Raw genomic sequence first — 57275 nt, 5'->3', positions numbered from 1 at the left:
CGATCAAGCTCACCTCCATCATCGCGCTCGGCTTCGTCGGAATGGCGCTGGCCAGACGCTGGGGCGGCACGCTCACCGCCGTCGCCAAGGCCGCGGCCCTGCTGGGCGTCATCGCCGTGGCGACAACGCTTCTCATCGGTTTCGCCAGTGGGCTCGGCTTCGGCTGGGTCAATACCCTCAGCGTCGCCAACGCCGTCCGGAGCTGGATGTCGCTACCCACCATCATCGGGATCGTCACCGGTTTCGGCGGTGTGCTGCTCGGGCTGGGCGACCACACCACCGCGCTGCTGTCGATCACCCGGCCCATCGCGGCGGTGGTCGCGGGCTACGTGACGGTTCGCATGCTCGTCGCCACCGGCATGGGCCGACTCCACCCTGTCGGCGCGCTCGGCGTCGCGCTCGCGGCCATTGTGCTGCTGTTCCCGGTGGTCCAGCCCTGGTACCTGCTCTGGGCGATCGTGCCGCTGGCCGCCTGGGCCACCCAGCCGGTGTTCCGCGTGCCCGCCGTCGCCTTCTCGGCGGTGGTCTCCATGCTGGTGATGCCGCGCGGTGCGGAATTCCAGGTCTTCCAGATCATCGGCGCCGCGCTCGCGGCCGTCGTGTGCTTCGCGTTGTTCTTCGCGCTCACCCGGCACACGCTGCCCTGGCGGGCGCAGCCGGGGGTGTCGGCTCCGTCACAGGAGGGCACGGCTTACCGTGTGACAACGTGAGGGAGCGCAGCGAGCGAACCAAGGGCACAGCACCTTTTGGCGCGACGGAGCCGAGCGTCAGCGAGGCGCAGTTGTGACAACACGCCCTGGACCCGCCGTTAGCGTCGACGGTGTGGTCAAGCGCTATGGCGAGACCACAGCGGTAGACGGTCTCCGGTTCGACGTGGAGCCCGCCCAGGTGTTCGCTCTGCTCGGCCCCAACGGCGCGGGCAAGACCACCACCGTCGAGATGTGCGAGGGCTTCGTGCGCCCGGACGCGGGCACGGTCCGCGTCCTCGGTCTCGACCCGATCGCCGACTCCGAGCAGTTGCGTCCGCGCATCGGCGTGATGCTCCAGGGCGGCGGCGCCTACCCCGGCGCCCGCGCGGGCGAGATGCTCGATCTGGTCGCGTCCTACTCCGCCGATCCGATCGATCCCGACTGGCTGCTGTCGACGCTGGGTCTACAGGACAATCGCCGCACTCCCTATCGTCGCCTGTCGGGTGGTCAGCAGCAGCGCCTGGCGCTCGCGTGCGCGCTGGTCGGCAAGCCCGAGATCGTGTTCCTCGACGAACCCACCGCCGGTCTGGACGCGCAGGCCCGGCTGATCGTCTGGGAACTCATCGACGCCCTGCGCCGCGACGGCGTGAGCGTCGTGCTCACCACGCACATGATGGACGAGGCCGAGCAGCTCGCCGACCAGCTCGTCATCATCGATCACGGGCAGATCGTCGCCCAGGGCACGCCCGCCGAGGTCACCGCCCACGGCGCCGCGGGCCAGCTGAGATTCTGCGCCCCACCGAAACTCGATCTGAACCTGCTCACCTCGGCTCTCCCGGAAGGCTTTTCGCCGCGCGAGACGACACCGGGCACCTACCTCGTCGAGGGCGAGATCAACCCGCAGGTGCTGGCCACCGTCACCGCCTGGTGCGCCAGGATGGACGTGCTGGCCACCGACATCCGTATCGACCAGCGTCGCCTCGAAGACGTCTTCCTCGAACTGACCGGACGGGACCTGCGCGGATGAGCGAGACCACCAGCCGTTTCCTGCCCGGCACCTTCACCCCCGATCCGCGGCCCGCCTCGCGCGCGACGATGCTCACCGCCCAGACCGGGCTCGAGCTGAAACTGTTGTTGCGCAACGGCGAACAGCTGCTGCTCACCATGTTCATCCCGATCACCCTGCTCGTCGGTCTCACCCTGCTGCCGTTCGGTGATCTGGGCGAGCACCGGGTCGACCGGATCGTGCCGATGGTGATGATGACCGCGGTGATGTCGACCGCGTTCACCGGCCAGGCCATCGCGGTCGGCTTCGACCGCCGCTACGGCGCCCTCAAACGGCTCGGCGCGACACCGCTGCCCCGCTGGGGCGTGATCGCGGGCAAGTGCGCGGCCGTGCTCATCGTGGTGGTGCTCCAGGCGATCCTGCTCGGCGCGATCGGTGTCGCGCTGGGCTGGCGGCCCGGGATCGACGGGCTCGCCCTCGGCGCGCTGGTGATCGCCCTCGGCACGGCCACCTTCGCGGCGATGGGATTGCTGCTGGGCGGGACGCTCAAGGCCGAGGTCGTGCTGGCGCTGGCCAATATCCTGTGGTTCATCATGCTCGGCATCGCCAGCCTGGTACTCGTCGGCGACACCCTGCCCACCGCGCTGACCGTGATCGCGCGGCTCATCCCGTCCGGGGCGCTGGCCTTCGCGCTGGACACGGCACTGACGGGGTCGATCGACTGGTTCGGGGTGGCGGTGCTCGCGGCCTGGGGCGTGGTGTGCGGATGGCTGGCGACCCGGCTGTTCCGGTTCCACTGACGTGACCAACGACGCACTGTAGTAGCCCTGGTATCAGCGTCGAATTGTCGGCCGGTACCATTCCTGACGTGCTGTATCGCGCCTTCGTTGGCCTCGTCGACCGGCTGCCGCTCCCCTCGCTGCGGGTGCAGCGGCTCATCGCCATCGCGGTGATCCTGAGCCAGGCGGGAATCTCGGTGACCGGCGCGATCGTGCGCGTCACCGCCTCCGGCCTCGGCTGCCCGACCTGGCCGCAGTGCTTCCCCGGCAGCTTCACTCCCATCGGGGTGTCGGAAGTTCCGGTCCTGCACCAGACCGTGGAGTTCGGCAACCGGCTGCTCACCTTCGCGGTGACGCTGTGCGCCGGGCTGATCGTGCTCGCCGTCATCCGGGCACGGCGGCGCAGGGAAGTCCTCGTCTACGCCTGGCTGATGCCCGCGGGCACGGTCGTGCAGGCCGTCATCGGCGGTATCACCGTGCGCACCGGGCTGCTGTGGTGGACCGTGGCGGTGCACCTGCTCGCGTCGATGGCGATGGTCTGGCTCGCGGTGGTGCTGTACGCGAAGATCTGCGAGCCCGACGACGGCATCGAGACCGTCCAGGTGCCCGCTCCCCTGCGCTGGCTCACCGCGCTGTCCGGTGTGGCGCTCGCGGGTGTGCTCATCGCGGGCACCCTGGTCACCGCGGCCGGGCCCCATGCCGGCGACAAGAGCATCGAGCGGCAGGTCGAGCGGCTGGAAGTCGAGATCGTCACGCTGGTGCACCTGCACTCCCAGTTGCTGATCGGCTACCTGGCGCTGCTGATCGGACTCGCCTTCGGCCTGTACGCGGTCGGTATGTCGGCGGCCATCCGCAAGCGATTGTTCGTGCTGCTCGGACTGGTGCTGGCGCAGGCGCTCGTCGGCATCGTGCAGTACTTCACCGATGTGCCCGCCGCCCTCGTCGCCATCCACGTCGGCGGGGCCGCGGCCTGCACCGCGGCGACCGCCGCACTGTGGGCGTCTCTGCGCACGCGCGAGCAGATCGACGCGCCCGCCCTGTCGCAGACCTCCGTGCGCTGACGTCCGGCACCCCGAACAGCGAAAAAGCCCGCGTCGCAGTGCGATTCGCGGGCTTTTCTCGTCTCTGGGCGTCAGGCGCCTGCGAACAACTTCCAGTTGCGCGCCTTCGGGAACTTGGTCTGGTGGGCGACCCAGCCGGCCATCTTGGCCCAGTGCGTCGGGGCGGGGGTCACGATCGAGCCCAGCTCGCGACTCCATTCGTCGGTCTCGGCGAGGCCGTCGACGCGCTCCACGAGCGCCTTCGCGGTCGCCATGTCGCCGACCACCCGGTCGCCGAGGATGCCGTCGGCACCGACCAGGGTGATCCGCACGCCCTGCTTGCCGATGTACTGCAGCACGGCCGTTCCCGAACCACCGTGCTGGGCGAGGAACTTCACGATGGACTTCTCGACCTCGGCCGGCACCTTCACGGCCTCGGGGGCGGCGGTTGTACTCATGAACCGCAGTTTACCGGCAGGTAGTTTTCAGTCCAGCCTCGAGTGGCCTGGAACACGGGGTGTAGAAAGAGGACTCATGCGCGCGATTCAGGTTTCCGAGCACGGTGGTCCCGAGGTCCTGCAGTACGTCGAGGTGACAGACCCGCAGGCCGGGCCCGGTCAGCTGCTGGTCGAGACCCAGGGTGTGGGCGTCAACTACATCGACATCTACTTCCGCACCGGCCAGTATCCGCAGGCGACGCCCTACATTCCCGGCTCCGAGGGCACGGGCATCGTGGTGGCGATCGGTTCTGATGTCACCGAGTTCGCCGTCGGCGACCGCGTCGCCTGGGCGTCGGCGCCCGGCAGCTACGCGGACCTGGTCGCGGTCGACGAGGCCGTGGCGGTGAAGGTGCCCGACGACGTCGAACCGGCCGTCGCGGCCGCCGCCCTCCTGCAGGGCATGACCGCCCACTACCTGACCGAATCGGTGTTCTCCCCCGAACCCGGCGACCCGGTACTCATCCACGCGGGCGCCGGCGGCGTCGGGCTGCTGCTCACTCAGATGGCCGTCGCGAAGGGCGCCCGAGTCATCACCACGGTCTCCACCGACGCCAAGGAGAAGCTGTCCCGCGAAGCGGGCGCCACCGACGTCCTGCACTACGGCGACGACCTGGCCGCACGCGTCCGTGACCTCACCGACGGCATCGGCGTCGCCGCGGTCTACGACGGTGTCGGCGCCAGCACCTTCGAAGCGAGCCTCGCCTCCCTCCGAATCCGCGGCACCCTCGCGCTGTTCGGCGCGGCCAGCGGCGCGGTCCCGCCCTTCGACCCGCAACGCCTCAACCCGGCCGGTTCCCTCTGGCTCACCCGCCCGTCCCTGGGCGCCTACACCCGCGACCGCACCGAATTCCTGTGGCGTGCAACGGATGTCTTCGACTGGATCGCCGCAGGAACCCTGAACCTCCGCATCGGCGCCACCTACCCGCTGGCTGAGGCGGCCCAGGCCCAGCGCGATCTCGCGGCGCGGAAGACCACGGGCTCGATCGTGCTGCTGCCGTAGCCCCGACTGCCCACTCACCCAGGGAAGCGGACACCGGTCAGGTCCTCAGAGGCCTCCCAGAGCCGGCGCGCGCTCTCGCGGTCCATCGAGCGAGAGCTCGACCGCACCCGCTCCGGATAGCCGCCGATCTCGAAAAGTCCTGAGGGTCCGTAGTATTCGCTCCCCTGCGCGGCCGGATCGGTCGCGGCACGCAGCGTCGGGAGCGCCCCCATGGCGGGGGTGCGCCCGAACAGCCGGGCGATGGCCAGATTCGGCAGACGGAAGACCGCCGGGGAGTACCGGAACACCTCGGTGCTCGCCCCGCCGGGATGAGCGGCCAGCGCGCGGGCCGACGTTCCCGCGAGCCGGCGATCGAGCTCATAGGTGAACAGCAGATTCGCCAATTTCGATACGGCATAAGCATTTCCAGCGGATCTCGCAGGGTCGTCGAGATCGATTCGCCCGAAGCGGTGGCCGATGCTGCTGACGGTCACCACCCGCCCGGCCCCGGCTGCGACGAGGCGATCCAGCAACAGTCCGGTGAGCGCGAAATGGCCGAGGTGGTTGATCCCGAACTGGATCTCGAAGCCGTCCTCGGTCGCGCCGGACAGCCCGGTGACACCGGCATTGTTGATCAGCAGATCGACGCGGTCGTAGCGACTGCGCACCATCTCGGACGCGGCACGGACCGACGTGAGAGACGCCAGGTCGAGGGTCACCGTGTCGATCCCCGCTCCGGGTACCCGCAGCGCGATGCGCTCGGCAGCGTCGGCCGCTTTACCGGAATCGCGACAGGCGAGCACTACGGTGGCGCCTCGCGCGGCCAGGGCTCGTGCGGTTTCGAAACCGAGTCCGGTGTTGGCGCCGGTGACGACCGCGATTCGCCCGGCCAGGCCGGGGATGTCGGCTTCGGACCACTTCATGACAGCTCCTAACATGAACGGTGCATTCACATTAAAGTGAACCAGTCGTTCATGTTATTGGCAAGGCACTCGAGAAGGATGGCACCGAGATGACCGACCGACCCCTGCGCGCGGACGCGCGGCGCAATCGCGAGGCGATCGTCGCCGCCGCCCGCGAACTCGTCATCCGCGAAGGTCCGGGCATCGGCATGGACGAGATCGCCACGGCAGCGGGTGTCGCGACCGGCACGCTGTATCGACACTTCCCGACCAAGCAGGATCTGATCCAGAGCATCGTGGCCGACCTGGCCGAGGCGATCGACCGGTCGCTGAACTCGGCGCTCGCCGGAGTCGCGGACGGGACCAGCTCGGCCGTCGACGAGGTGATCGCGCTACTGCGCCACGTGATGATCGATATGCACCAGGAACGCCTGCTCCGGTTCGCCGTCGCCGGGGTCGCCGAGGACTCGCTCCGCGAGATCCAGGCGCGCGGGCGTGCCGCCGTCGAGCAGTTGGTCGCCGCCGCGCACCGCAACGATTCGCTCTACCCGGACATCACCGCGGACGACGTGGTCCTCTTGCTGTCCACCGCGCCGACCGACGCCATGTCCGAGGTGGAGCAGTCACGTTGGTTGACGCTGGCACGCCGAGCACTCACACCGAACCCGAGCACCGGAGTTCGGAACTCGGAGCGCGGCTAGTAGTCGCGGCCGGTCAGACCGCGGTAGACGAAACGGGTGATCGACTCGATCGCCTCCTCGTCACTGAGGGACACCGAGCCGTCTTCGACCATGCGCAACATCCCGTCGACCGCGGCGAACATCATCGCCAGGCTGGCGTCGACCGTTCCCGGCAGGCGCAGTCCGCGTTCCGGGAAGTCCGCCACATGGTCGGCGATATCGGTGCGTTGTTCGGCGCCGAAGCCCGCGATGATCCGGGCGAAATCCGGGCTGACCTGCGCCGCCTGGCCCATCGCGCGCAGAACCGAGGCGTGTTCGCGGGCGAAGGTCCAGTAGCCACGGACGTGGTAGCGGACCGCGGCCGGGTCGGTGAAGTCGCCGTTGTGCTCCGGGTCGGCCGCTCGCTCGTCGCTTGCCACCGCCATATCGCGCAGAAGTGCTTGCAGCAGTTCCTCTTTGCTCGCGAAGTGGTTGTAGAACGAGCCCGCCGCGCGGCCCGCGGCGGTGGTGATATCGGTGATCTTCGCGTTCAGGTAGCCGTGTTCGGCGAAGACCTGCCGGGCGGCGTCCTTGAGCGCCTGCTCGGTCTCCGCGGATTTCTCGCGCCTGCTGCCCACCACCGGACATCACCTCCTTGACAAGCACGGTACCAACACTGAAACTGAATTCATATTCACTGAATATCAGTTCAGTTCTTGTCGCAGGAGGCATTTCCCATGTCAGAACAGGTACTCATCGCCGGTGCGGGCCCGACCGGTCTCACCCTCGCCCTCGATCTCGCACGGCGCGGCGTGCACGTCCGGCTCGTCGACCGAGCCGATTCACCGTTTCAGGGATCGCGCGGCGACGGCATCCAACCGCGCACCCTGGAAGTGTTCGACGATCTCGGCGTCGTCGACGCGGTACTGGCCGCCGGGCGCGAGGTCCCGGTGATGCACGCCTACTTCGCGGGAACCTTCGTCGGCGAGCGCCGGATGGCCGAACCGGTCGAGCCGACCCCGGATGTGCCGTATCCGAATACCTGGGTGCTCGGTCAGTCCGACACCGAAGCGATCCTGCGAGCGCGGCTCGCCGAGCTCGGGGTGACGGTCGAATTCGCCACGGCGCTGGTCGATTTCACCCAGGACGAGGCCGGCGTCACCGCGACACTGCAACACGGCGACACATCGGAGACGGTGCGCGCGAGGTATCTGGCCGGTGCCGACGGTGGCGCGAGCACGGTCCGCAAGCGCCTCGGGATCGCGTTCGAGGGCAGCACCGACGACTCGATCAAGATGCTGCTCGGCGATGTCCGCGCCGACTCCCTCGACCACGAGTACGGCTATTGGTTCGCCGCCGCGGCCGACCAGCCGATGACCGGCTTCGCCCTGTCCCCACTGCCGGGCGCGCGGCGCTTCCAGTTCGCCGCCCCGCTGACCGACGACCGCTTCCCCGATCTGGCCACCCTGCAGGAACTCGCCGACCGCCACGGCCCCGGGACAGGCCTGGCGCTGAGCGACCTGTCCTGGATCACGGTGTGGCGTCCCAATATTCGACTCGCCGAACGCTTCCGTGACGGCCGGGTGTTCCTCGCGGGCGATGCCGCCCACGTCCACCCGCCCACCGGCGGTCAAGGCTTGAACACCGGCGTGCAGGACGCCTACAACCTGGGCTGGAAACTGGCCGCCGCCCTCGGCGGTGACTCCGCCCCGCTCGACACCTACGAACCCGAACGCCGCACGGTCGCGGCCCGGATCCTCGGCCTGAGCACCGAACTCCTCGACAAACTCGTCGACGGCGACGAGGACGCGATGCACCGCGGCCCCGAAACCCGCCAGCTCGCCATCACCTATCGCTCCCCCGCCGACGAGGGCCCCCTCGTCGCGGGCGACCGCGCACCGGACGCCACACTGCACGACGACACCGGCCGCCCGATCCGCCTGTTCGACCTCTTCCGAGGCCCTCACGCCACCCTGCTGCGTTTCGCCCCGAAGCCAGGGTCTCCGGCGACGGACGCAGCCATCGATCAGCCCGGCCTGCGCACAGTCGAGATCCACCGGGTGGGCGCACCGAGCGGCCGATCCGTCGAGACCGCGTTCACCACACTCGTCGACACCGACGGTCACGCCTTCACCGCCTACGCGGCCACCTCCGGCACCGACATCCTGATCCGACCCGACGGCCACCTCGCACATCGCTGGTGAGCTCGCACCGACCACTCCCTGATCCGGCGAGGCCGCGGCCCGGCACAGTCCGGACATGACAGTGGCCGGGCATCGCCGCCCGGCCACTGTTCGAGAACGTCTTACAGCCCGACGAGGCTGCCGATCGTGTCCCACCCGAGCACCGAGTCGACGGCCAGACCACAGAACACCACCGCGAGGTAGTTGTTCGACTGCAGGAACAGCTTCAGCGGCTTCACCGACTCGCCACGGCGGACCCCGGCGTAGAGCTGGTGCGCCATCAGCAGGAACCAGGCGCCGGCCACCAGGGCGACCGCCGCGTAGATGACACCCGTCGCGGGCACCAACGCCATCGTCGCCAGCACCGTCAACCAGGTGTAGATGACGATCTGCTTGGTCACCACCTGCTCGGTCGCGACCACCGGCAGCATCGGCACGCCCGCGGCGCGGTAGTCCTCCTTGTAGCGCATGGCCAGCGCCCAGGTGTGCGGCGGCGTCCAGAAGAAGATCACCGCGAACAGCACCACCGCGGGCCAGCCGATCGTGCCGGTCACCGCGGACCAGCCCACCAGCGCGGGCATGCAGCCGGCCGCGCCGCCCCACACCACGTTCTGCGAGGTCCGGCGCTTGAGGCCCTTGGTGTAGACGAAAACGTAGAACAAGATCGTCGCGACGACCAGCAACCCGCTGAGCAGGTTGGCCTGCCACCACAGCCAGGCGAAGGAGATCGCGCCGAGCACGACACCGAAGACGAACGCGTGTGAGGTGGGCACCGCCTCGCGGGCCAGCGGGCGGCGCGCGGTCCGCTTCATCACCTTGTCGATATCGGCGTCGGCCACACAGTTGAGAGTGTTGGCGCTGGCCGCGCCCATCCAGCCACCGAACAGGGTGACCAGGATCAGCCGGATGTCCACTGTGCCGCGGTCGGCCAGCAACATCGTCGGAATGGTGGCAACGAGCAGCAACTCGATGACGCGTGGTTTGGTGAGCGCGATGTAGGCAAGGGGCTTGCGCACTATCCGCGCGGCGAGGCTGTCGCCCTGGAGTCGGTCGGCCAGCGCCGTCGACGAAGTTCCGTGCGCACCGCTACTACCCGGCTCGTGACCGATCCGCACTGTTTCTCCTCGCACGCTGTGCTTCGCTTCGCTTCCGGTAATGGAACGAGCAGCGCGCGGCTGCGGCGCGGCCACTACTACAGAGGATGGTAGACCCACTCACCTGCCGCTCCGCGCCAGACCCCCGCCACCGTGGGCGCGGTCACTACGCCCCACGAGCCCCCATCCGGGGCCCACGCAGCGGTGAACCCGCATCGACGCGCAGGTGAACGGCATCGCGACGGGCTCCGCCCGCGCGGCGGCGATGGTCTACACCGCACACCGCCGACTCACGGCGATCCGAACTAGACTCAACGCCAGGGTTCGCGCCAACCGCTGTAGCAGCACCACTAGGGTATTCCTGTACATCGGTACGCATCCCGGCCGCGTGCGACCCGCTGTCGAACATCATCGCCGCTGCCAAGCTATCGCCGTCGACGAAACCTAGGTCAGGAGAACTACGGTCGTGCCAGTCACAGACGACATTCGCGCCCTCACTCAGCGGAACTATCCCAGCGACTGGACGGACCTCGACACCAAGGCCGTCGACACCGCCCGGGTACTCGCTGCCGACGCCGTGCAGAAGGCGGGCAACGGGCACCCCGGTACCGCGATGAGCCTCGCGCCGGTCGCCTACACCCTCTTCCAGCGCACGATGCGCCACAACCCCGCGGACCCGAGCTGGGTCGGTCGCGACCGGTTCGTGCTGTCCTGTGGGCATTCCAGCCTCACCCTCTACATCGAGCTCTACCTGGCCGGTTTCGGCCTGGAGCTGACCGACCTCGAGCAGCTGCGCCAGTGGGGCTCGCTCACCCCGGGCCACCCCGAGTTCCGCCACACCGACGGCGTCGAGATCACCACCGGACCGCTGGGTCAGGGCCTGGCCTCGGCGGTCGGTATGGCGATGGCCGCGCGACGTGAGCGCGGGCTGTTCGATCCGGACGCCCCCGAGGGCACCAGCCCGTTCGACCACTTCATCTACACCATCGCCTCCGACGGCGACCTGCAGGAGGGCGTCACCGCCGAGGCCTCCTCGATCGCGGGTACCCAGCAGCTGGGCAACCTCGTGGTGATCTACGACGACAACGAGATCTCCATCGAGGACGACACCGACATCGCCTTCACCGAAGACGTGGCCAAGCGCTACGAGGCCTACGGCTGGCAGGTGCAGATCGTCGAGGGCGGCGAAGACGTGGTGGCCATCGAGCAGGCTCTTGCCGCGGCGAAAGCCGAGACCAGCAAGCCCTCGATCATCATCCTGCGCACCATCATCGGCTTCCCGGCCCCGAACAAGATGAACACCGGTGGCGCGCACGGCGCCGCGCTCGGCCCCGACGAGGTCGCCGCGGTGAAGAAGGCGCTGGGCTTCGACCCGGAGAAGTCCTTCGACGTCGACCCGGCCGTCATCGAACACACCCGCGAGGCACTGGCCCGCGGCGCGCAAGCACAGGCGCAGTGGCAGCAGAGCTTCGACGCGTGGGCCGAGTCCAACCCGTCGAACAAGGAGCTGTTCGATCGTCTGCAGACCCGGTCGCTGCCCAAGGGCTGGACCGAGGCGCTGCCGAGCTTCGAGGTCGATCCCAAGGGCATGGCCACCCGCAAGGCGTCGGGCAAGTTCCTCGCCGCGGTCGCCGACGAGCTGCCCGAGCTGTGGGGCGGGTCGGCCGACCTGGCCGAGTCCAACAACACCACGATGCCCGGCCAGGCGAGCTTCGGCCCCGAGTCGATCTCCACCGGCGCGTGGAAGGCCAACCCGTACGGGCGCACCCTGCACTTCGGTATCCGTGAGCACGCGATGGGCTCGATCCTCAACGGCATCGCGCTGCACGGCCCGACCCGCCCCTACGGCGGCACCTTCCTGGTGTTCAGCGACTACATGCGCCCGGCTGTCCGCCTGGCCGCGCTGATGCGGGTGCCCGCCATCTACGTGTGGACCCACGACTCCATCGGCCTCGGCGAGGACGGCCCGACCCATCAGCCGGTCGAGCACCTGGCCGCGCTGCGCGCGATCCCCGGCCTCAACGTCGTTCGCCCCGCGGATGCCAACGAGACCGTCCACGCCTGGCGCACCGTGCTCGAGCGTGATTCCGACGAGCACACCTCGCACTTCCCGGTGTACGAGTCGCCGCAGCAGGACGGCCCGTCCGCGCTGGCACTCACCCGCCAGGACGTGCCGACCCTGGAAGGCACCAGCTACGAGGGTGTCAAGAAGGGCGGCTACGTGCTGGTCGAGGCGTCCACCGGCACACCGGAAGTGATCCTCATCGGCACCGGCTCCGAGGTCCACCTCGCGGTCGCCGCGCGCACTACCCTGGAAGAGCAGGGCATCCCGACCCGCGTGGTCTCGATGCCGTGTGTGGAGTGGTTCGACGTGCAGGAACAGGGATACCGCGACGAGGTGCTGCCCCCGTCGGTGCGGGCCAGGGTCGCGGTGGAGGCCGGTATCGCGATGCCGTGGCACCGATTCGTCGGTGACGCGGGTGAAGTCGTCGGTATCGATCACTTCGGCGCGTCGGCCGACTACAAGACTCTGTACCGCGAATTCGGTATCACCCCCGATGCCGTCGTCCGCGCGGCACTGCGTTCCACCGACAAGGTGAAGGGGTAAAACCATGGCACAGAACGAGAATCTCGCCGCGCTCTCGGCCGCGGGCGTCTCGGTGTGGCTCGACGATCTCTCGCGAGAACGCATCCAGTCCGGCAATCTCGCCGACCTGGTCGCGACCCGCAGCGTCGTCGGCGTCACCACCAACCCGAGCATCTTCCAGGCCGCGATGAGCGTGGGCCACGCCTACGACGCGCAGCTGAAAGACCTTGCGGCCCAAGGCGCCGACGCCGACGCTGCGATCCGCACGATGACCACCGACGACGTGCGCGCCGCCTGCGACGTGCTCGCGCCGGTGTTCGAGGCGACCGGCGGCGTGGACGGACGGGTGTCGATCGAGGTCGACCCCCGGTTCGCCTTCGACGCCGACAAGACCGTCGCCCAGGCGATCGAGCTGTGGAAGATCGTCGACCGCAAGAACCTGTTCATCAAGATCCCGGCCACCGAGGCCGGACTGCCCGCCATCACCTCGGTGATCACCGAGGGCATCAGCGTGAACGTGACGCTGATCTTCTCGGTGCCGCGCTACCGCGCGGTGATGGGCGCCTACCTCGACGGTCTGCGCAACGCCAAGATCGGTGGCCACGACCTGGCCAAGATCCACTCGGTGGCGTCGTTCTTCGTCTCCCGCGTGGATACCGAGATCGACAAGCGCCTCGAGGCGATCGGCACCCCGGAGGCGCTCGCCCTGCGCGGCAAGGCCGGTGTGGCCAACGCGCGGCTGGCGTACGCCGAGTACCAGGACGTGTTCGACGGTGGCGCGCACACCTCCACCTACAACCACCTGGCCGCCCAGGGCGGCAACCGGCAGCGGCCGCTGTGGGCGTCGACCGGGGTGAAGAACCCGGATTACCCCGACACCCTCTACGTCACCGAGCTCGTCGGCCCGAACACGGTCAACACACTGCCGGAGAAGACGCTGCAGGCGTTCGCCGATCACGGTGAGGTGCTGGGCGACACGCTCAGCGGCCGTGGCGCCGAGGGCGCTCAGGTCTTCGCCGATCTGGCGGCGGTCGGTATCGATCTCGACGATGTGTTCGCGCTGCTCGAGCGCGAAGGCGTCGAGAAGTTCGAGAGCGCGTGGGGCGAACTGATCGAGGCCACCACCGGCCAGCTCGACATCGCGGCGGAGGGCAACTAGCACGATGGCCGGCACAGCATCGACGGATCAGGCGGCGGGGCTGTGGCACAACCCCCTGCGCGACGAACGCGACAAACGGGTCCCCTTCATCGCGGGCCCGTGCTGCATGGTGATCTTCGGTGTCACCGGAGATCTGTCCCGCAAGAAGCTGATGCCGGCCATCTATGACCTGGCGAACCAGGGGCTGTTGCCCCCTGGTTTCGCCCTGGTCGGCTTCGCCCGGCGCAACTACGCCGACGAAGACTTCGCCTCGGTGGTACTCGAGGCCGTGAAGAAGCACGCGCGCACCCCCTTCCGCCAGGAGGTCTGGGACCACCTGGCCGAAGGGCTGCGGTTCGTGCAGGGCAGTTTCGACGACGACGCGGCTTTCTCGACCCTCGCCGACACTCTGAAGAATCTCGACGAGACCCGCGGCACCGGCGGCAATTACGCCTTCTACCTGTCGATTCCGCCGAACATGTTCCCCGTGGTGCTCGATCAGCTCTCCGAGCACGACCTGGCCCAGGCCAAGCCGGAGCCCGACGGGTACACCCCGTGGCGGCGCGTGGTGATCGAGAAGCCCTTCGGCCACGACCTGACCAGCGCCAAGGAACTCAACGCCCTGGTCAACCGGGTTTTCCCCGAAGAGCAGGTCTTCCGCATCGACCACTACCTCGGCAAGGAAACGGTCCAGAACATCCTGGCGCTGCGTTTCGCCAATGAGTTGTTCGAGCCGATCTGGAACGCCAACTATGTCGACAGCGTGCAGATCACCATGGCCGAGGACATCGGATTGGGTGGTCGCGCGGGCTATTACGACGGGATCGGCGCCGCCCGTGACGTCATCCAGAACCACCTGTTGCAGCTGCTCGCGCTGACCGCGATGGAGGAGCCGACCTCCTTCGAGCCGATGCAGCTCACCACCGAGAAGATCAAGGCCCTCTCGGCCACCAAACTCGTCGCGCCGCTGGACGAGACGACCGCGCGCGGCCAGTACACCGAAGGCTGGCAGGGCAGCGAACACGTCGTCGGTCTGCATCAGGAAGAGGGTTTCGATCCGCAGTCGCGGACCGAGACCTACGCCGCGCTCACCCTGCACGTGGAGAACCGGCGGTGGGCAGGTGTGCCGTTCTATCTGCGCACCGGAAAACGCCTGGGCCGCAGGGTGACCGAGATCGCGGTGGTGTTCAAACGCGCGCCGCACCTGCCCTTCGACCAGACCATGACCGAGGAGCTCGGCCAGAACGCGCTGGTCATCCGGGTGCAGCCGGACGAGGGCATCACCCTGCGATTCGGCTCCAAGGTCCCCGGTTCCGGCATGGAAGTGCGCGATGTGAACATGGACTTCAGCTACGGCGAGGCGTTCACCGAGTCCTCCCCCGAAGCCTACGAACGGCTCATCCTCGACGTGCTGCTCGGCGTGCCGTCGCTGTTCCCGGTCAACGCGGAGGTCGAATTGTCCTGGCGCATCCTCGATCCCGTGCTCGCGCACTGGGCCGCGGGCGGCAAACCCGAACCCTACGAGGCCGGGACCTGGGGTCCCACCTCGGCCGATGAGATGCTCGCGCGCAGCGGGCGGGAATGGCGGCGTCCGTGATCGTCGACATGCCCGACACCAACACCGTCGATGTCGGTAAGCGGATGGTCCAGTTGCGCGAGACCAACGGCGTGATCACTCAGGGCCGGGTGCTCACGCTGGTGGTGTGCACGCTGGACTCCTCCGAGGCCGAGGACGCGATCGACGCCGCCAACGACGCCAGCCGCGAACACCCCTGTCGGGTCATCGTGCTGGCCCGCGGTGACCGCGACGCCGAGACCCGCCTCGACGCTCAGATCCGCGTGGGTGGCGACGCCGGTGCGGCCGAGGTGATCGTGCTGCGCCTGCAGGGCGCGCTGGTGAACCACGAGAGCAGCGTCGTGACCCCGTTCCTGCTGCCCGACACCCCGGTGGTGGCGTGGTGGCCGCGTGGCGCGCCGGACTTCCCGTCGATGGATTCGGTGGGCAAGCTGGCCAAGCGCCGCATCACCGATGCCACCTACGCCCCCGATCCGCAGGCCGCGATCAAGAAGCGCCGCTACTCCTACGCGACCGGTGATACCGATCTGGCGTGGAGCCGCATCACCTACTGGCGGGCGCTGCTGGCCGCGGCGCTGGACGAGCCGCCGTTCGAACCGGTCACGTCGGTGACGGTGTCGGGCCTGGCCTCCGAACCCGCGCTCGACACCTTGGCCGGTTGGCTCGCCTCCCGTCTGCACTGCCCGGTGATCCGCAAGACCGGGGAGCTGAAGGTGGTAATCCAGCGCGCCACCGATTCGATCGCCATCGAACGCCCGCAACTAGGAAGGACGGCCACGCTGACCCGCACCGGCGAACCCGACCAGCGGATCGCGCTGGCACGCCGGGAAACTCGCGATTGTCTCGCCGAAGAACTGCGCCGGCTCGATGCCGACGAGATCTACGCCGAGGCGCTCGCCGGAATCGAGAAGGTGACCTATGAGTGACCACATAGACGTGCACGACGACCTCGGTGCCGAATTCCCCGCCAACACGATCGAGATCCACGACGACGCCGAGTTTCTCGCCGACGCGGCCGCCGAGCGCTTCGTCGATGTGATCGTCTCCGCCCAGGCCGAACGCGGCCACGCCTCGGTCTCGCTCACCGGTGGCAGCGACGGCATCCGCCTGCTCCAACGCGTCCGCCAGACCCCGGGCGACATCGACTGGTCCACCCTCTACGTCTACTGGGGCGACGAGCGTTTCGTCCCCGCGGGCGACAAGGACCGCAACGAACTCCAGGCCCGCGAGGCGCTGCTGGACTTCGTCCCGCTGAACCCGGCCCACGTCTTCCCGATCGGCCCCTCCGACGGCCCCTACAGCACCCCGGAGGAAGCCGCGGCCGCCTACGCCCAGGTCGTGCACACCGAACTCGACGAACGCGGCGAGTTCGACCTCACGGTCCTTGGCATGGGCCCCGAAGGCCACATCGACTCCCTGTTCCCGCACTCACCCGCGGTCCAGGAGACAACGGATTATGTTGTCGCCGTACACAATTGCCCGAAGCCCCCGCCTACGCGGGTCACCATGACCCTGCCCGCGATCCACCGCTCCCGCCACGTGATGCTCGTGGTCAGCGGCGAAGGCAAGGCCGCCGCGGTGGCCGCCGCCGTCAACGGCGCCTCCCCGGACGACATCCCGTCGGCCGGCGCGGTCGGCATCGAGTCGACCACCTGGGTGATCGACGAGCCGGCTGCCTCAGATCTGCTGCTCGACGACGAATAGACACCTGTTCGAGGGCCGGTTCCGCACGCGCCGGACCCGGCCCTCACTCGTTCCTGCGCCTTTGACCTCGCGGACCGCTGCCCCCGGGGCGCCTTCCGGTACAACGAGGAGAACGACCCGAAAGCGAAGTCTTCCAGAGGGCAAGGCGACTTCTGTGATCGAGCACGCCCGGGACCGAGGCTTGCGGCGGACGACAATATCATGCGGCAGAACATGATTCAGATTGCGAGGCCGGATCAGCGCGGCTACTGTACTGAGAAGAAATCCACGGAGGGGACTATTGGGGACCATCAAAGATGGCGACTTCCTCTTCAATTCAGAGCTCACGGCCGAGTTGAAGAGTTCGCTGTCATCAACGTTTTCAGAACTACAGGCGCTCGTCGTGGCAGGCACGAACCACGCCGACGTCGCCTCGGGGATCAGTGACACCAGCCTGGCTGCGGCCTGCACCGCCGCCAGCACCGCCGTTTGTGACGTTGCGGCAAGCCTCGGCCTGAGCGTCCTCTCGCTGAGCGACAACGTCGGCACGGTTATCGAGAAGTTGTCTGCCCTCGACCTGCAACGCACAACCGATACCGAGACATTGACCGAGGATCTGGCATGAAATTCACTGTGCCGCAGGCGCAATCGCTGGACACAGGCGCAATTGGACTGCAGGCCGACTTGTGGGACTCACAGTCGAGGGCTATCGCGCGGACGATAGAAAACCAGAACACCTCGGTAGACGGATCTCAAGACTTCTGGCAAGGTGCATCGGGTTCGGGATTTAGAAACGCCTTTGTTCCGGTCTACCAAGGTGGAACGGATCTGCATACAGCTCTCTCGAACGGATCGGCCGCGGCGCGCACTGCTCAGACGAATCTTCAAAGCGCTCAGGCCGCGGTCAATTCTGCGGTACAAGCGGCAAAAGCCGCTGGCTATGAGGTTTCCGACGACGGCACAGTGAAGATGTCGCAACAATCGCAGCAGGTTCTGCTTGCCAGCGCACCGAATACTAGCCAGTTCACAGCCGGCGTAGCGGCCCTACAGCAAGAGACCGACTTTCATACCGACAGCGTAAAGAAGGCGCTCGAACAACTCAACGACCAAGATGAAGCCGCGCGGAAGTCGGTGGAGGATGCCTTCTCTGGAATAAACACCATCAATCAAACGCAGAACAACTATACCGGCGAGAACGCGGGGCCCAACGAGAAGCGGGTCTGCGCCACCAATCCGATCGATTGTAAGCGCGTGATGGATGCCAATGCCAAGGACAAACCTTTCGAAGAATCAACGAAATACTTCCCCGACAGCGAAGGATATACCGGCGCCGACGATCGGCGTGACGCATGCCGTCACTGCATTTGGATGGCAATGATGACATCCGAATCGAACGAGGGCTTTGCTCGGCAGATGGCAGATGCCCACGAGATAGATTCGCCGGCCGGTTCAGGTGATGCACAATACGATGCAGCCTCGAAAAAAATGGATCTTTACAACAATGAGACCGGCATTGCTGTCGGCCTGCGCCACGACGGCGATACAACAGCGATTATCAATGAATGTGTCACACTCGCACGGAACGCAAAGTCAGTTCCGATGACCAGCATCCCCGATGCGTCCCAGAACAAAGACAAGAATTCCCTTCTGTTCTATACAGGTCCGGCGTGAGCCGGGAGGAGGTCACGCCGATGACGTCGCCGGAATTTCGCTCGTCGAGGGCACCAGTCGGTCTGGTCATAGTGCAGATTCTGCTGGGTATTGTGGTTGGCGGGCTGCTCTATTGGCTGTGCACAGTTGCTATCCTGAGCATCGAGATCGCGGTTTCCATGGAACTGCCACTCGGTACGGATGTGTGGCTCGTGCCGGTGTTGATCTCTCTCGGCGTCGGGTTGGCGTTCTGGATGAAAGTGCCCAAATTCAGAATCGTCTGGATTGCCCTTGGTGCAGGTATCCTGATCGCTGCGGCACTCTCTTCGTCGCTGTTGTTATCCGGGTCCGTCTACGGACCTGCCTGATTCCGAATCATCATGACGACTGCAGGCCAGAATCTCCAGGAAAGTTTGACCAATGCCTGTGGCGTTGCGGATGCCGGCGATGGTTCGATCACGATGACGGTTTCCGCAGATGGCCGGATTCGTGACATCTGCGCGCCGAGACTGGGCCGGGACGCAATGGCAGAAGACATTGTTCCCATTCTACTCGACCTACACAAGATCGCACACAGCCGCGCAATCGACGTTGTGAGGTCATTGCTCGCGAGTCTCGACCCGGGAGACGGCACGACCGCAGCCGAGAAGGCACACGCTCCCAACATTCCTGCACCAAAGAATACCGGAGTTGAATCGCCTTCTCAACGCGATATCGACGCCGACGATGAATATTTTCCTCAACGCCACTCGAGCGGTCGGCTGACCAGATAGTGGCACCGGACCTCTTCGTATCATACGCCGACAAGGGTCGACGTGGAGAATATTGACTCCTCGGCCGATCATATCGCCCGGCTAAAACAGGCAATGGGTGAGGCTCGTGGCCGGGCCGGCAACAGCGATGGCTCGGTACATGTAGAAGTTGGCGCCGACGGCGTATTGCACGGGATCCATTTGTCCGGTCGAGGCACTGATCTCGGAGCACATGAACTCATTTCGATGCTCATCGACCTGCACGGCAAGGCGGCGGTCGATGCGACACTGGTAATGCAAGAATTACTGGTCGCAGACGAACGGGGTGGAGCGCGTTCCGGACAGCATGAATCGCCCACTCGAATCCGAGAACCCCACACATCACAAGTTCGGGGCGAACTAAATAGTACAGCGTCAGCTGATCCGCCGAAGCGCAGTTCTGCGCCTAACGATCCGAAACCGGCGGGGATGACGGATATTTCAGAAGCGAGGGCACAGCGAAAAAAGCCTGGCAGTAGCCGCGCGAGGTTGTCGGCATTCGATCCAGTCACATTCGCGCCGCTTCCCAGGGCCATCCGTGCTTCGACACCGGAATCGTCTCCCTGCCCGCCCGACCTGCTCTCGTCCGCGCACATCTCGGATTCGCCGCACCCCTGTGCAGGCGATCGGCCCGGCGGCGTGGATCAGCCTCCGGCGAGTGACCTCACCCCAATTCCCGAGAATCCGCCTGCCGAGCACGATTTCACCCCCACCGACCGGTTCACAACCTGGGGCGAACCCGCTGATGGACTCGGTTTTGCCACGGAGTATTGGCCGCTGTACGACGATCTGTTCCTGTCCGACGACTGGTGGGGTTTTCCTACCAGCGATTAGGTGCATCGAGTCCACCTGGGTGATCAACGAGACCACAGCCTCGGATCTACTGCTCGACAACGAACAGCAGCTGTTACCCGACTGACCTGGGCCCGAAGATCGCGGCCCAGGCTAGTCGGGTCAGGTGACCGGGATCATCGAGCTTGTCCAGAAGTCGGCGTAGCGGCCTGCTCGGCGGAGGAGTTCGTCGTGGGTGCCGTCTTCCGCGATGTGGGCCTCGTCGAGGAAGACGATGCGGTCGGCCCGGCGGACGGTGCGCAGGCGATGGGCCACCATGACCACGGTTCGCCCGGCCATCAGGCGTTCGATGCCCTCGTGGACCGCGGCCTCGTTCAGGGGGTCGAGGGCGGAGGTCACCTCGTCGAGCAACACGATCGGGGCGTCTTTCAGGAGGGCGCGGGCGATCGAAACACGTTGGCGCTCACCACCGGACAGCAGGGTGCCGCCTTCGCCGACGTTCGTTGCCCAGCCGCCGGGGAGTCGGTCGATCACCTCGTCGAGGCGGGCCGCGGTGGCGGCGGTTCGCACCTCGTCGTCGGTGGCGTCGGGGCGGCCGAGGCGGATGTTGTCCTCGATCGTGCCGTCGAACAGGTAGACGTCCTGGAAGACGATGGCGAACTGGGCCATCAGTGTGTCGGTGCTGATGGAGCGCACGTCGACGCCGCCGATGCGGACGGTGCCCGCGTCGACGTCGTAGAAGCGGGCGATCAGTTGCAGGAGCGTGGTTTTGCCCGCGCCGGACGGCCCGACCACGGCCAGCCGTTGTCCCTGGGGGATCGTCAGCGAAACTTCCTCGAGCACCGTGCGGGTGCCGTGCCGGAAGGTGACGGCGTCGAAGGTCAGGTCATGAGCCTGCGGTTCCAGGGGCGTACCGGGTTCCGGCAAGGTTTCGGTCCGCAGTAGTGCCTCGAGGCGCACCAGCTCGGACCGGGCACCGCGCAGTTGGCCGCCGATATCAGCGAGGGACAGCAGCGGGTCGGCGCACCGAGCGGCCAGGATCAGGATCGCCAGGAACTCCGCCGCACCGATGTCTCCACCGAGGGCGAGATAGGTGCCGAGGGCGAGCAGGCCGGTGAACACCGCTTGCACCGCGAGCGAGAGCCCGAGGATTCCGGGCAGCGCCGTGAAGGCTCGGCGGCGCGAGGTGCGCGCGACTTCCCGGAGCGAATCATCGAGCAGGTCGAACCGTTCCGCGGCGCGCCCTCCGGCCCGCAGAACAGGCTGGGCCTGCAGATATTCGATCACACGGTGCGCGGCATCGTGGTCGCGTTCGTGCCGCTGCGCGTCGCCGACCGCCATCGCACGCCCCGACCGGACCTGGATCGCAGCCACGATCGGCACGGCGGCGGCCGCGGCCAACCCCATCTGCCAATTGAACGCGAACATGACGACGATGATCGTCAGCGGCGTCACAGCGGCCGAGATGAGCGGCGCCAGCAGGTGTGCGAGCACGCTCAATGCCTGCAGCACACCGCGACTGGCGAGCACCGACACCTCACCCACCCGACCCGCCGTGTACCAGCCGATGGGCAGTCGGGCCAGGTGGTCGCCGAGTCGGTAGTACACCCCGCGCAGCAACGTGGTGCCGACGCGGAATCCGGAAAGGTCACTGCGGTAGCGCAGGACGGCATAGAGGGCAACGGCACCGCCCAGTGCGATCAGCCAGGGTCGGGCAGCGGCGGGGTCGTCACCGAACAGCGCTCGCAGAACGGGAACCAGCAGGGCATAGGACAGGCCCTCGGCGACCGCGGCGACCGTCATCAGCGCGACCGTGCGCCGAACCGGGCCCGCGTAGTCGGCTCCGAGCACGCGCAGCAGCATGCGAATCATCGTGGGTCTCCCTGTAGTTCCGCGGTCACCGTTCGGTGCGCGTGCCAGAAGTCGGCGAATTTTCCCTGTCGGGCGAGCAGGTCCGCTGGTCTGCCCTGTTCGACGATCGTGCCGTTGTCGAGCATCACGACGGTGTCGGCGTCGGCGATCGTTTCCAGCCGGTGGGCGATGACCAGGATGGTCCGGTCACGACCCAGCGACGCCAGCGCCTGCCGCACGGCCTGTTCGGTCTGCGGGTCGGCGAAGGCTGTCGCTTCATCGAGAACCAGTACCGGAGCATCGGCGAGCAGGGCGCGCGCCAGCGAAATCCGTTGCGCCTCACCGCCGGACAGGGCGGTGTCGTCGCCGATCACCGTGTCGTAGCCGTGCGGCAGTTCGAGAACGCGGTCGTGGATGTTCGCCAGGCGGGCGGCGCGTATCACGGTGTCGCGGTCGGCGTGGGGCACGGCGAGGGCGATGTTGTCCGCGACCGTGGCCCGCAATAGCCGCACATCCTGGAAGACGAACGAGACCGTCCGATAGAGCTCGCGGCTACCGAGTTCGCGCAGGTCGACGCCGCCGAGGGAGACCGTGCCGTGGGTCGGGTCGAAGAACCGCGGCAGCAGCTGGACCAGGGTGGATTTGCCGCTACCCGAGGGTCCGACGAGTGCGGTGACGGTGCCGGGCTCCAGTACCAGGTCGATCCCGCGCAGCACTTCGTGGTCGGCGTCGTAACCGAACCGCACGCCCTGCAACCGCACGCGATGTCCCTGCGGCGCTCTCGGCCGGGTCGGCTCCGGCAGCGGCGCCTCGTCGAGTACGTCGCGGATCCGGCCTGCCGCGCGCCGAGCGGCCTGGAGATCGTCGAATCCGTGTCCGAGCGCTGCCACGGGGGCGGTGAGCCCGATGCCGAGCAGCAGGAACGGCAGCAGATCGGCCGGGGCCATCCCCCCGTTCGTGATCAGCACCGTGCCGCCGATCAGCACCACCAGCAGCACGAACGGTGGCGACAGCGCCACCTGCATGCCTGCCGCGATTCCCGCCAGGCCACGCACCATCCTCAGGAAGATGTCAGCGAAATCATCAGTGGCGGTGCGGAATCGGCGATGGGCGCGTTCGGAACCGCCGAAGGCCTTCACCACCGCGATGCCCTGCACGAACTCGACGACCGAGCTGGCGATACCGCCCATGGCCGTGTCGAAATCCTGCTGTTCGCGCAGCCGGGTGGGGGTCATCATCAAGGGAACCAGCGCGATCGCCAGCACCACCGGAATCAGGGTGATGAGCGTGAGCCGCCAGTCGACGGTGAACAGGTAGATCAGCGAGACCGACGGCACCACGAACGCCGACACCAGTTCGCCGGGCGCGTGCGCGATGAAGGGGTGTACCGCGCTCACGTCGTCGCCGACGATCTTCGCCAGCTCACCGGTGCGGCGCCGCGCGAACCAGCCGATCGGCACTCGCCCCAGCTGATCGGCCAGTTGTCGCCGGAACGCCAGTTGGACACGATCGTCGAGGAGGTGTCCGATCGCCGAAGAGGCTGCGGTACACAGCAATCGGACGAGCAGACCCACCGCACCGGCCAGCACGACGAGCCACACACGGGCATCGTCGACCTCGCCGGGCGACAACAGGATTCGACCCAGGTCGACTACGGCCAGCAACGGAGCCAGCCCCGCCACGGCCCCGACGACCTGCAGGATCACCACCGCGCCGAAACTGCCGAGATACGGTCGAAGCAAGCTCGTGAGACTTGTTGCCCGAGTGGGCTGTTCGCCGACGGTGGTCATCGACGCGCTCCCGACCGCACAGCCAGGTGGCTTCGCAGGTGGTCGAGGATCTCCGCGCGGGCGGGTCCGGCGGCCGGGATCAGCCCCCGCATGCTCAGGAAACCGTGTGTCGCTTCGGGATAGCGGGTCAGCGTCACCTCGACACCCGCCTGCCGGAGACGGTCGGCGTAGGCGGGCGATTGATCTTCCAGCGGATCGAGGCCGGCGGACTGGATGAGGGTGGGGGCGCACCCGGCGAGGTCGTGGAACATCGGCGAAATCTGTCGCGCGTCGAATCCCTCGGGGAGCGCGAGGCGTTGCACCGCACGGCAGTTCGCGGGCGTCGCGGTGGGGCTGTCCGCGTTCTCGGTGAACGAGGGGTAGTCGAACACCCCGTCGGTCCAATCGAGTTGGGGGTTGATCAGCACCTGCGTCCGCAGGTCACGAGTTCCGAAAGCGGTCAACGCCGCGAGGGTGGCACCCGCGCTACTACCGAGCAGCGCGAGCCGAGTACCGTCGGCACCCCACTCCCCCGCCCGCGCGACAAGAAGAGGTACCGCGTCGCGGGCATCCTCGACAGCGGCGGGAATCGGATGCTCCGGCGCTAGCCGATAGTCCACCGAGACGACCACCGCCGGACATTCGGCAGCCAGGTGACTCAGCAGCCAATCGTCCTGCTCAGGAACACCGGTGATGAACCCACCACCGTGAAACGCGACGATCAACGGCAACCCCGAACCCCCGCGCACCGGTCGATGCACGCGAACGCGCAGCGTTCGACCGGCCAGTTCGAGCGTGTGATCGGTTCCGAGCGCACCGCGATCCGACCGCCCGGTGACGAACGTCCCGAAAGCCGACCGACGCAACTTCTCCTGCGCCCCACGCCCCTCGACAACCTCCGCCGGGGTGATCGAATCCCAATCCGGCCCACCCTTCAGCGCGGCCAACACCCGCATCCGAACAGGAACTCTGCCTCGCATGATCTGCCTCCTGGCGCTCACTCACCGCCCGCCCTCCCGGCGGCGTAGAGCTACCCTGACAGCCGCGACCACCACCGCGCTTTCGGAAACATGCGGTCGCCTCTCGAACAGGTGCTGCCGCAGCCTTTACGCGATTCGCATGATCACCGATTTGCGAGGCACATGCGGGCGGTCAGCCCAAGACCGCGCGTGGATCCGGAAGGTACATACCGGCTTTGCCGCGCACGGTACTCCACAGGGCGAATCCCATCACCGGAGTGTTCTGGGCGATCATCATCTGCCGGTTACTCAGGTCGATCACCGCGGGTACGACGACGGTGCCGAAGCTCATCGCCTTGTTGGTGACGGCGCCGAAACTGGCCGGATGCACACGATCGGATATCAGCGCGGCGACGGCGCACGCGCCGCCCTTCACCGCGAAGGCGCTCGGGCGCCGAATCGAGCGGGCGAATTCATCTACCTGCCTGGTGAATCCGGCGACGGTGGCAGGCGATATCTCGCCCGCATGGCCGACACACACGGCCAGTTCGATCGGATTCAGCGAACTCTTGATCACCGCACCGACGCCGATCAGCGACAGCACCGGACCGATCCAATTCCGGCTCACCTGGAGCCCGCCCATAGTCATATGGTGGGCAACCGCCGCCAGATAGGCCTGCACCGCCGCGCTCTCCTGCGGCCCACCCGGGGGCGGAGATTGCTGCGGCGCAGCGTAATTCGCCTGCGGCGCACTGTAGTGAGCAGGAGGCTGCTGGTATTGCGGTTGCTGCGGCGCAAAGTTCGGCTGACCGTACGGCTGCTGCGGATACGGCTGCTGCGGCGGCGCCCCGAAAGGCCCCGACTGCTGCGGATACCCCCACGGACCGCCCGGCCCACCTGGCGTCGTCATAACCCCTCCTTCACCGTCCCACATGAACACCGGACACTACCGGCTGCCCGAACCACGCCAACACTCCAGCTACGACTCTCTCGGTTGCGGATTCTTCCCCTTTCGAGTTCTCCCTGGATCCGGCTGGGCAGGCGCTAGCATCGGGTTCTTGGCATGCCGACGGTTCGGACGTCGACTCGACTGCGGGCGAGGAGTTGTTGCGGTGGCGCTGGGTTCGCTTGACCTGGATGGGGCGTTTCGGGCCGCGATGGACGGTCTCGTCGTGTCCGATCGGATCGACGCGGTCGGGAGCATCGATGCCGCGTTCGGGGTGGAGCTGTTCGAATCCCAGGCTGCCAGCAGGCATCTCGATCTGGCGGCGCGGCGGTTGGGGGCCGCGCGGCAGGGCTTCTACAGCATCGGGTCTTCGGGACATGAGGGAAACGCGGCGGTGGCGGCCGCGTTGCGTGTCGATGATCCGGCGTTGTTGCACTATCGGTCGGCAGCGTTCTTCGTGCAGCGAGGCAAGCAGATTCCGGGGCTGGATCCGATTCGGGATGTGCTGCTGGGGGTTGTTGCGGCCGCCGCCGATCCGATATCCGGTGGTCGGCACAAGGTGATCGGCAGCGCGGCGGCATCGATCATTCCGCAGACCTCGACCATCGCTTCCCATCTGCCGCGCGCCGTGGGGCTGGCATTCGCGTTGGATCGTGCGGCCAAGCAAGGGATTTCGTGTCCCTGGCCTGCCGATGCGGTGGTGGTGTGCAGTTTCGGGGACGCGTCGGCAAATCATTCGACGGCGGTCGGTGCCGTCAACGCCGCCCTGCATGCCGCCCATCAGGGGGTCCCGATGCCGCTGGTGTTCGTCTGCGAGGACAACGGGCTCGGCATCAGTGTGCCCACCGCGCCGGACTGGATCGAGCGCGCCTACGGTCCACGGCCGGGTCTCACCTACCTCGCCGCCGACGGGTGCGATCTGCCCGACGTTCTCGGTGCCGCCGAAGACGCGGTGAATCTGGCACGGACCTGGCGGGTGCCGGTCTTCCTGCACCTGCGCACTGTCCGGCTCGGTGGACACGCCGGGTCCGATGTCGAGTCCGCCTACCGTGGTCCGGCCGATATCGCCGCCGACCTCGCCCGCGACCCCCTCCTCGGCACCGCCCGCTACCTGATCGCGGCGGGTGCCGCCGACGCGGGCGACCTGCTCGAGCGCTACGAGTGGATCGGTGCCCGCGTGCGGGCGACCGCCGACGAGGTGGTTCACGAGGCTCGGCTCGATTCCGCGGCGGCCGTGATCGCGCCACTCGCGCCGACTCACCCCGCCGCGATCCGCGAGGACGTCACCCGCCGTGGTCCGTCGACTCCTTCACCACAGGCGCCCGACTCCCGGATGACGCTGGCGCAAGCGATCAACCACACACTCGGCGAAATCCTCACCAGAGACCCCGATGTACTGGTATTCGGCGAGGACGTCGGCCGTAAAGGCGGCGTCTACGGTGTCACGAAGGGCCTCAGAAAACGCTTCGGCGCCCGCCGGGTCTTCGACACCCTCCTCGACGAACAGTCCATCCTCGGCACCGCGCTCGGTACGGGGTTGGCCGGATTCATCCCGATCCCCGAGGTCCAGTACCTGGCCTACGTCCACAACGCGGCCGATCAGATCCGCGGCGAAGCGGCCACCCTCCCATTCTTCTCGAACGGGCAGTACCGCAATCCGATGGTGGTACGCATCGCCGGCCTCGCCTACCAGAAGGGCTTCGGCGGCCACTTCCACAACGACAATTCCTTGGCGGCACTGCGCGATATCCCCGGTGTCGTCGTCGCGGTGCCCGCGCGCGCCGACGACGCGGCAGCCATGCTGCGCACCTGTGTCTCAGCGGCCCGAGTCGACGGCCGAGTATGTGTGTTCGTCGAACCGATAGCGCTATACCACACGAAAGATCTACATCCAGGCGACCAAGCCTGGCTGGCCTCCCCCATCACCGACCACATCGCGATCGGCACTGCGCGCATCTACGGCGACGGCACCGACCTCACCATCGTCACGTTCGGCAACGGCGTCCCGATGAGCCTGCGCACCGCGAATCGCCTTGCCGCCCAAGGAATCCACACCCGAGTGCTCGACCTGCGCTGGCTCAATCCCCTACCGACCGCCGACCTGCTCCACCACGCCGAAGCCACCGGCCGCGTGCTGGTCGCCGACGAGACCCGGCGCAGTGGAGGCATCTCCGAGTCGGTTTTTGCCGCGCTCATCGACGCCGGTTACCGCGGCGCGCTCGCCCGGGTCACCAGTGCGGACAGCTTCATCCCGCTGGGACCGGCCGCGGACACAGTCCTGCTCGGTGAATCAGCGATCGAAGCCGCGGCCCGACGAATCGTGTCGTCGAGCTGACGCGTCAGGCGAACTTGATCTCGAGGCCGATGCCGAGGATCGCGATGAACCAGACGATGCCGACGAAGATGGTGATGCGGTCGAGGTTCTTCTCGACGACGGTGGAGCCGGACAGGCTCGACTGGACGCCGCCACCGAAGAGGCTGGACAAGCCGCCACCCTTGGCGCGGTGCAGCAGCACCAGCAGCACCAACAGCAAGCTGGTGATCACAAGGAGGATATCGAGGAACAGCGACATGAGGTTCATCCTAGGTGGTGTGGGACCGACTGGTCTAACCAGGCTCGACTGCGACCAGGTGTGAGACCGTGTGGGGGCCTGCGGAGTACTGGGCGACAGTCTCTTCTATTTCCCGGTCACGGGCGGTGAGGCGCACCTGGTGCTGGTGCATGTGCTCGGCCCAGGACCGTACGACGAAGGCTTCGACGAAGCGGTCGACGGTGCCGACATCGCGGTAGAGCCGCCATTCCATCGCGCCCGTGCGCTGCCTCGATCGCCCGACCAGCGCCATCGAGTCGGTGAAGGCGGCGACGTCGGCGGGTGGCACGTCGTAGCCGCGCATCACCAGGACGGGGCCGTCCTCGGGTTCGGGTTCGACGACGAGTTGCGGTTCGGGCCAGAACGCCGCCGGGGAGAGGTCGATCTCCTCGACGTTGTGCCGGATCGGCCACCACAGGGTGCTCACGGCGCAGCCCGCCAGCAGCGCAGCCGCGATCAACAGTGCCGTCACTGCGCCGTAAGCACCGGCGACCAGGCCCCAGAGCAGGGAACCGATGGCCTGCCCACCCATGAACACCAGCATGTACACCGACAGCCCACGGGCGCGCACCCAGGCGGGCAACAGCAGCTGCATGGTCGAGTTCAGCGTCGCCATCGCCAGCAACCACGCGAGGCCGGATCCCACCAGCAACACGAGCACCACCACCTCGTGGTGGACCAGTGCGGTCGCGACCGCACCCATGCCGAACAGGACCGCCGCGAGCGCGAGCCGCTGGGTGGGGGTGAACAGGACCCGCAGGCGTGACAAACCGAGCGCGCCACACACCGCGCCGAGCCCGAGCGCGCCGAGCAGCAGACCGTAGCCGGAGGACGACAGGCCGAGTCGGTCGTGGGCGATCACCGGCAGCAGCGACCACACCGCGCTGGCGGGAGCGATGAACAGGATCGCGCGGAACAGCACCCGTCGGATCGCGGGGGCGGCTCGAATGAAGCGGGTGCCCGCCTGCAACGCCGCGAGGGGCCGTTCGCTGGGCAGCGGACTCGTTCGCGTCGGCCACTTCGACACCAGCAGCACCGCGACGATGCCGACGAACGACACCGTGTTGAACCCGAACACCACGGTCGGCCCGGCGATCGACACGATCACACCCGCCACCGCGGGCCCGACCGCTCGACCGATGTTGACACTCATGCTGCCCAGCGCCGCCGCCGAGGTGATCTGGTCGCGCGGCACCAGCTCGGGCTGTACCGCCTGCCAGGCGGGCGCGGTGAGCGCCTGCCCACAGCCGAGCAGGAACAGCAGACTGAGCAGAACCGCGGGCGTGGTGTGGCCGGTGGCGGTGAAGACGGTGAGGGTGAGCGAGGCGACCGCCATCCCGGTCTGCGCGCCGATCAGCAGCCTGCGCCGGTCGACCAGGTCGGCCAGCACGCCGGAGGGGATCGACAGCAACATCACCGGCAGGGCGAGCGCGGTCTGCACGAACGACACCAGTGCCGCGGCGTTCGGCTGATCCACGAGGATCCACTGCGCGCCGACCGTCTGCATCCACGTGCCCAGATTCGACACGAGCTGGGCGATCCACAGCGCTCGGAACACCGGTGAACGCAACGGAGCCCAGGTCGAGATCCGCTCCGCCGCCACTGTGCCCACCGGTCGAGCATATCCCTGGCGACTGCCGATCCCCGGCCGGCGCACCCTGCCGAGACCGCGGAACGACGGCGGCGACGGCTTCCGCGACAGGTCCCCGTGATCGGTCAGAAATACTGTGGCACAAGACAATAGAAGAGCGAATATTCGATGCGGTGTTATCTTCTGGTCGCTTTCGAGCGATCAGTACAGAGCTCCCGTTTCGTTCGGCGGGCCTGCACGACACGGAGGAAATCGCATGACTGTCCCACCCGGCCATCCGCAGCAGCCTTATGGCCAGCAACCGCCGCCTTACGGCCAGCAGCCCTCGGGTGGCTACCCGCAGCAAGGTGGCTACCCGCCCCAGGGTGGTTACCCGCAGCCGCCGCGCAAGAAGAAGGTGTGGCCATGGGTGCTCGGCGGGGTGCTGGTGGTCCTGCTGCTGGTCGTCGGCGGATGCGTCGCGCTCGTCGGCACGGTCGCCAATGAGATCGAGAACGAGGTGAGCCGGGAGGTCACCGTCTCCTATCAGGCCGGCGGAACCGGCACGTCCACGGTCATCTACACCGATGGCAGCCTGGACGTGGTCACCGAATCCGATACCGCGCTGCCGTGGTCCAAGGACGTGACGATCACCGGGCTGGTGAAGTTCGTGTCGCTGAGTGTCATGTCGGGCATCGACGGCGGAACGGTGTCCTGCAAGATCACGGTCGGCGGCAAGGTGATCGCCGAGGATCAGGCCACCGGTCAGCTCGCCAGCGCCAGCTGCACGGGCGACGCGGGCAAGTAGTTCCCCGCCGGATCGCGACCCGCCCCGAACATCGACGAGCGGTGCTCGGGGCGGTCCGTACCATCGGCTCCATGCGGATATCACCTCGTCCTCTGGCCGCCCTGCTCGCCCTGGTCGGCCTGGTGGCGACCGGGTGCGGATCGACCGAGAAGGATCCGGTGGACGACACTGCCACGCCGATGGGCCATACCTACGTCTCCACCGAGGTCGTCGGCGACGAGATCCCGGGCGGCGGCCCGATGACGCTCAGCTTCACCGACGGACGGATCTCGGCGAACTCCGGCTGCAACTCCGCGGGCGGCACTGTCGACCTGAGCAACCACATCCTGCACACCTCGCCGCTGGCAAGCACTCTCATGGCATGTCCCGGCGACCGTGAACGCGCCGACGCCTGGCAGAGCAACTTCCTGGAATCCGACCCCGCCTGGCGCCTCGACGGTGATCGACTGACGCTGACGGGCAAGTCCGTCACCATCTATCTCACCGACAAGAAGATCGTGTCTCCCGACAAGCCGCTGACCGGCACCGCGTGGGTGGTCACCACCATGCTCACCCCGGACGCGCAGGTCCGCTCGACGACGCTCGACGAGGTGAGCCCGAATCTCACCATCGGTGACGGCGGCACTGTCAGCGGCTCGGCGGGCTGCAACCGGATCACCGGCACCGCGGGTGTCGGCCCCGGCGACGCGGTGAACTTCGCCGTCGCCACCACCAGGATGATGTGCCAGCCGGAGGTGATGGAGGTCGAGCAGAACGTGCTGCGCGCGCTGGACGGCCGAACCACCGCCACCATCGACGCCGACACCCTCACCCTGCGCAACGACAACGGTTACGGCCTGATCCTGCACGCGCAGTAGCGGCACCTGTGCACAAAGCGAAGGGCCGGAAACCACACGGTTTCCGGCCCTTCGATGTTCAGTGCCCGATCAGGGCAGCGGACCACCCGCGGCGATCGCCGACAGGGTGGCGAACTCGTCACCCTTGAGCGATGCACCGCCGACCAGCGCGCCGTCGATGTCGGTCTGACGAATCAGTTCGCCGATGTTCTTGGCGTTCACCGAGCCGCCGTAGAGCACGCGCACACCGGCGGCGACTTCCGGGGAAGCCAGCTTCTCCAGCTCGCCGCGGATCGCACCGCACACTTCCTGCGCGTCGGCTGCCGAGGCGACCTTGCCGGTGCCGATGGCCCAGACCGGCTCGTAGGCGATGACTACCTGCGAAATCTGTTCCGCCGTCAGGCCTTTGAGCGAACCGCGCAGCTGCTCGAGGTTGTACTCGACGTGCGTGCCCGCCTCGCGGACGCCGAGACCCTCACCGATGCAGACGATCGGAGTGATCTCGTTCTTCAGCGCCTGCTTGGCCTTGGCCAGCACGGTCGCGTCGTCCTCGTGGTGGTACTGACGACGCTCCGAGTGCCCGACCACCACGAAGGTGCAGCCGAGCTTGGCCAGCATCGACCCGCTGATCTCGCCGGTGTAGGCGCCGGAGTCGTGCGCCGAGACATCCTGGGCACCGTAGGTGATCAGGAGCTTGTCGCCGTCGACGATCGACTGCACACTGCGCAGATCGGTGAACGGCGGGATCACCGTCACGTCGACCTTCGCGAAGTACTTCTCGGGCAGCGCGAACGCCACCTTCTGCACCAGCGAGATGGCCTCGAGGTGGTTGAGGTTCATCTTCCAGTTGCCCGCGATGAGCGGTTTACGTGCTGCCATCGCTCAGCCCTCCAGCACCGAAATACCGGGCAGCTCTTTGCCTTCCAGGTATTCCAGGGAAGCGCCGCCACCGGTGGAGATGTGCGAGAAGCCGTCGTCGGGCAGGCCGAGCGCACGCACGGCGGCCGCCGAGTCGCCGCCGCCGACGACCGTGAACGCACCCTTGGAGGTAGCGGTCACGATGGCTTCGGCGACACCACGGGTACCCGCGGCGAACTTCTCGAACTCGAACACGCCCATCGGGCCGTTCCAGAACACGGTCTTCGCTTCGGTGAGCAGTGCGGAGAACCGCGACACCGACTCGGGGCCGATGTCCAGGCCGAGCCAGCCGTCGGGGATCTCGGTCGACGCGACAGTCTCGGTATCGGCGTCGGCCGCGAACTTGTCGGCCACCACGATGTCGACCGGCAGGTGCAGCACGTCGCCGAAGCGCTCGAGCAGATCCTTGCAGGTATCGATCATCTCGGCCTGCAGCAGCGAGCCACCGACCGGAAGTCCTTGCGCGGCAAGGAAGGTGAAGCACATGCCGCCGCCGATCACCAGGGTGTCGACCTTGGGGGCCAGCGCCTCGATCACCGCGAGCTTGTCGGAGACCTTGGAGCCACCGAGCACCACCGCGTACGGGCGGGCCGGGTCCTGGGTGAGCTTCTGCAGCACCTCGACCTCGGCCGCGACCAGCGTGCCCGCGTAGTGCGGGAGCTGCTGGGCCACGTCGTAGACCGACGCCTGCTCGCGGTGCACCACGCCGAAACCGTCGGAGACGAACGCACCGTCGTCGCCGACCAGCTCGACGAACGCCGCGGCCAGCTTGGCCCGCGCCGACTCGTCCTTGCTGGTCTCACGCGGATCGAAGCGCACGTTCTCCAGCAGCAGCACGTCGCCGTCGGTGAGACCCTCCGAGCGCGAGAGCGCGTCGTAGCCCACCACGTCACCGGCCAGCTGGACGTTGCGACCCAGCAGCTCGGCCAGCTTCGCCGCCACGGGGGCGAGGGAGAACTTGGCGTCGGGCTCGCCCTTGGGGCGGCCCAGGTGTGCCATCACGACCACCTTGGCGCCGGCCTCGACCAGCGCCTGAATGGTGGGCACCGAGGCGATGATGCGGCCCGGGTCGGTGATCTGACCGTTGTCGTCGAGGGGAACGTTCAGGTCGGAGCGTACGAGCACGCCCCGACCCTCGACACCCTCGGCCAGGAGATCCTGCAGTGTCTGAACAGTCATCGCGTTCAGAGCGACTTGCCGACGAGATCGACCAGGTTGGCCAGCCGGTTCGAGTAACCCCACTCGTTGTCGTACCAGGAGACGACCTTGACCTGGTTGTCGATGACCTTGGTCAGCGGTGCGTCGTAGATCGACGAGTGCGGGTCGGTGACGATGTCACTGGACACGATCGGGTCCTCGTTGTACTTGAGGATGCCCTTCATCGGGCCCTCGGCGGCGGCCTTCATCGCGGCGTTGATCTCTTCGATGGTGGCCGGCTTCGCCAGGGTGGCGGTGAGGTCGGTGACCGAGCCCGTCGGGACCGGAACGCGCAGCGCGTAGCCGTCGAGCTTGCCCTGCAGTTCGGGCAGCACCAGGCCGATGGCCTTCGCGGCACCGGTGCCGGTGGGCACGATGTTCAGGGCCGCGGCGCGGGCGCGACGCAGGTCCTTGTGCGGCGCGTCCTGCAGGTTCTGGTCCTGGGTGTAGGCGTGAATGGTCGTCATCAGACCGTTCACGATGCCGAACGAGTCGTTGAGCACCTTGGCGATCGGGCCCAGGCAGTTCGTGGTGCACGACGCGTTGGAGATGATGTTCTGGGTGCCGTCGTACTTGTCGTCGTTGACGCCCATCACGATGGTGATGTCGTCGCCGGTGGCAGGCGCGGAGATGATGACCTTCTTGGCGCCGGCGGACAGGTGGCCCTTGGCCTTCTCTGCGGCGGTGAAGATGCCGGTCGACTCGACGACCACGTCGACGTTCAGGTCGGCCCACGGCAGTGCCGAGGGGCCTTCCTTGATCGCGAGCGCCTTGATGCGCTGCTCGCCGACCACGATGGTGTCGCCCTCGACGGAGACGTCCTGCGGCAGACGACCCAGGATCGAGTCGTACTTCAGCAGGGTGGCGAGGGTGTTGATGTCGGTGAGGTCGTTGACCGCGACGATCTCGATATCGGTCTCGCCGACGGCCTTCAGCGCCTCCACCGCACGGAAGAAATTACGTCCGATACGACCGAAGCCGTTGATACCTACCCGGACAGTCACGTTATCGCTCCTCAGCTTTCAAGCGGATTCATTCCGACGGTAACCACAGTAGTAGCCGCGCCAGCCTTCACGACAGCCACCTGTGAGTTGTGAGCTCCCCGGCCTCAGGCCTGCGGAGACCCCAGAATAGAGGGCAGAGCGGTCATGTATGACCGCTCTGCACTAATCGTCGGATTCGCCACACCTTTCGGCGTGCGGAGCCTGTGCCTGTTCCTACTACGCGTCGTCGAGCAGTTCGGCTGTCACCGCGGACTCGGTATCGGGGATGCCGAGGTCCTTGGCGCGCCGGTCGGCCATCGACAGCAATCGCCGGATCCGGCCCGCGACAGCGTCTTTGGTCATCGGCGGCTCGGCCAGCTGACCGAGTTCCTCCAGGGAGGCCTGCCGATGCTGCACCCGGAGCCTGCCCGCCGCGGCGAGATGCTCGGGAACATCGTCGGCGAGGATCTCGAGCGCCCGTTCGACCCGGGCCGCCGCCGCGACGGCCGCGCGCGCCGAACGACGCAGGTTCGCGTCGTCGAAATTGGCGAGCCGGTTGGCGGTGGCCCGCACCTCGCGGCGCATCCGCCGTTCTTCCCAGGTGAGCCTGGTGTCCTGCGCGCCCATCCGGGTGAGCAGGGCGCCGATGGCCTCGCCGTCACGCACCACGACCCGATCCGTGCCGCGCACCTCGCGCGCCTTCGCGGTGATGCCGAGCCTGCGCGCCGCGCCGACCAGCGCCAGTGCGGCCTCCGGACCGGGGCAGCTCACCTCGAGCGCCGAGGAACGACCCGGCTCGGTGAGCGAGCCGTGCGCGAGAAACGCGCCACGCCATGCCGCTTCGGCGTCACCGATGCTGCCGCCGACAACCTGGGCGGGCAGCCCGCGCACCGGGCGGCCGCGCACGTCGAGCAATCCGGTCTGGCGCGCGAGCGCCTCGCCTTCCTTCGACACCCGCACGACATAGCGGGAGGTCTTACGCAACCCGCCCGCGCCGAGCACGTGCACGTCGGAGCCGTATCCGTACAGCTCGAAGATCTCTCTGCGCAGTCGCCGGGCGATGGAACCCATGTCCACCTCGGCTTCCACGATCACCCTGCCCCCTACGATGTGCAGACCGCCCGCAAACCGCAGCAACGCCGACAGTTCCGCTTTGCGCGAGCTGACCTGCGACACCACGAGCCTGCTCAGCTCGTCCTTCACCTCGGCTGTCATCGCCACGAGACGCGCTCCTTTCCCACCGACCCCGAACGCTCATCTGGAACACTGTGCACATCTGAGGCACTGTGCCGTCTCTCGAATCGAAGCCCAGTCAGTTGCGACCGCGGCGACCGGATCAGCTGATCCAGTGCGGCGGCAAGTTTTCCGGGATGATGCCGATCCGTTCCCGGCTCGGCGACATCGCAGAACGTTACCCGTGCACGCAACTGTTCGGCGGCTCTTGCCACATGTTCCCGTTGCCGCCCCTCGGGCACCGATGCCGAGTCGACGAGCACATCGTCGACCGCGAAATCCGGTGCGTGCTGGGACAATACATGCAGATGACGCTCCGCGGAAAAGCCGGCCGTCTCGCCGGGCTCCGCCGCCAGATTCAGAACGAGCACTTTGCGTGCCCGCGTGCGCACCAGCGCCGCGTGCAATTGCGGCACCAGGACATGCGGAATGACGCTGGTGAACCACGAACCGGGTCCCAGCACAACAACATCCGCGTCATCGATGGCCGAGGTCGCCTCGGGGCTGGCAGGCGGATCGGACGGAATCAGCCGCACCCGCCGGACCTTACCCGGCGTGGTCGCCACCGCAACCTGACCGCGCACGCACCGGCCGATCCGCGGATCCGACTCCAGACCCGATACTTCGGCCTCGATGTCGAGCGGAATCGGCGACATCGGCAGCACCCGGCCGGTGATCCGCAGCAGCCTGCCCACCTCGTCGAGCGCGGCCACCGGATCACCGAGGATATCGGTGAGTCCGGCCAGGATCAGATTGCCCACCGAGTGCCCGGCGAGCGCGCCGGTGCCGCCGAAGCGGTGCTGCACCGTCGTGGTCCACACACCGTCGGCGTCGTCGGACAGCGCTGCCAGGGCCATCCGCAGATCACCCGGTGGGAGCATGCCCAGCTCGGCGCGCAGCCGACCGGAGGACCCGCCGTCGTCGGCGACGGTGACGACGGCGGTGATCTGCCTCGTCAGCCTGCGCACGGCCGTCAATGTCGCGTACAGCCCATGTCCGCCGCCCAGCGCGACGACGGCTGGGTCGGCTTCGATTCCACTCATTCGCGCCCCAGATCCCGGTGGACGACGCGCACGACGTCCACCGCCACGTGCCCGGTATCGGCGCCGATGCGCTCACCCAGTGCCTCGGCGATAGCGACGCTGCGATGTTTGCCGCCGGTGCACCCCACTGCCACGGTCATGTATCGCTTCCCCTCTTGGCGGTATCCGGTCGTGGTCAGGTCGACCAGGTGTTTGCCGGTCTGCAGGTAGTCCCGCGCACCCGGCCTGGACAGCACGTAGTCGCTGACCACCGACTCCTGTCCTGTGTGTTCCCGCAATTCCGGAATCCAATGCGGGTTGGGCAGGAATCGCACGTCCAACACCATGTCGGCGTCGAGGGGAACACCGTACTTGAAGCCGAACGACTGCACGGTCAGTTGCAGTGCGGCTGGCGCGCCCGCGCCGTATGCCTCCTCCAGCTTGCGGTGCAGCTGGTGGATCGAGAGCTCAGTGGTGTCGATGACGAGGTCGGCGGCCCCCTTGACCGGGGCGAGCCTGGCTCGTTCGGCGGTGAGACCGGCCGAGAGCGTCCCGTCGGGGCTGTCGCTCTGCAGCGGATGACGGCGCCGGGCGAAGCCGAACCGCCGGATCAGCACGTCGTCGGAGGCCTCGAGGAACAGCACTCTGGTGCGGATGCCCGCGCCGCGCAGCTGCTCGGTGACGCCGGAGAGCTCGCCGGTGAAGAACCGGCTGCGCACGTCCATGACCAGCGCTAGCCGCCGGATCGGCGGGTCGGCCGCGGCGCCCAGCTCGATCATCCGCCCGATCAGCTCGGGCGGTAGGTTGTCGGTCACGTACCAGCCCAGGTCCTCCAGCACGCGCGCGGCAGTGCCGCGGCCCGCGCCGGACAAGCCGGTCACGATGACCACTTCTACTGGTTGCTGTGTGTCGGTGACCGTCCCGGATTGCCCGGGTGCCGCCCCCGCATTGTTATTCGATTCGACGCGTGTCATGTCCTACCGGATCCGTTTCTGGGTGCCTTTCGATCATCCCGCACCGGTTCGGGTATCGGGCGCAGACACACAACGTACGGCACACGCAATGTTGCGTCCTGCGATACCGGCCGCCGGCGGCTACGGACTGTTGAGTGCCGCGAGCACTGCTTTCGCCGTCGACACCCCGATTCCGGGCACCGAGGTGATTTCCTCGACAGTCGCGTCCTTGATCCTGGCGACCGAGCCGAAGTGGGTGACCAGGGCGGTTCGCCTCGTCTCGCCAAGGCCCGGCACCGAGTCCAGCGCCGACGCTGTCATCCGGCGTGAGCGTTTGCTGCGGTGGAAGGTGATGGCGAAGCGGTGGGCTTCGTCGCGCACGCGTTGCAGCAGGAACAGCGCTTCGCTGTTGCGCGGCATGATCACCGGGTCGGCTTCGCCGGGCACCCACACCTCTTCGAGGCGTTTGGCCAGGCCGATCACCGCGACATCGGTGATGCCCAGTTCGTCGAGGACCTCGGCGGCGGCGGCGACCTGAGGTGCGCCGCCGTCGACGACGTAAAGGTTGGGCGGGTAGGCGAAGCGGCGCGGCCGGCCGGTGGTGGGATCGATGCCGGGACGCGAGGCGGGTTCGTCGACCTCGTCGGGTTCGATCTCGACGGGTTGTTCGCGGTCGCGGGCCAGCCGCGCGAAGCGGCGGCGGGTCACCTCGGCGATGCTGCCGACGTCGTCGGAGCGGCCGTCGCCCGCGGCTTCCTTGATCGCGTAGTGGCGGTAGTCGGACTTGCGGGCCAGACCGTCTTCGAAGACCACCAGCGAGGCCACGACGTCGGTGCCCTGCACGTGGCTGATGTCGACGCATTCGATCCGCAGCGGGGCACTGTCGAGTTCGAGCGCGTCCTGGATGTCTTGCAGCGCTTGCGATCTCGAGGTGAGGTCACCGGCGCGGCGGAGCTTGTGCTGAGCCAGCGCCTCGGCGGCGTTGCGCTGCACCGTCTCGGCGAGTGCCTTCTTGTCGCCACGCTGCGGAATGCGCAGCGACACCGCGGAGCCGCGCATCTTGCTGAGCCACTCCCCGATCTCCTCGGCGTCGGCGGGCAATTCGGGGACCAGCACTTCCCTCGGGACGACGATGGCCGCGTCACCGTTCTGGTCCGCCATGGCGGCCTGCTCGCCGTAGAACTGGGTGAGGAACTGTTCGACCAGAGCCGCCATCTCGGTTCCCGATTCCGCGACGTCGAGCGCGTCACCGGATTTGTCGACGACCCAGCCGCGCTGGCCGCGAACGCGTCCGTCGCGGACGTGGAAGATCTGGACGGCGGCTTCGAGTTCGTCGGTGGCGAAGGCGATCACATCGGCGTCGGTGCCGGTGCCGAGCACCACGGCCTGCTTTTCGAGGGCGCGGCGTAGCGCCTGCACGTCGTCGCGCAGGCGGGCGGCGTTCTCGAAGTCGAGGTCTTCGGCGGCCTCGTGCATGCGGCGTTCGAGCGCGCGCACCATCTTGTCGGTCTTGCCGGACAGGAAGTCGCAGAAGTCCTCGACGATCTGGCGGTGCTCGTCGGCGCTGACCCGGCCCACGCACGGCGCGGAACACTTGTCGATGTAGCCGAGCAGGCACGGACGCCCGATCTGGCTGTGCCGCTTGAAGACTCCGTTGGAGCAGGTTCGCGCGGGGAACACCCGCAGCAACAGGTCGAGGGTCTCGCGGATCGCCCAGGCGTGCGCGTAGGGGCCGAAGTAGCGCACGCCCTTCTTGCGGGCGCCCCGGTAGACGAACAGTCGCGGATACTCCTCGTTGAGAGTCACCGCCAGTACCGGGTAGGTCTTGTCGTCGCGGTATCGCACATTGAATCGCGGATCGAATTCCTTGATCCAGTTGTACTCGAGCTGCAGCGCCTCCACCTCGGTGGACACCACCGTCCACTCCACAGCGGCCGCCGTGGTGACCATCTGCTTGGTGCGCGGATGCAGCGAGTACACATCGGCGAAATAGGAATTCAGCCGACTCCGCAGGCTCTTCGCCTTGCCCACATAGATGACCCGCCCGTGCACGTCCCGGAATTTGTACACACCGGGTTCGACGGGAATCGTGCCCGGCGCCGGCCGGTACGTCGCGGGATCTGCCACCCATCCAGCCTAGCGAGAGGCTCCGACAGGACCGCATCGCCGAGGCGTCAACCGGCGCAGCAGCCCTACGGCCAACCTTCGGCCTACATCGATGCGATGGGCGGCGCGGTCGGCAACCAACTCGATAATGGCCGCCCCGGCGTCGGCCGAGGGAGCGAGCGAGGTCGCTGGGGTGGGCTGTGCGCCCGCCTGTGTAGCGTGAGTGCTCGGATTATGTGCCCGAAAGGACGTCCGATGAGCAATGCCCCCGCCCTGCCGCGAACCGGCGACGACCTGTACGACGACGAGGTGTCCCCACACGGAGTCATGCCGGGGACGGTGCGCGGAGCGCGGCTGATCGCCGCGGTCGCCACCGCCGTCGGAGTGGTGCTGATCGCGATCACGGTGGCGCTGGGCGGCTCGCTCGGCCCGCTGCTCGCCGGGTATCTGCCGTCCTTCGCGCTGGTTCCGCTGGTGCTGCTGTTCCGGCAGGGCGGTGATCTGGTGCGCAAGGCGACGATCGGCGTCGCGGTGCTGGCGTGTCTGGTGTCGTCGACGGGCATTCTCACCGGGCTGCCGCCGGGTGTGGTCGGCGTCGTCGCCAATGGCGCGGTCGCGGGGATGCTCCTTCGGCCCTCCGCCCGGACCTGGTTCACCCGCGAACGCTGACCTGCTCCGGTCAGTCGGCAGTTCGGATGCCGTGTTCGGCGAGTGCGTCGATGAGGGCGCGGGGGCGATCGATGGTGGGGACCGCGTCGACGAGGGCGAAGCGGGCGCCGAGGGTGGTGGCGCCACCGTCCGCTTCGGTGCTGTCGCCGATCATGAGGACACGCTCGGGGTCGACGCCGAGGCGGTCGGTGGCGTCGCGGAAGATCTGGGCGTTCGGTTTGATGGCGCCTACTTCGTAGGACAGGGTCATCGCACCGATCAGGTCCGTCCAGCCGTGCTTCGCGAAGGCGGGGCGGATGTCGAAGGCGATGTTGCTGACGATGCCGACCGGAATTCCTTGTGCGGCAAGGGATTCCAGGACCGTACCGGTGTCGGGGTACGGAGTCCAGGTGAGTGGGTCGATGAGGCGTTCGTAGAGGCGGGTCGCCTGAATGCCGGGAACGCCGGAGCCGCGCAGCACCTCCAGGTAGGCGTGGCGGTGCAGGGCGGGGTCGAGATCACGGTTGTCCCAGGCGTGTTGGCCCGCCGCGTCGAAGGTCATGAACTGCTCGACCGGGGCCGTCATCCGCCGCAGCACTTCGGCTTTCGCCGCGATGTCGAAGGGTGTTCCGTCGTCGCCGACGAGTTCGTCGGCCCAGGTCCGGTCGTCTTCCAAACGGAAGACCGTGCCCGAGTAGTCGAACAGCACCGCATCGATGTCCATATCAGTCAGGGTAGCCAGCCCGCGACTGCGGCTCCGGCGGAAACCGGCCGGGGAGTCCAGGATTCGCGAACTCGTCATCCGGGCGTCGAGATCGTCGCGGTGGTCCGCGGCATGCGCCCCGGCGGAAAAAGCTCGAATGGTGTCGGACCGGCGAGTTACGCTGCCTACATGACGCCAAGGCGACGGACGTGGATCGGGGCCACGACGGCCGCAGTGCTCGCGGTGGGGGTACTGGCCGGTTGTTCGACAGATGAGAAGACGGCTGCCGAGTGTACGAGCACACCCAACGGCACTCCGGTGTCCGCGGCGCCCGCGACGGGTGGGGGTGCGCCGACCTCGCAGAACCTCAGCACCAATCCTGAGATCTCGTCGGGATATCGCTCGGATATGACGGCGGTGCGCACCAGTACCTACGCGGTCTCGACCGCCAATCCGATCGCCACCGAGGCCGCGTGCCGGGTGCTGCGCGCGGGTGGCACCGCCGCCGACGCGCTGGTCACCGCGCAGGCGGTACTCGGGCTGGTCGAACCGCAGGCCTCCGGCATCGGCGGTGGCGCGTTCCTGGTGCACTACGACGCGAAGTCGCGCACGGTCGACACCTACGACGGCCGCGAGACCGCCCCCGCCGCGGCGACCGAGAACTATCTGCGCTGGGTCAGCGACACCGATCGCACCGAACCCGCGCCGAACACCCGGGCCAGCGGCCGATCCATCGGCGTGCCCGGAGTGCTGCGGATGCTCGAACTCGCGCACCAGGAACACGGGATGAGCGCCTGGAAGGAACTGTTCGATCCCGCGATCAGCCTGTCCGACAACGGTTTCGAGATCAGCCCACGGCTGGCCGGCCAGATCGCCGAATCCGCGAAGGACCTGGCCGCCGACGAGGCCGCGCGCGGCTACTTCCTCGAAGCCGACGGTGCGCCCAAGAAGTCGGGCACCGTCCTCACCAATCCGGCGCTGGCGAAAACGCTCTCGGCGATCGCGACCGACGGCGCGAAAGCCTTCTACAGCGGCGCCATCGCCCAGGACATCGTCGAGGCGGCGGGCAGCACGGCGGGCGGTCGTACCCCGAGCGCGCTGACCACCACCGACCTGGCGAATTACGAGGCAAGGAAGCGCACGGCGCTGTGCACCGGGTATCGCAAGTACGAACTGTGCGGCATGCCCGCGCCGTCCTCGGGCGGAACCACCGTCGCCGCGACCCTGGGCATCCTCGCCAACTTCGACATCCCCGCGCTACGCCCCCAGGAACTCGATGCCAACGGCGGGCGCCCCGACGCGCAGGCCGTGCACCTGATCTCCGAAGCGGAGCGGCTGGCCTACGCCGATCGCAACAAGTACGTCGCCGACCCGGATTTCGTTCCGCTGCCGGGTAATTCGGCACTCTCACTCGTCCACCCGCAGTACCTCAAGGAGCGGTCGGCCCTGATCGACCCGCAGCGCAGCATGGGAACCGCCAAGCCCGGCAACCTCGGGCCGGTCCCCCTCGGCAACGGTCCGCAGCCGCCCGAGCACGGCACCAGCCACATCTCCGTGATCGACAAGTACGGCAACGCCGCCGCCATGACCACAACGGTCGAATCGGCGTTCGGGTCTTTCCATCTCGTCGACGGATTCGTGCTCAACAATCAGCTCACCGACTTCGCCGCCGACCCTGTCGACCCCGATGGGACACCGGTGGCCAACCGCCTCCAGCCCAACAAGCGCCCGCGCAGTTCGATGGCCCCGACCCTGGTGTTCGATCGTGACGACAAGGGCGACCGTGGCGAACTGAAGCTCGTCACGGGCTCACCCGGTGGTTCGGTGATCATCCAGTTCGTCGTGAAAACACTGGTCAATGCACTGGACTGGGGTCTCGACCCGCAACAGGCAGTCTCCGGGGTGTCGTTCGGCGCCGGCAATACGCCGGTCACCGGCGTAGGCGGTGAGCACCCGGACATCAATGCGACCGACAACGGCGACCACGATCCGCTGGTCGAGAAGCTGCGGGCAATGGGCCATCAGGTGTCGGTGGCACCGCAGTCCAGCGGGCTCAGCGCCCTGCAGCACAACGGCAAGGACGGCTGGATCGGCGGTGCGGATCCGCGCCGCGAGGGAGCGGTCCTCGGCGATACCCGCTGATGCGCTGGTCTGTGCGTCACCACTAGGTGGCGCACAGACCGCAGCGTTGCCGGCAATCAGTCGGCTCCGGGTGCCAACGCTCGGTGAAGTCAGTCCTGCGGGGCGTAGCGGGCGCCGAGTTCGCGGACGCGCTCGATGGCGTCGGCGGCGTGGGTCTTGTCGTTGGAACGGATCGCCAGCATCGGGACGTAATCGTCATCGGCCAGTTCGAGACGGGCCCATGCCTTGCGGTCCGGGAAGGACGCGCCGCGGATGTAGGCCCACGGGTACACCTGCTCGCCCAGGATGTTGCGCACCCCGACGCCCTGGCTGCCCGCGCGCACTCGCGGACGGGTGAGCATCAGCACCGCGCCCGCGCCGACAACCCCGATCAGGATCATCGCGACCTGATCGGCGACCCGGAAGTTCACCCCGGTCGACCCGGTGCGCAGCAGCAGCCCGCCCGCGGTGAAGGCGACGAGGATGACGATCGCGACCACGATGGCGGTGCGGGTCGCCCGGCGCGGACGCACCTGGAACTCCCAGCCCGCGTCGGGCTCGGGAGCACTGCGACGCCACGTCCGCACCACCGGCACGGTCACACCGATCGCAGCGCGCGCAAGGTGAGCGCGGCGTCGAGTGCGGCGGCGCAGGCCTGTTCGCCCTTGTCCTCCGCCGAACCGGGCAGCCCGGCCCGATCGCGCGCCTGTTCCTCGTCGTTCGTGGTGAGCACGCCGTTGGTGACGGGGGTGGCCGCATCGAGCGACACCCGGGTCAGCCCGGCCGTCACCGCATCGCACACGTACTCGAAATGCGGTGTGCCACCACGGATCACGACACCCAGGGCCACGACAGCATCGTGTGTGCGCGCCAGCTCCTGCGCGACGACCGGTAGCTCCATCGCGCCGGCGCAGCGCACCACGGTCACGTGTTCGACGCCGGCTTCCTTGGCCACCCGTTCGGCATTCGCCACCAGGGTGTCGCAGATCTCGGTGTGCCAGCGCGAGGCGACGATGCCGAGTTTGACGTCTTTGGCCTGCGCCAAGGCAAAGCTCGGAACACCTGTGCCGCTCATCGTTGCCGCCTTTCGTACGAAGTGATCACTGCGCGGTTTCGCCGAGGTCGAGATCGTCGAGGCCGACCAGGTCGTGGCCCATCCGATCCCGCTTGGTACGCAGGTAGTGCAGGTTCTCGGCATTGGCGCGCAACGGCATCGGGACGCGCTCGGTGATCGCGAGGCCGTAGCCGTCGAGGCCGACCCGCTTGGCCGGATTGTTGGTGAGCAGGCGCATCGAGCGGATGCCGAGATCGACCAGGATCTGCGCGCCGGTGCCGTAGTCACGGGCGTCGGCGGGCAGGCCGAGATCGAGGTTGGCGTCGACGGTGTCGCGGCCGGTGTCCTGCAACTGGTAGGCCTGCAGTTTGTGCATCAGGCCGATGCCACGGCCCTCGTGCCCGCGCATGTAGAGGACGACGCCGCGCCCTTCCTGATCGACCATCTCGAGTGCCGCGTCCAGCTGCGGACCGCAATCGCAGCGCAGCGAGCCGAAGACGTCACCGGTCAGGCATTCCGAGTGCACGCGCACCAGCACGTCCTCGCCGTCACCGATGTCGCCGCGCACCAGCGCGACGTGCTCGGCATCGTCGAAGATGCTCTGGTAGCCCACGGCCTTGAAATCGCCGTGCGCGGTCGGAATACGGGCTTCGGCCACCCGCACGACATGCTTCTCGTGCTTGCGCCGCCAGGCGATCATGTCGGCGATCGAGATCATCGCCAGGTTGTGCTCGTCGGCGAACACGCGCAGCTCGTCGGTGCGGGCCATGTGCCCGTCGTCCTTCTGGCTGACGATCTCGCAGATCACGCCCGCGGGGCGCAAGCCGGCCATCCGGGCCAGATCGACCGCGGCCTCGGTGTGGCCGGGCCTGCGCAGCACGCCGCCGTCCTTGGCGCGCAGTGGCACCACATGGCCGGGGCGGGTGAACTCGTCGGCCTTGGCCTGCGCGCTGGCCAGCAGGCGCATGGTGACGGCCCGGTCGGCGCCGGAGATGCCGGTGGTGATGCCCTCGCGCGCATCCACCGAGACGGTGTAGGCGGTGCCGTGCTTGTCCTGGTTCATCGCGTACGCGGGGGGCAGGCCGAGCCGGTCGCAGTCGTCGGCGGTCAACGGCACGCAGATGTAGCCGGAGGTGTAGCGGATCATGAACGCGACCAGCTCCGGGGTGGCCTTCTCGGCCGCGAAGATGAGGTCGCCTTCGTTCTCCCGGTCCTCGTCGTCGATGACGACAACAGCCTTGCCGGCCGCGATATCGGCGACCGCGCGCTCGATGCTGTCCAACCTGGTCACGTCTGCTTGCTCCGTATATTTGGCGGCCGGGGCCGCGGGTTTCTCGGCCCGGTGGGCCTCGATCTTCCCTCCCGGCGGGCACTCCTTCGTCGCACCCGCTGGTCAGTCCAGATCGAGGCGGCCGAGAAACTGCCCTGGGGATGGCAATGACTTCCTACATTACGGCGTGGCCTCGGGGTGTTCTGTGAGGCCCGGTGCCGATCGGTGTCAGCCTCGCTGAGCGAGGCGTTCCACGTACTTGGCGATGACGTCCACCTCGAGGTTCACGGTGGCGCCGACGGGGGCGGTGCCGAGAACGGTGAGGGCGAGGGTGGTCGGGATCAGGGAGACCTCGAACCAATCGCGGGATCCGTCGGCGTTCGGTTCGTCGTCGATGCCGAGCGCGGAGACGGTGAGAGAAACGCCGTCGACGGTGATCGAGCCCTTCTCCACCACATAGCGCGCGATGGAATCCGGCAGCGAGATCCGCACGACCTCCCAGTTCTGCGACGGGGTGCGCCGGAGCACGGTGCCGGTGCCGTCCACGTGGCCCTGCACGAGGTGACCGCCGAGGCGGCTGTTCAACGCGGCCGCGCGCTCGAGGTTGACCGGCGATCCGGGGACCAAGCCGCCGATGCTCGAGCGCTTCAACGTCTCGTCCATGACGTCGACGGTGAAGCTGTCGCCGTCGATCACGTCGACGACGGTGAGGCAGACGCCGTTGACGGCGATCGAATCGCCGTGTCCGGCATCGGAAGTCACCAGCTTGCCGCGGATCGTCAACCGGGCGGCGTCGATCAGCGCTTCGGTGGCCACGATCTCGCCGAGCTCCTCGACGATCCCTGTGAACATGCCTGACTCCCTTGTCGCGTCATCCGTACCCGTTGGGCCCAACAGCAGGTGGGTGGCTGCTATTCCCGCGAGGCCACCCAGCTCGTCGCACAGCCTAGTAGCGCGGGTCGTGAGCCCGGGTCGGGGGCCGAACCCGACCGCGCGCAGCACTTGATCACCGAAAGCGATCGATAGCGCATCGATTCGGTCGCAAAAGTGTATCGACATGAAGCAACACCGCCGTTAATCAATACGGCGGTTGTCGTTCAATCCAATTTTCGGCGAACCGATCCCCGGCATTCATCAGGCTGCCTTAGCCTGGTATTACCCGCCACTACGAACTGGAAACACGGTGAGTGTAATGCTTGCGCCCGCCGCGCCGTTGACGCAATATTGTTACGTCAACGATTCCTGCTGTTCAGCCAGATGTCGGGCCCTGGAACTGCAGGTTCACCAGACATTATCGCCCGGAGCACTGCGGCTTCCGGGAGTTCGCCCCAGGGATAGTCCACCACTCCAGGAAGACAACACTGTGGGTCACAACAGGTTCGCTATATGTGGGGGTGCCGCGTGAGCACATTGATCGATTCGACGCTGGAAATGCGCTGCGTGCGTTATCGGCGAGAACTGCACCTGCCGGCCAAGATCGATTTCGATTCCCGCCGCATTCTGCTCCAGATCGGCGCGCACTACGGCGCGGTCACCATGCCCGGCGATCTGGGCGAGCGCGTGCAGGCTCGACTGCGCGAGGCCGCGATCGCGGGTCCGGTGGTCGATCACCCCCGCGCACGGCGCTGGACGTTCCTCACCGGCCCGTGCCGACCGGATTCCGTCACCGCGACCGCGTCGGCCGAACTGTTCCGCCTGTACGCGACCGTCGCCTGCACGGGCAGCCAGATCGTGCTGCCCTCCCCCGACGACGAGCGCACCGGCTACCGCACCTGGGTGCAGGAACCCGAATCCGGCGACCAGCGGCCGCCGGTGCAGGCCGTCATCGACGCGGCGCGGGCGCTGGGCACCCGCAGACTCCGCTCCCTGTAGTTACGGCAGCCAGGCCGAGGTGGCCAGGTTGCGCAGCTTCTGTACGGCGGCGCCGGGGTCGGCCGTGTTGTAGACGGCCGACCCGGCCACGAAGCAATCGATCCCGGCCGCGGCGGCCTGCTCGATGGTGTCGTCGTTGATGCCGCCGTCGATTTCGACGACCAGGTGCAGTTCGCCGGAGTCGACCAGGTTGCGCACGATCCGCGCCTTCTCCAGCACGCCGGGGATGAACGACTGCCCGCCGAAACCGGGTTCCACGCTCATCACCAGCAGGGTGTCGAATTCGCGCAGGATTTCCAGGTACGGCTCGATCGGGGTGTTCGGCTTCACCGACAGCCCGGCCCGGCCGCCCGCGGCGCGGATATCGCGCGCGACAGCGATCGGATCATCGGTCGCCTCGGCGTGAATGGTGACGTTGTAGGCGCCCGCCTCGGCGTAGCTCGGGGCCCAGCGGCCCGGATCGTCGATCATCAGATGGCAATCGAACGGGATATCGGTCGCCTTCAGCAGGCTCTGCACGATCGGCAGACCCAGCGTGAGGTTCGGCACGAAGTGGCCGTCCATGACGTCGACGTGCAGCCAATCGCATCCTTCGACCGCGGCGGCCTCGGCGGCCAGATTCGCGAAGTCCGCGGACAGGATTGACGGGGCGATCATCGGCTGGGACGGACGGGAGAACGTCGGAGTGGACACAGCGCGCCAGTGTAGCGACGGCGATGGTGATTGCCCTGCCGGGATATGGGTAGCCTTCTCAGGGTGACCAATTTTTCGGCGGAACATGGGCCCTTCGGCGCCCCGGTGGAGATTCGTGTGGCAGCCCAGCTGACGCAGCTGCCAATCGTGCGCGGACTGGCCGAAACACTGGTGCTACTCAGTGATTTCACCCTCGACGAGGTAGCCGATGTGCGCCTCGCCGTGGACGAGGTGTGCTCGACGATCATCGCGATCGCGGGCCCGGATACGCTGCTCACCTGCGAATTCCTCGTCGGCGACTTCGAACTCCAGGTGCGCGTCGACGGTGTCGCTGCGGCGCAGGGCATGCCGGATCAGCGCAGCTTCGGGTGGCATGTGCTGCGCACGCTCTGCGACGAGGTCATCGCCGAGCAGCAGGATTTCGACGGAGGCGTGTCCGGGTATCCGACGACGGTCCGATTCCGCAGGGTCCGGGGGAAGGCATAGTGCACGGCGAGGACAACCAGCGCGATCTCACCGAACCCGATAAAACCGACTCCCCTGCCGCTGAGTCGGAGAACGGCGCAGAACCGGACAAGGAATCCCTCGAGCAGGACACTCTCGAGGAGGAGACCGAAACCCCGGAACCGGTGTCCGGGTACGACGACGTCAGCGCCCTGTTCGAGCGTCTCGCGGCGACCGAGCCGGGCAGTGTCGCGCACGCGGTCGCGCGGGACGCGCTGATCAACCGCTGCATTCCGCTGGCCGACCACATCGCCCGCAAATTCAGCGGGCGCGGCGAGCCGTTCGACGATCTGTCGCAGGTGGCGCGCGTCGGGCTGGTGCACGCGGTGGACCGATTCGACCTGAGTCGCGGCTCGAACTTCCTGTCCTTCGCGGTACCGACGATCATGGGTGAGGTCCGGCGGTACTTCCGGGACAACACCTGGGCGATGCGGGTTCCGCGGCGCGTGAAGGAAACCCACCTGCGCATCGGCGCGGCCGTGGATCAGCTGTCGCAGCGATTGGGGCGCTCCCCCACCGCCAAGGAGATCGCCGCCGAACTCGATGTCGACCCCGACGAGGTCACCCAGGCCGTCATCGCGGGCAACGCCTATCAGCCGACGTCGATCGACGCGGCCTCGATCGGGCGCGACAGCGACGCGTCGCTGCTCGACACCCTCGGCGAGGAAGAGTCGCAGTTCGACCGGGTCGAGGAGTACATCGCGGTGCGGCCGTTGCTGGCGGGCCTGCCCGAACGTGAGCGCCGCATTCTGACCATGCGGTTCTTCGAGTCGATGACGCAGACCCAGATCGCCTCGCAGCTGGGGATCTCGCAGATGCACGTGTCACGGATCCTCGCGAAAACCCTGGCGCGCCTGCGCGAATTGTCCGAACGGGACTGACTCGGGGACAGGACAACGGCGTCCTCTCCTATGCGCCCTGCCTCGCCCGCCGCAGCTTCGCGGGTGCGCGCAGCCACCAAGCACTGTCGAGCAGCTCGGCGAGCTGCTGTGGGTCGACCGCGTCGAGGTCGATGAGAATGTACGGGTACCCGTCGTAGTGCGGGGTCGTGTAGAACGCTGGGTCGCCGGAGGCCAGCAGCGCCTCCTTCTCCGTGGGCTCACAGAGCAGAACGAGGCCGCCTTCGGCTTCATCACGTAGCCGGGCAAAGCTCTTGCCGCCGACATTCAGGCCGGGACTGCGCCACCACGTGCCTTCCGCCACACCCGGCAGTGCCGTCGCCATCGCGACCACCTGATCCCATGTCATCGCCATACGCCGATTCTGCTCCTCGGCGCTCGCTCCTCGCTTGGACAAATGGAACGGCGCCGTCCCCCGTGCGGGGACGGCGCCGTCGTACTGTCGCGGCTACTTCTTGCGCAACGTCGCCAGGAACATGGCGTCGGTGCCGTGGCGATGCGGCCACAGCTGCGCGGACGGGCCGTCGCCGAGATCGGTGACACCGGGCAGGAACTCACGGCTGTCGAGTTCCTCGGCGCCGGTGCGGCGGACGAAATCGGCGACCACCGACACTGTTTCGGCGAGGTGCGGCGAGCAGGTCGAATACACGACGACACCACCCGGACGCACCAGATCCCATGCGGCGGTGAGCAGTTCGCGCTGGAGGGTGACCAGCTCCGCCACGTCGGCCGGAGTGCGACGCCAGCGCGCCTCGGGGCGACGGCGCAGGGCGCCGAGACCCGTGCACGGCGCGTCGACGAGGACGCGGTCGTAGCCGGGCGTCAGGCCGCTGTCGCGACCGTCCGCGACATGCACGGTGACGGGCAGATTCCGGGTGGATTTGCGGACCAGTTCGGCACGGTGCTCGGCCGGTTCGACAGCGTCGACGGTGAACAGGTCGATCGCGGCGAGCGCGCCCAGCAAGGCAGCCTTCCCGCCGGGACCTGCGCAGAGATCGAGCCAGCGCCCCTCGTCGGGGCCTTCCAGCGGTGCGCGCGTGAGAGCGAGCGCGACCAGCTGGCTGCCCTCGTCCTGGACGGAGGCGATGCCGTCACGGACCGGCTCCAGCAGGCCGGGATCGCCGCCGTCGAGATACACCGCGTACGGGGACCAGCGGCCCTCTTCGCCGCCGGTGACCAACGCCAGCTCTTCCGCGGTGATCTCGCCGGGCCGGGCGACCAGGTGCACGACCGGGCGCTCGTCATCGGCCTTCAGGAGGGCGTCCAGCTCACCCGCCTGCGCGCCGAGCGCGTCGGCGAAGGACTGGGCGATCCACTTCGGATGCGCGTGCTCGAAGGCGAGCTTGCCGACCGGGTCGGCGGGGGCCAACTCGGCGATCCACTCCTCGGCGGTCTTCTCCCCCGCCCGCCGCAGCACCGCGTTGACGAAACCGGCACGGCCCTGGCCGAATTCGGCGCTGGCCAGGTCGACGGAGGTGTCGACGGCGGCGTGCGCGCCGGTGCGGGTCCGCAGCAGCTGGTAGACGCCGAGGCGCAGGATATCGAGGATGGGTCCGTCGATCTCGTCGACCGGGCGGCCCGCGCACGCCGAGATCACCGCGTCGAGCTGCCCCTGCGAACGGCTGGCGCCGTAGGTGAGCTCGGTCGCGAACGCGGCGTCGCGCCCACTGATCTTGCGCTCGCGCAACAGCTTCGGCAGCGCGAGGTTGGCATAGGCGTCGCGCTCACGCACGGCGCGCAGCACGTCGAGGGCGACCTCGCGCGCGGGATCCACGGGCTCGCCGCGGCGCTTGCGCGGACTGGGCACGCTGGGATCGGGACGCTCGGGACGACGCTGTGCGGGCGCTTTGCCCGCCGGCCCACCAGCATCCCGGTTGGCCGCACCACGGCCACGCGAGTCTCCTACGCGCGCACCACGATCGGGACGCGCCGCGCCGCGGTCGGATCGTGCCGCGCCCGTGCGTCCCGCGCTGCCACGATCACCGCGCTGGTCGGCCGAGTCACGGCCCTGAGCCCGGTCGCCGAAGCCGGGACGATCGTCGGCACGACGAGGTGCATCGGAGCGCGGGGCATCGTCGCGTCGACCACCCACGTCACGTCCTTGCGCCCGGTCACTCGCGCCGCGACCGAAACCGGGGCGGTCGTCTTCGCGGCGGGCCGCGCCCGAGCGCGGAACGTCGTCGCGTCGATTGCCCGCGTCGCGACCCTGCGCGCCGCGAGCGAAACCGGGGCGGTCGTCCGCGCGGCGGGGCGCGCCGGATCGGTCGTCGCGGCGGGGCCGGTCGGAGCGGTCCGTCCAGCGGTCGCCGTCCGCGCGCGGGGTGGTGGTGCCCTTCGCGGCGCGGGCGGCCCAGCCGCCGTCGACGTTCTTGCCGGTGATCTTGCGGTCGTCGCGGGGGCTGGCGCCGCGCTCGCCGGTCTTCCCGGTGGGCTTGCGGTCCTCGCGGGGGCTCACGCCCTTCGCGGCGTCGGCTTCGCGGCGACGGCGGCGGTCCGAGGCGCTCATCCGATCACCGTGCCGGGCGCGAGGCGGGCGCCACGCGCCCAGTCCAGGGCGTTCATCATCTTCTTGCCGGGCGGCTGGACCTGCCCCAGGCGGACCGCTGTGGTCGATGTTCCGACGAAGACGCCGGACTTGCGCACCTCGATCTCGCGTTCGGGCAAGGTTTCCTCCACCATTTCCACCGGGCCGAGTTTGAGGCGCAGCCCGTTCACCTCGGTCCACGCGCCGGGCGCCGGGGTGACGGCGCGGATGTGGCGGTGGATGGCGAGCGCGGGTTCATCGAACCCGATCCGCCCGGCTTCCACGGTCACCTTCGGTGCGTAGGTCACACCGTCATGGGATTGCGGAATCGCTTGCAGCGAACCGTCTTCCACGCCGTCCAGAGTCTTCTCGAGCAGCACGGCACCCGCTTCGGCGAGCCGGGCCAGCAGTTCGCCCGCGGTGTCGGTGAGCCCGATCTTCTCGGTCATCACCCCGTACACCGGGCCCGTGTCGAGGCCCGCTTCGATCAGGAACGTCGACGCGCCGGTCATGTCGTCACCGGCGTCGATGGCCGCCTGCACGGGAGCCGCCCCGCGCCAGGCGGGCAGCAGCGAGAAGTGCAGGTTGATCCAGCCGTGCGCGGGGATGTCGAGCACCTGCTGCGGCAGCAGCGCACCGTAGGCGACGACCGGACAGCAGTCCGGTGCGAGCTCGGTGAGCGCGGCGACGAATTCGGGCTCGGACGGCTTGCGTGGCGTGAACACCGGAATGCCGTGCTCGTCGGCGAGCTGCCCTACCGGCGAGCGCAGGAGCTTGCGACCACGGCCCGCGACCGCGTCGGGTCGCGTGAGCACCGCGACGACCTCGTGGCCTTCGCTCTCGATCAACCGGCGCAGTGAGGGCACGGCGGGTTCGGGTGTGCCCGCGAAAACTACGCGCATCAGCGGCCACCGCCGACACCGCTGGATTCGCGCACCGTGATCCCGCCGCGAAACCAGTCGGATTCGCGGATGGTGCGCATCGCGTCCTTGCGGTCGGCCGGTTCGAGCCGGTTGATGAACAGCACGCCGTCGAGGTGGTCGTACTCGTGCTGCACGCAGCGCGCGAGCAGACCGTCGGCCTCGAATTCGACCGGCGCACCGGTGACGTCGACCCCGCTGACTCGAACGCGCGCTGCCCGGCGCACGTCGTAACGCACGCCGGGGATCGACAGGCAGCCCTCGGGACCGACCTGGTCGTCGGCCCCGACGGCCGACCATTCCGGATTCACCACATGGCCCGCGGCGTCGCCGGTGTCGTAGACGAACACTCGCAGCCCGACGCCGATCTGCGGCGCGGCCATCCCGACTCCACCGTCGTCGTGCATGGTCTCGGTGAGATCGGCGACCAACGTGGCGAGGTCGGGACCGAACTCGGTGACCGCGTCGGCACGAGAACGCAGGATCGGGTCGCCGAACAGGCGAACAGGCTGAATGGTCACGGCGGCTCCCGGGGAGGACGAATTGCGGTCGTCCCAGTCTAGTGACCCCGCGAGGTGCTTCCGTCCAGCCCGGCTGTCAGGAGTTGCCCGCGATGATCACCTCGGGGATGCCGGTGCCGAGCGCGACCGGCGCACAGACCGGCGCGGGTGCCCGGACGGGGTCGAGGACGCGCTGGAGCAACTGCTGCACGAAGGGGTCGTAGACCAGGTGGAAGTGCCCGGTCAGGTCGTCGGCGCACAGGTCCTGCAGGACGAGGTTCTCCGCGCCCGCACCGCGCAGCGCGATGTTCGAGAACGGCTGGATCATCTCGTCGACCCGGCTGCCGACGGTGACGTAACGGACACCGGCCACGGTGTCGCCGCCCGCGTTGAGCTCCACCATGAGTGGTTCGCCCTGGGCCTGCTGGACCGCAGCGGTGGAGGTGACCTTCGCGAAGACATCCATCATGCCGGGAATGGCCTGCCCCACCGGGACCAGTCCGTACATGACCCCGCCGTAGCTGGGTGAGGCCAGGCCGACCCAGGTCCCGACCTTCGGCGCGCCCCCGAGCTTGTTGACATAGAACCGGCTGACGTTCGCCCCCTGCGAGAACCCGACCAGATCGACCTTGGTCGCCTTGGTCGCGACGAGGACATCGTCGACGAACTGGGCGAGCTGGGCGAAACTGATGCGCATGTCCTCGGTGCCGTAGGTGTCGGCGCCCGGCGCCCCGCCGTAGTTCAGCGCGAAGACGCAGTAGCCGGCCGACACCAGCTGCGGTCCGATTCCGGCCCAGTCGGAGTACGCGCTCGAGTCGGTGCCGTGTACCAACACGACCGGCCGCGGATGCTCGGCCGTGGGTGTACACCCGAAGTTGTTGAGCCCCACCGGAACCGAGTTCGGATTGGCCTTGATGTAATGGGCGGCATCCAGGTGATCGGTCTGCGCCGGACCCGCTTGTATCGGAATGACGGCCGGCCGATAGCCCGCCGGTTCAGCGGCGGCGATCGGCGCGAAGGACACACCGATCACCGCCGTGCAGGCGAGCGCCGTGACCGACACCGCGCCGCGCAATCGTGATGTTCCCCAACCCCACAACGTTCCCAGTTGTTCCATGCCCCAAACATTTACTCCATGGGACCGACAACCGCACGCCGGGAGGGGCGTTCACGACGCCCTCACTTCTCGGGGGTTGCGTCGCCCTCGGGGGTGACATCGTCCTCGGCGAGGATTCGATACAGCGCCCGACGGGTCTCGGCGAGCACCTCGGCCGCCTTCGCCGCCTGCTGCGCGGTGCCGACCTGGGCCACCTGCCCGACCGCGCCCATCACCTGTCCGACCAGTCCGCGCAGGTCGAGCGCCTGGGCGCCGACGTCCTGCTTGACCTCGGCCCAGGGGTCGCCGAGATCCTCACGATGGGTCTCGACATAGGCCTTGCCCTCGTCGGTGAGCTGCGCGGTCTTGCGACCGGCCACCTTCTCGATGAGCACCAAACCCTCGTCCTCGAGCTGGGCCAATGCCGGGTAGATGGACCCCGGGCTCGGGCGCCAGACATCGTCGCTGCGGTCGCGGATCTGCTGGATCAGTTCGTAGCCGTGCATGGGGCGTTCGACGAGCAGCAGCAGCACCGCGGCCCGCACGTCACCGCGCCTGCCACGCCCACCGCGGCCGCGTCCACGACCGAAACCGGGACCGAAGCCCGGTCCGAAACCTGGGCCGAAGCCCGGTCCGAAGTCGGGTCCGTGGCCATGACGCCCGCCGTGGCGGAACTGCTGCCGGTCGGGACCGAATTCCCGGGGGCCCGGTCCACGACCGCGCCGGAAGTGTCCGAATTCTCGTTGTTCTTGGTTCTGCATGACAGCCTCCTCAGACTCTCTCGTTGTTCTTGACACTATCGACGATATATCGGCAATGCATCGAATGCAAGGAGTAATCTGAATTCGTGACGGACCCGCCCCAGCCCCTCCGGCTCGCCGAACTGGTCGCCTCGCTGTCACTGGCCACCGACCTCGGGCTCGGCCAGCCGCAGGAACATGTCCTGCGCCAGACCGTTCTCGCCGTCCGGCTCGCCGAGGCCGCGGGGTTGTCCGAGGCCGATCGCGCCGCGGTCTATTACGTCTCACTGCTGGCGTGGGTCGGCTGTGTCGCCGACTCCCCCGAGATGGCGCGCTGGTTCGGTGACGACCTGCGGATCCGGGCCGACAGCTACGACATCGACAAAACCGGGTTGCCGATGATGGCATTCCTGCTCGGGCACCTCGCCGAAGGCGGGTCGTCACTGCGGCGGCTCTCGATGACCGGCCGGTTCCTCGCGGGCGGGGTGCGCGACACGATGGACTCGTTCCTCACCCACTGCCGTACCGCGGCCGATATCGCCGACCGCCTCGACCTGCCGGATGCCGTCCAGGCAGCGCTGCCGCAAGCCTTCGAACGGTGGGACGGCCACGGCGTACCCGGCGGATTGCGTGGCGAGGCGATCATTCCGGTGATGCGTGTCGTGCACATCGCCGACGACGCCGAGGTCCATGCCCGGGTGGGCGGTGTCGACGCGGCGGTGCGAATGCTGTTGTCGCGCAGAGGCACCGAGTTCGACCCCCAACTGGTGGACCTGTGCACCCGGGGCGACGGCGCGTTGCTGGACGGGCTCGACCGGGTCGACGCCTGGCAGCAGGTGATCGACGGCTGCGCGGCGCTCGACAGGCCGATCGCCGACGACGAACTCACCGACGTCCTCACCGTCTTCGCCGACTACGCCGATGCGAAAGCGACCTGGTTCCTCGGTCATTCGCGCGCTGTGGCGGACATGGCCGCCGCCGCGGCCCGCGAGTACGGCCTGCCCGCCGACCAGGCGGTGACCGTGCGGCGGGCAGCCCTGGTGTGTCGCCTCGGCACCATCGGCGTCTCGACGGGCATCTGGAACAAGCCGGGGCCGCTGACCGCCTCCGAACGCGAACGGGTGCGGATGGTTCCGTATCTGACCGAGCGGGTGCTGGCGCGCAGCCCGCACCTGGCCGCGCTCGCCGGACCGGCGTCGATGGTCTACGAACGGATGAACGGGTCCGGGTATCCGCGCGGGCTCACCGGCTCGATGCTGCCGCCCACCGCGCGAATTCTGGCCGCCGCCCAGATGTTTCGCGCACTCGGCGAGGAACGGGCGCACCGACCGGCCCTCGATCCCGACGAACGCGCCAGGATTCTGCGCGCCGAGGTGACAGCGGGGCGACTCGAGGGCGACGCTGTTGCCGCCGTGCTGGCCGCGGCCCAGGGCCGAAGACCACGCAAGCGCGCGCAGATCGCCGGACTCACCGCCCGCGAACTCGACGTCCTCGCCCTGCTGGTGCGCGGCCGGTCGACCCGCGAGATCGCCCAGTCCCTCGGCATCAGCCCACGCACGGCGGGCAGCCACGTCGAGCACATCTACACCAAAATCGGCGTGCACAGTCGTGGTTCGGCCGCGGTGTTCGCGATGCGTCACGGGCTACTGCCCGACGAGGATCAACCGGCAAAGATCGGGTGATCACCCGATGTCCGGCGTTCGCGCAGGTCGCAGAATTTTGCCATGACCACAACAACACACACCCCGCAGACGACCTCCTCGGTCGCCGACCTGTTTCTCGCCGCGCTGACCCGGCGCGACTTCGCCGCGATGGCGTCCTACCTCGCCCCCGAGGTCACGCTGCGCGGACTGATCCCACCCGGCCCGTTCACCGCGGTCGGCCCCGATCCAGCGATCGCGCGCTTCCGCGGCTGGTTCGGCGGTCCCGACGACTTCGCCG

56 protein-coding genes (2 of these 56 only partly in view) are annotated in these 57275 nt (G+C 67.9%); 27 read left to right on the top strand and 29 right to left on the bottom strand.

Annotation, left to right across the window (positions count from 1 at the left end; translation table 11 throughout):
- The 4 genes from mptB to ACFVJ5_RS01570 form a co-directional block, all read left to right on the top strand.
- Positions 1-710 carry the 3' end of a polyprenol phosphomannose-dependent alpha 1,6 mannosyltransferase MptB gene (mptB, locus tag ACFVJ5_RS01585; protein WP_379217993.1) on the top strand. Its footprint begins 1009 nt before the window's first position, so the window shows 710 of its 1719 coding nt (coding positions 1010-1719); the start codon falls outside the window, past its left edge; it ends in the stop codon at positions 708-710.
- 73 nt (positions 711-783) lie between these two features.
- Complete coding sequence (locus tag ACFVJ5_RS01580) at positions 784-1716, top strand: ABC transporter ATP-binding protein (protein ID WP_379217992.1); 933 nt, start codon at positions 784-786, stop codon at positions 1714-1716.
- Positions 1713-2495 (top strand): ABC transporter permease, encoded by a 783-nt coding sequence (locus ACFVJ5_RS01575; protein WP_379217990.1) that lies wholly within the window; start codon positions 1713-1715, stop codon positions 2493-2495. Before ACFVJ5_RS01580 ends, ACFVJ5_RS01575 begins: the two co-directional genes overlap by 4 nt.
- Before the next feature lie 68 nt (positions 2496-2563).
- A complete protein-coding gene (locus ACFVJ5_RS01570; RefSeq protein ID WP_379217988.1) occupies positions 2564-3535 on the top strand; it encodes a heme A synthase in 972 nt (323 codons plus the stop codon).
- Positions 3536-3606: 71 nt separating this feature from the next.
- Here ACFVJ5_RS01570 and ACFVJ5_RS01565 read toward each other — a convergent pair whose 3' ends face one another.
- Positions 3607-3972, bottom strand: coding sequence for a hypothetical protein (locus ACFVJ5_RS01565; protein WP_378627099.1), 366 nt, complete (start codon positions 3970-3972; stop codon positions 3607-3609).
- 76 nt (positions 3973-4048) lie between these two features.
- On the opposite strand from ACFVJ5_RS01565, the gene ACFVJ5_RS01560 reads away from it, so the two are divergent.
- A complete protein-coding gene (locus ACFVJ5_RS01560; protein WP_379217986.1) occupies positions 4049-5014 on the top strand; it encodes a quinone oxidoreductase family protein in 966 nt (321 codons plus the stop codon).
- A 14-nt stretch (positions 5015-5028) separates the two neighbouring features.
- Here ACFVJ5_RS01560 and ACFVJ5_RS01555 read toward each other — a convergent pair whose 3' ends face one another.
- A complete protein-coding gene (locus ACFVJ5_RS01555) occupies positions 5029-5931 on the bottom strand; it encodes an oxidoreductase (protein ID WP_379217984.1) in 903 nt (300 codons plus the stop codon).
- A gap of 74 nt (positions 5932-6005) precedes the next feature.
- On the opposite strand from ACFVJ5_RS01555, the gene ACFVJ5_RS01550 reads away from it, so the two are divergent.
- The gene (locus tag ACFVJ5_RS01550) at positions 6006-6596 is read left to right on the top strand and encodes a TetR/AcrR family transcriptional regulator (protein ID WP_379217982.1); all 591 of its coding nucleotides are present in this window, start codon (positions 6006-6008) and stop codon (positions 6594-6596) included.
- Here ACFVJ5_RS01550 and ACFVJ5_RS01545 read toward each other — a convergent pair.
- A complete protein-coding gene (locus tag ACFVJ5_RS01545; RefSeq protein ID WP_379217980.1) occupies positions 6593-7195 on the bottom strand; it encodes a TetR/AcrR family transcriptional regulator in 603 nt (200 codons plus the stop codon). The two genes, ACFVJ5_RS01550 and ACFVJ5_RS01545, sit on opposite strands and share 4 nt — an antisense overlap.
- 96 nt (positions 7196-7291) lie before the next feature.
- Here ACFVJ5_RS01545 and ACFVJ5_RS01540 point away from each other — a divergent pair, with 96 nt between their 5' ends.
- A complete protein-coding gene (locus ACFVJ5_RS01540) occupies positions 7292-8758 on the top strand; it encodes an FAD-dependent monooxygenase (protein WP_379217978.1) in 1467 nt (488 codons plus the stop codon).
- A gap of 101 nt (positions 8759-8859) precedes the next feature.
- Here ACFVJ5_RS01540 and ACFVJ5_RS01535 read toward each other — a convergent pair whose 3' ends face one another.
- Positions 8860-9795 (bottom strand): heme o synthase, encoded by a 936-nt coding sequence (locus tag ACFVJ5_RS01535; RefSeq protein ID WP_378628319.1) that lies wholly within the window; start codon positions 9793-9795, stop codon positions 8860-8862.
- 502 nt (positions 9796-10297) lie between these two features.
- Here ACFVJ5_RS01535 and tkt point away from each other — a divergent pair.
- The 10 genes from tkt to ACFVJ5_RS01485 all read left to right on the top strand — a co-directional run bounded on the left by tkt (position 10298) and on the right by ACFVJ5_RS01485 (position 20090).
- On the top strand, positions 10298-12439 hold the full coding sequence (tkt, locus tag ACFVJ5_RS01530; RefSeq protein ID WP_379217976.1) for a transketolase: 2142 nt from the start codon (positions 10298-10300) through the stop codon (positions 12437-12439).
- 4 nt (positions 12440-12443) lie between these two features.
- The gene (gene tal, locus ACFVJ5_RS01525) at positions 12444-13577 is read left to right on the top strand and encodes a transaldolase (RefSeq protein ID WP_378627090.1); all 1134 of its coding nucleotides are present in this window, start codon (positions 12444-12446) and stop codon (positions 13575-13577) included.
- 4 nt (positions 13578-13581) lie between these two features.
- On the top strand, positions 13582-15153 hold the full coding sequence (gene zwf / locus ACFVJ5_RS01520; protein WP_379217974.1) for a glucose-6-phosphate dehydrogenase: 1572 nt from the start codon (positions 13582-13584) through the stop codon (positions 15151-15153).
- Positions 15150-16058 (top strand): glucose-6-phosphate dehydrogenase assembly protein OpcA, encoded by a 909-nt coding sequence (gene opcA, locus ACFVJ5_RS01515; RefSeq protein WP_379219742.1) that lies wholly within the window; start codon positions 15150-15152, stop codon positions 16056-16058. Before zwf ends, opcA begins: the two co-directional genes overlap by 4 nt.
- The gene (gene pgl / locus ACFVJ5_RS01510) at positions 16051-16836 is read left to right on the top strand and encodes a 6-phosphogluconolactonase (RefSeq protein ID WP_379217972.1); all 786 of its coding nucleotides are present in this window, start codon (positions 16051-16053) and stop codon (positions 16834-16836) included. The genes opcA and pgl overlap by 8 nt, the downstream gene beginning before the upstream one ends.
- 280 nt (positions 16837-17116) lie before the next feature.
- Positions 17117-17440 carry a hypothetical protein gene (locus ACFVJ5_RS01505; RefSeq protein ID WP_379217970.1) on the top strand — a complete coding sequence of 108 codons (324 nt, stop codon included), beginning with the start codon at positions 17117-17119 and terminating at the stop codon, positions 17438-17440.
- Positions 17437-18486 (top strand): DUF6973 domain-containing protein, encoded by a 1050-nt coding sequence (locus ACFVJ5_RS01500; protein WP_379217969.1) that lies wholly within the window; start codon positions 17437-17439, stop codon positions 18484-18486. The genes ACFVJ5_RS01505 and ACFVJ5_RS01500 overlap by 4 nt, the downstream gene beginning before the upstream one ends.
- Positions 18483-18833, top strand: a complete 351-nt coding sequence (locus ACFVJ5_RS01495; RefSeq protein WP_379217967.1) for a hypothetical protein — start codon at positions 18483-18485, stop codon at positions 18831-18833. The genes ACFVJ5_RS01500 and ACFVJ5_RS01495 overlap by 4 nt, the downstream gene beginning before the upstream one ends.
- Positions 18834-18845: 12 nt before the next feature.
- Positions 18846-19238, top strand: a complete 393-nt coding sequence (locus ACFVJ5_RS01490) for a YbaB/EbfC family nucleoid-associated protein (RefSeq protein ID WP_379217966.1) — start codon at positions 18846-18848, stop codon at positions 19236-19238.
- Positions 19239-19280: 42 nt separating this feature from the next.
- Positions 19281-20090 carry a hypothetical protein gene (locus ACFVJ5_RS01485; RefSeq protein ID WP_379217964.1) on the top strand — a complete coding sequence of 270 codons (810 nt, stop codon included), beginning with the start codon at positions 19281-19283 and terminating at the stop codon, positions 20088-20090.
- A gap of 120 nt (positions 20091-20210) precedes the next feature.
- Here ACFVJ5_RS01485 and ACFVJ5_RS01480 read toward each other — a convergent pair whose 3' ends face one another.
- The 4 genes from ACFVJ5_RS01480 to ACFVJ5_RS01465 form a co-directional block, all read right to left on the bottom strand.
- Positions 20211-21920: an ABC transporter ATP-binding protein gene (locus tag ACFVJ5_RS01480; protein WP_379217962.1), complete on the bottom strand. Its 1710-nt coding sequence runs from the start codon at positions 21918-21920 to the stop codon at positions 20211-20213.
- Positions 21917-23689, bottom strand: a complete 1773-nt coding sequence (locus ACFVJ5_RS01475) for an ABC transporter ATP-binding protein (RefSeq protein ID WP_379217960.1) — start codon at positions 23687-23689, stop codon at positions 21917-21919. Before ACFVJ5_RS01475 ends, ACFVJ5_RS01480 begins: the two co-directional genes overlap by 4 nt.
- Entirely contained in the window at positions 23686-24648 is a 963-nt protein-coding gene (locus tag ACFVJ5_RS01470) for an alpha/beta hydrolase fold domain-containing protein (RefSeq protein ID WP_379217958.1), read from the bottom strand. The genes ACFVJ5_RS01475 and ACFVJ5_RS01470 overlap by 4 nt, the downstream gene beginning before the upstream one ends.
- Before the next feature lie 172 nt (positions 24649-24820).
- The gene (locus tag ACFVJ5_RS01465; RefSeq protein ID WP_379217956.1) at positions 24821-25537 is read right to left on the bottom strand and encodes a hypothetical protein; all 717 of its coding nucleotides are present in this window, start codon (positions 25535-25537) and stop codon (positions 24821-24823) included.
- 247 nt (positions 25538-25784) lie between these two features.
- Here ACFVJ5_RS01465 and ACFVJ5_RS01460 point away from each other — a divergent pair, with 247 nt between their 5' ends.
- On the top strand, positions 25785-27908 hold the full coding sequence (locus ACFVJ5_RS01460; RefSeq protein ID WP_379219741.1) for a thiamine pyrophosphate-dependent enzyme: 2124 nt from the start codon (positions 25785-25787) through the stop codon (positions 27906-27908).
- 4 nt (positions 27909-27912) lie between these two features.
- Here ACFVJ5_RS01460 and secG read toward each other — a convergent pair whose 3' ends face one another.
- Both secG and ACFVJ5_RS01450 read right to left on the bottom strand, forming a co-directional pair.
- Complete coding sequence (secG, locus tag ACFVJ5_RS01455; protein WP_101468684.1) at positions 27913-28146, bottom strand: preprotein translocase subunit SecG; 234 nt, start codon at positions 28144-28146, stop codon at positions 27913-27915.
- 34 nt (positions 28147-28180) lie between these two features.
- Positions 28181-29776, bottom strand: coding sequence for an MFS transporter (locus ACFVJ5_RS01450; protein ID WP_379217954.1), 1596 nt, complete (start codon positions 29774-29776; stop codon positions 28181-28183).
- Positions 29777-30011: 235 nt separating this feature from the next.
- Between ACFVJ5_RS01450 and ACFVJ5_RS01445 the strand changes: the two genes are divergently transcribed.
- Both ACFVJ5_RS01445 and ACFVJ5_RS01440 read left to right on the top strand, forming a co-directional pair.
- Positions 30012-30542, top strand: coding sequence for an MmpS family transport accessory protein (locus tag ACFVJ5_RS01445; RefSeq protein ID WP_378627072.1), 531 nt, complete (start codon positions 30012-30014; stop codon positions 30540-30542).
- A 71-nt stretch (positions 30543-30613) separates the two neighbouring features.
- A complete protein-coding gene (locus tag ACFVJ5_RS01440) occupies positions 30614-31399 on the top strand; it encodes an META domain-containing protein (protein WP_379217952.1) in 786 nt (261 codons plus the stop codon).
- A gap of 69 nt (positions 31400-31468) precedes the next feature.
- On the opposite strand, the gene tpiA is transcribed toward ACFVJ5_RS01440, so the two are convergent.
- From tpiA to uvrC, 7 genes are all read right to left on the bottom strand, one after another.
- A complete protein-coding gene (tpiA, locus tag ACFVJ5_RS01435; protein ID WP_378627069.1) occupies positions 31469-32257 on the bottom strand; it encodes a triose-phosphate isomerase in 789 nt (262 codons plus the stop codon).
- A 3-nt stretch (positions 32258-32260) separates the two neighbouring features.
- Complete coding sequence (locus ACFVJ5_RS01430) at positions 32261-33475, bottom strand: phosphoglycerate kinase (protein WP_379217950.1); 1215 nt, start codon at positions 33473-33475, stop codon at positions 32261-32263.
- A gap of 5 nt (positions 33476-33480) precedes the next feature.
- Positions 33481-34497 carry a type I glyceraldehyde-3-phosphate dehydrogenase gene (gene gap, locus ACFVJ5_RS01425; RefSeq protein ID WP_379217948.1) on the bottom strand — a complete coding sequence of 339 codons (1017 nt, stop codon included), beginning with the start codon at positions 34495-34497 and terminating at the stop codon, positions 33481-33483.
- Between the two features lie 216 nt (positions 34498-34713).
- Positions 34714-35697: a DNA-binding protein WhiA gene (whiA, locus tag ACFVJ5_RS01420; RefSeq protein WP_056810477.1), complete on the bottom strand. Its 984-nt coding sequence runs from the start codon at positions 35695-35697 to the stop codon at positions 34714-34716.
- Positions 35688-36752, bottom strand: a complete 1065-nt coding sequence (gene yvcK / locus ACFVJ5_RS01415) for a uridine diphosphate-N-acetylglucosamine-binding protein YvcK (protein ID WP_379217946.1) — start codon at positions 36750-36752, stop codon at positions 35688-35690. The genes whiA and yvcK overlap by 10 nt, the downstream gene beginning before the upstream one ends.
- Positions 36749-37705 (bottom strand): RNase adapter RapZ, encoded by a 957-nt coding sequence (rapZ, locus tag ACFVJ5_RS01410; RefSeq protein ID WP_358062678.1) that lies wholly within the window; start codon positions 37703-37705, stop codon positions 36749-36751. Before rapZ ends, yvcK begins: the two co-directional genes overlap by 4 nt.
- Positions 37706-37825: 120 nt before the next feature.
- Positions 37826-39811 carry an excinuclease ABC subunit UvrC gene (gene uvrC, locus ACFVJ5_RS01405; protein WP_378627060.1) on the bottom strand — a complete coding sequence of 662 codons (1986 nt, stop codon included), beginning with the start codon at positions 39809-39811 and terminating at the stop codon, positions 37826-37828.
- 234 nt (positions 39812-40045) lie between these two features.
- Between uvrC and ACFVJ5_RS01400 the strand changes: the two genes are divergently transcribed.
- Entirely contained in the window at positions 40046-40459 is a 414-nt protein-coding gene (locus tag ACFVJ5_RS01400) for a hypothetical protein (protein WP_379217944.1), read from the top strand.
- Between the two features lie 10 nt (positions 40460-40469).
- On the opposite strand, the gene ACFVJ5_RS01395 is transcribed toward ACFVJ5_RS01400, so the two are convergent.
- On the bottom strand, positions 40470-41162 hold the full coding sequence (locus ACFVJ5_RS01395; RefSeq protein WP_379217942.1) for an HAD family hydrolase: 693 nt from the start codon (positions 41160-41162) through the stop codon (positions 40470-40472).
- 168 nt (positions 41163-41330) lie between these two features.
- Between ACFVJ5_RS01395 and ggt the strand changes: the two genes are divergently transcribed.
- Positions 41331-43283: a gamma-glutamyltransferase gene (gene ggt, locus ACFVJ5_RS01390; RefSeq protein ID WP_379217941.1), complete on the top strand. Its 1953-nt coding sequence runs from the start codon at positions 41331-41333 to the stop codon at positions 43281-43283.
- 89 nt (positions 43284-43372) lie between these two features.
- Here ggt and ACFVJ5_RS01385 read toward each other — a convergent pair whose 3' ends face one another.
- The 4 genes from ACFVJ5_RS01385 to ACFVJ5_RS01370 all read right to left on the bottom strand — a co-directional run bounded on the left by ACFVJ5_RS01385 (position 43373) and on the right by ACFVJ5_RS01370 (position 46438).
- Complete coding sequence (locus ACFVJ5_RS01385) at positions 43373-43858, bottom strand: PH domain-containing protein (RefSeq protein WP_170112326.1); 486 nt, start codon at positions 43856-43858, stop codon at positions 43373-43375.
- A 2-nt stretch (positions 43859-43860) separates the two neighbouring features.
- Positions 43861-44337 carry a 6,7-dimethyl-8-ribityllumazine synthase gene (ribH, locus tag ACFVJ5_RS01380; RefSeq protein ID WP_378627052.1) on the bottom strand — a complete coding sequence of 159 codons (477 nt, stop codon included), beginning with the start codon at positions 44335-44337 and terminating at the stop codon, positions 43861-43863.
- 25 nt (positions 44338-44362) lie between these two features.
- Entirely contained in the window at positions 44363-45607 is a 1245-nt protein-coding gene (locus ACFVJ5_RS01375) for a bifunctional 3,4-dihydroxy-2-butanone-4-phosphate synthase/GTP cyclohydrolase II (protein WP_378627050.1), read from the bottom strand.
- A 207-nt stretch (positions 45608-45814) separates the two neighbouring features.
- The gene (locus tag ACFVJ5_RS01370; protein WP_379217939.1) at positions 45815-46438 is read right to left on the bottom strand and encodes a riboflavin synthase; all 624 of its coding nucleotides are present in this window, start codon (positions 46436-46438) and stop codon (positions 45815-45817) included.
- A 549-nt stretch (positions 46439-46987) separates the two neighbouring features.
- Between ACFVJ5_RS01370 and ACFVJ5_RS01365 the strand changes: the two genes are divergently transcribed.
- Positions 46988-47458, top strand: a complete 471-nt coding sequence (locus ACFVJ5_RS01365) for a hypothetical protein (protein WP_379217937.1) — start codon at positions 46988-46990, stop codon at positions 47456-47458.
- Here ACFVJ5_RS01365 and rpe read toward each other — a convergent pair whose 3' ends face one another.
- Entirely contained in the window at positions 47459-48115 is a 657-nt protein-coding gene (gene rpe, locus ACFVJ5_RS01360; protein ID WP_378628313.1) for a ribulose-phosphate 3-epimerase, read from the bottom strand.
- A gap of 99 nt (positions 48116-48214) precedes the next feature.
- On the opposite strand from rpe, the gene ACFVJ5_RS01355 reads away from it, so the two are divergent.
- Complete coding sequence (locus tag ACFVJ5_RS01355; protein ID WP_379217935.1) at positions 48215-48637, top strand: ATP-binding protein; 423 nt, start codon at positions 48215-48217, stop codon at positions 48635-48637.
- Positions 48637-49536, top strand: coding sequence for an RNA polymerase sigma factor SigF (locus ACFVJ5_RS01350; protein WP_379217933.1), 900 nt, complete (start codon positions 48637-48639; stop codon positions 49534-49536). The genes ACFVJ5_RS01355 and ACFVJ5_RS01350 overlap by 1 nt, the downstream gene beginning before the upstream one ends.
- Positions 49537-49564: 28 nt before the next feature.
- On the opposite strand, the gene ACFVJ5_RS01345 is transcribed toward ACFVJ5_RS01350, so the two are convergent.
- The 6 genes from ACFVJ5_RS01345 to ACFVJ5_RS01320 all read right to left on the bottom strand — a co-directional run bounded on the left by ACFVJ5_RS01345 (position 49565) and on the right by ACFVJ5_RS01320 (position 55355).
- A complete protein-coding gene (locus ACFVJ5_RS01345) occupies positions 49565-49909 on the bottom strand; it encodes an MmcQ/YjbR family DNA-binding protein (RefSeq protein ID WP_379217932.1) in 345 nt (114 codons plus the stop codon).
- 93 nt (positions 49910-50002) lie between these two features.
- Positions 50003-51328, bottom strand: a complete 1326-nt coding sequence (locus ACFVJ5_RS01340) for an RsmB/NOP family class I SAM-dependent RNA methyltransferase (RefSeq protein WP_379219740.1) — start codon at positions 51326-51328, stop codon at positions 50003-50005.
- A gap of 728 nt (positions 51329-52056) precedes the next feature.
- Complete coding sequence (gene fmt, locus ACFVJ5_RS01335) at positions 52057-52980, bottom strand: methionyl-tRNA formyltransferase (protein ID WP_379217930.1); 924 nt, start codon at positions 52978-52980, stop codon at positions 52057-52059.
- The gene (gene def / locus ACFVJ5_RS01330) at positions 52980-53519 is read right to left on the bottom strand and encodes a peptide deformylase (protein ID WP_379217928.1); all 540 of its coding nucleotides are present in this window, start codon (positions 53517-53519) and stop codon (positions 52980-52982) included. Before def ends, fmt begins: the two co-directional genes overlap by 1 nt.
- 76 nt (positions 53520-53595) lie before the next feature.
- Positions 53596-54615, bottom strand: a complete 1020-nt coding sequence (locus tag ACFVJ5_RS01325; RefSeq protein WP_379217927.1) for an esterase/lipase family protein — start codon at positions 54613-54615, stop codon at positions 53596-53598.
- Between the two features lie 62 nt (positions 54616-54677).
- Positions 54678-55355, bottom strand: a complete 678-nt coding sequence (locus ACFVJ5_RS01320; RefSeq protein WP_379217925.1) for a PadR family transcriptional regulator — start codon at positions 55353-55355, stop codon at positions 54678-54680.
- Between the two features lie 86 nt (positions 55356-55441).
- Here ACFVJ5_RS01320 and ACFVJ5_RS01315 point away from each other — a divergent pair, with 86 nt between their 5' ends.
- Both ACFVJ5_RS01315 and ACFVJ5_RS01310 read left to right on the top strand, forming a co-directional pair.
- A complete protein-coding gene (locus tag ACFVJ5_RS01315) occupies positions 55442-57016 on the top strand; it encodes an HD domain-containing phosphohydrolase (RefSeq protein WP_379217924.1) in 1575 nt (524 codons plus the stop codon).
- 42 nt (positions 57017-57058) lie between these two features.
- Positions 57059-57275, top strand: partial view of a nuclear transport factor 2 family protein gene (locus ACFVJ5_RS01310; protein WP_379217922.1) — the 5' portion only. It continues 176 nt past the right edge of the window; only the first 217 of its 393 coding nucleotides appear in the window; the start codon lies at positions 57059-57061; its stop codon lies off the right edge, out of view.

The organism is Nocardia sp. NPDC127606, assembly GCF_042671725.1.
GTDB lineage: Bacteria > Actinomycetota > Actinomycetes > Mycobacteriales > Mycobacteriaceae > Nocardia.
Note: the sequence above shows the minus strand (reverse complement) of the source record. Positions and strands in the feature narration are given on the sequence as shown.

Bases quoted from the DNA above. Each gene is read 5' to 3' on its own strand.
- ACFVJ5_RS01575 (WP_379217990.1), top strand. From the start codon at position 1,713: ATGAGCGAGACCACCAGCCGTTTCCTGCCCGGCACCTTCACCCCCGAT.
- ACFVJ5_RS01565 (WP_378627099.1), bottom strand. From the start codon at position 3,972: ATGAGTACAACCGCCGCCCCCGAGGCCGTGAAGGTGCCGGCCGAGGTC.
- ACFVJ5_RS01560 (WP_379217986.1), top strand. From the start codon at position 4,049: ATGCGCGCGATTCAGGTTTCCGAGCACGGTGGTCCCGAGGTCCTGCAG.
- ACFVJ5_RS01555 (WP_379217984.1), bottom strand. From the start codon at position 5,931: ATGTTAGGAGCTGTCATGAAGTGGTCCGAAGCCGACATCCCCGGCCTG.
- ACFVJ5_RS01550 (WP_379217982.1), top strand. From the start codon at position 6,006: ATGACCGACCGACCCCTGCGCGCGGACGCGCGGCGCAATCGCGAGGCG.
- ACFVJ5_RS01540 (WP_379217978.1), top strand. From the start codon at position 7,292: ATGTCAGAACAGGTACTCATCGCCGGTGCGGGCCCGACCGGTCTCACC.
- tal (WP_378627090.1), top strand. From the start codon at position 12,444: ATGGCACAGAACGAGAATCTCGCCGCGCTCTCGGCCGCGGGCGTCTCG.
- zwf (WP_379217974.1), top strand. From the start codon at position 13,582: ATGGCCGGCACAGCATCGACGGATCAGGCGGCGGGGCTGTGGCACAAC.
- pgl (WP_379217972.1), top strand. From the start codon at position 16,051: ATGAGTGACCACATAGACGTGCACGACGACCTCGGTGCCGAATTCCCC.
- ACFVJ5_RS01500 (WP_379217969.1), top strand. From the start codon at position 17,437: ATGAAATTCACTGTGCCGCAGGCGCAATCGCTGGACACAGGCGCAATT.
- ACFVJ5_RS01490 (WP_379217966.1), top strand. From the start codon at position 18,846: ATGACGACTGCAGGCCAGAATCTCCAGGAAAGTTTGACCAATGCCTGT.
- ACFVJ5_RS01480 (WP_379217962.1), bottom strand. From the start codon at position 21,920: ATGATTCGCATGCTGCTGCGCGTGCTCGGAGCCGACTACGCGGGCCCG.
- ACFVJ5_RS01475 (WP_379217960.1), bottom strand. From the start codon at position 23,689: ATGACCACCGTCGGCGAACAGCCCACTCGGGCAACAAGTCTCACGAGC.
- ACFVJ5_RS01470 (WP_379217958.1), bottom strand. From the start codon at position 24,648: ATGCGAGGCAGAGTTCCTGTTCGGATGCGGGTGTTGGCCGCGCTGAAG.
- ACFVJ5_RS01465 (WP_379217956.1), bottom strand. From the start codon at position 25,537: ATGACGACGCCAGGTGGGCCGGGCGGTCCGTGGGGGTATCCGCAGCAG.
- ACFVJ5_RS01460 (WP_379219741.1), top strand. From the start codon at position 25,785: ATGGACGGTCTCGTCGTGTCCGATCGGATCGACGCGGTCGGGAGCATC.
- secG (WP_101468684.1), bottom strand. From the start codon at position 28,146: ATGTCGCTGTTCCTCGATATCCTCCTTGTGATCACCAGCTTGCTGTTG.
- ACFVJ5_RS01445 (WP_378627072.1), top strand. From the start codon at position 30,012: ATGACTGTCCCACCCGGCCATCCGCAGCAGCCTTATGGCCAGCAACCG.
- ACFVJ5_RS01440 (WP_379217952.1), top strand. From the start codon at position 30,614: ATGCGGATATCACCTCGTCCTCTGGCCGCCCTGCTCGCCCTGGTCGGC.
- tpiA (WP_378627069.1), bottom strand. From the start codon at position 32,257: ATGGCAGCACGTAAACCGCTCATCGCGGGCAACTGGAAGATGAACCTC.
- ACFVJ5_RS01430 (WP_379217950.1), bottom strand. From the start codon at position 33,475: ATGACTGTTCAGACACTGCAGGATCTCCTGGCCGAGGGTGTCGAGGGT.
- yvcK (WP_379217946.1), bottom strand. From the start codon at position 36,752: ATGAGTGGAATCGAAGCCGACCCAGCCGTCGTCGCGCTGGGCGGCGGA.
- rapZ (WP_358062678.1), bottom strand. From the start codon at position 37,705: ATGACACGCGTCGAATCGAATAACAATGCGGGGGCGGCACCCGGGCAA.
- ACFVJ5_RS01400 (WP_379217944.1), top strand. From the start codon at position 40,046: ATGAGCAATGCCCCCGCCCTGCCGCGAACCGGCGACGACCTGTACGAC.
- ACFVJ5_RS01395 (WP_379217942.1), bottom strand. From the start codon at position 41,162: ATGGACATCGATGCGGTGCTGTTCGACTACTCGGGCACGGTCTTCCGT.
- ggt (WP_379217941.1), top strand. From the start codon at position 41,331: ATGACGCCAAGGCGACGGACGTGGATCGGGGCCACGACGGCCGCAGTG.
- ribH (WP_378627052.1), bottom strand. From the start codon at position 44,337: ATGAGCGGCACAGGTGTTCCGAGCTTTGCCTTGGCGCAGGCCAAAGAC.
- ACFVJ5_RS01370 (WP_379217939.1), bottom strand. From the start codon at position 46,438: ATGTTCACAGGGATCGTCGAGGAGCTCGGCGAGATCGTGGCCACCGAA.
- rpe (WP_378628313.1), bottom strand. From the start codon at position 48,115: ATGATCGCCCCGTCAATCCTGTCCGCGGACTTCGCGAATCTGGCCGCC.
- ACFVJ5_RS01345 (WP_379217932.1), bottom strand. From the start codon at position 49,909: ATGGCGATGACATGGGATCAGGTGGTCGCGATGGCGACGGCACTGCCG.
- fmt (WP_379217930.1), bottom strand. From the start codon at position 52,980: ATGCGCGTAGTTTTCGCGGGCACACCCGAACCCGCCGTGCCCTCACTG.
- ACFVJ5_RS01325 (WP_379217927.1), bottom strand. From the start codon at position 54,615: ATGGAACAACTGGGAACGTTGTGGGGTTGGGGAACATCACGATTGCGC.
- ACFVJ5_RS01320 (WP_379217925.1), bottom strand. From the start codon at position 55,355: ATGCAGAACCAAGAACAACGAGAATTCGGACACTTCCGGCGCGGTCGT.